A 56276-nucleotide genomic window follows, 5' to 3' on the forward strand; every position below is an offset into this window, starting at 1 on the left:
GAAGCCGCTTGGCACCCGAATGGGTTCCGGTAAGGGTACTCCGGAATTCTGGATCGCTAACGTCCACCCGGGTCGCGTTATGTTCGAGATCGGTGGCGTGTCCGAGGATGTCGCTCGCGAGGCTCTGCGCCGCGCAATCGACAAGCTCCCTATGAAGTGCCGTGTTATTGCTCGTGAAGGCGGTGACATCTGATGGCAGTCGGAACTGCAGACTACACCATGAAGAATCTGAACGAGAAGACCAACGAGGAGATCGAGGGCTTCCTCAAGAAGTCCAAGGAAGAGCTGTTCAACCTGCGCTTCCAGTCCGCGACCGGTCAGCTCGAAAACACCGCCCGCCTCAAGGCGGTCAAGCACGACATCGCCAGGATGTACACCGTCCTGCGCGAGCGTGAGCTCGGCATCAGCCAGGCCCCCGAGGCGACCGAAACGAAAGCTGAGGAGAAGTAATGGCTGAAGAGCGTAACTTCCGCAAGGTTCGTCGCGGTTACGTCGTGTCCGATAAGATGGACAAGACGATTTCCGTCGAGCTCGAGCAGCGTTCGACCCACCCGCTGTACGGCAAGGTCGTGCGTTCCACTCGTACGGTCAAGGTCCATGATGAACACAACGAGGCTCACATTGGCGACCTCGTGAGTATTATGGAGACTCGGCCCCTGAGCAAGACCAAGCGTTGGCGTCTCGATAGCATCATCGAGCGCGCTAAGTAAATAAGTTCGGCAAGGCTCCGTGAGTCACCCCGCCTGCTTCAAGCAGGCAGGCGGGGTGCTTGGGGAGAACCAGCTCGGCTAAGGAGAATCAATGATTCAGCAGGAAACGCGGCTTCATGTCGCCGACAACACGGGTGCGAAGGAACTCCTCGCCATCCGAGTGCTCGGCGGATCGAAGCGACGCTATGCCGGCATCGGCGACGTGATCGTCGCCTCCGTCAAGGACGCCATCCCTGGCGGGTCGGTCAAGAAGGGCGACGTCGTCAAGGCTGTCGTCGTCCGCACTGTCAAGGAGCACCGTCGTGTGGACGGCTCCTACATCAAGTTCGACGAGAACGCCGCCGTCATTCTCGGCTCTGGCCGTGAACCGAAGGGCACTCGTATCTTCGGACCGGTCGGTCGTGAACTGCGCGACAAGCGCTTCATGAAGATCGTGTCCCTCGCCCCGGAGGTGATCTGACATGGCAGCCAAGATTAAGAGCGGCGACCTGGTCAAGGTCATCCGCGGCAAGGATCGCGGCAAGGAAGGCACCGTCAAGCAGGTGCTCAAGGACGATCGTCTGATCGTTGAAGGCGTGCAGATCGTCAAGAAGCACGTTCGCGCTACGCAGCAGGGCCAGCAGGCCGGCATCGTGGCTGTCGAGGCTCCGATTCATCGCTCCAACGTGATGGTCATCGATCCGGAGACCAAGCAGCCGACCCGCGTGCGCATCGTCGAAAAGGAAGAGGCTCGCGACGGCAAGGTGAAGACCGTGCGTGTGCGTGTTGCCAAGAAGTCCGGAAAGGAGCTGGCATGACCGATACCACTGTCGAAGCGCCGGCAACTCCGCGCTTGAAGCAAAAGTATAACGAGCAGATCGTGCCGGAGCTGGAGAAGGAATTCCACTACTCCAACCCGATGCAGGTTGCTCGCGTCCAGAAGGTCGTTGTCTCCATGGGCGTTGGCGCCGCTGCTCGCGACTCCAAGCTCATCGAAGGCGCCGTCAAGGACCTCACCCTGATCACCGGCCAGAAGCCGAAGATCACCAAGGCCAAGAAGTCCGTCGCACAGTTCCACCTGCGTGAAGGCCAGGCCATCGGCGCTTACGTCACCCTGCGTGGCGAGCGCATGTGGGAGTTCCTGGATCGCCTTCTGACCATGGCTCTGCCGCGTATCCGCGATTTCCGTGGCATCAACGGCAACCAGTTCGACGGTCAGGGCAACTACAACTTTGGTCTCACCGAGCAGTCCATGTTCCACGAGATCGATCCGGATTCGATCGATCACCAGCGCGGTATGGACATCACCGTGGTGACCAGCACCAAGGACGACAAGGAAGCTCGCGTGCTCCTGAAGCATCTCGGCTTCCCCTTCAAGGAGAACTGATATGGCAAAAACCGCTCTTAAGAACAAGGCGGCCGCTAAGCCGAAGTTCAAGGTGCGCGCTTACACGCGTTGCCAGGTCTGCGGTCGTCCTCACTCCGTCTACCGCAAGTTCGGCCTTTGCCGCATCTGCCTTCGTGAGAAGGCCCACCGCGGCGAGCTGCCCGGCGTTACGAAGTCCAGTTGGTAAATAACGACGCTGAAGGTCCGCGGCCCAATCGCTGAAAAGCGTGCGGGCGGCGGAAACCACGGCGAGAAAGGGCAATAAGCCCAAATGACAATGACAGATCCGATCGCAGACATGCTTACGCGTCTGCGTAATGCGAGCGCGGCAAAGCACGAAACCGTGGATATGCCGTACTCCAAGTTCAAGGCGAACATCGCCGAGATTCTGAAGCGCGAAGGCTACATCAAGGACTTCACCGCTAAGGAAGCCAAGGTCGGCCAGACTCTCGAGGTCACCCTCAAGTATGGTCCGAACGGCGAGCGTTCCATCCAGGGCATCAAGCGCATCTCCAAGCCGGGCCTGCGTCGTTACGCAAAGTCCGATGCTCTGCCGATGCCGCTCGGTGGCCTTGGCATCGCAATCATCTCGACTAGCTCGGGACTGCTGACCCAGAAGGAATGCCTCGACCGAGGCATCGGCGGCGAAATCGTCGCTTTCGTTTGGTGAGAAAGGAGAGCTGAAACATGGCATCGCATATTGGTAAGCTCCCCGTCACCATTCCTGCTGGCGTGGAAGTTAAGATCGACGGTCAGTCCTTCACCGCCAAGGGCGTTAAGGGCACTGACTCCTACGAGATTCCGGAAGGCATCACCGCTCAGGTCGAAGGCAACGAGATCATCCTCGTCCCGGCTGACGATCTGCGCCCGACCCGTGCAAAGCACGGCCTGGCTCGTTCCATTGTGGCGAGCATGGTCAAGGGCGTGCACGAGGGCTATGCCAAGACCCTGGATATCGTCGGCACCGGTTACCGTGCTCAGGCGAAGGGTAAGGGTATCGAGTTCTCCCTCGGTTATTCCCACACCATCACCGTTGAGCCGCCGGAAGGCATCGAGTTCGAACTGCCGAACCCGAATCAGGTGATCGTCAAGGGTATCGACAAGCAGGCTGTCGGCCAGTGCGCCGCTAACATCCGCAAGCTTCGCGCTCCGGAACCCTACAAGGGCAAGGGCGTCAAGTACTCGGATGAACGCATCCTGCGCAAGGCTGGAAAGGCTGGTAAGTAATGAGCGTCCAGATTTTCGGTAAGGGCAAGAAGGTCGCGCTCCAGCGCCGTCACGCTCGTCTGCGCAAGCGTATCAGCGGTACCCCGGAGCTCCCGCGTCTGGTGGTTACCCGTTCCAACCGTCACATGGTTGCCCAGATCATCGACGACACCAAGGGCATTACTTTGGTGAGCGAATCCACTCTGATGAGCGATTTCGCTGGTTTTGAGGGCACCAAGACCGAAGCCGCCAAGAAGGTCGGCGAACTGATTGCCAAGAAGGCTCAGGACGCAGGCATCACCGCGGTTGTGTTCGATCGTGGCGGCAACAAGTATCATGGCCGCGTCGCAGCTGTCGCTGAAGGCGCCCGCGAGGGAGGTCTGGCACTGTGAGCGACAACGAAAAGGAAACCCAAGTGGCTGAAGAAACTCAGAACACTCAGGCTGCTGCTGAGGCTACCAACGAGGATCGCAAGTCCCGTCGTGGCCAGCGTGGTGAGGGTCGTCGTGGCGAGCGTCGCAACCGTCGTGAGGAATCTCACGAGAACGAGATGCTCGATCGCGTGGTGACCATCAACCGTGTGTCCAAGACCCACAAGGGTGGTCGTACGTTCAGCTTCGCCGCCCTCGTGGTGGTTGGCGACGGCAACGGCACCGTGGGCGTCGGCTACGGCAAGTCCCGTGAGGTCCCGGCTGCAATCGCCAAGGGCCAGCTGGATGCCAAGAAGCACATGTTCACTGTTCCGCGCGTCAAGGGCACCGTCACCCACCCGGTGATCGGTCATGATGCCGCAGGTACCGTGCTCCTGCGCCCGGCTGCTCCGGGTACCGGCGTTATCGCCGGCGGTGCAGTCCGTGCTGTCATGGAATGCGCTGGCATCACCGACGTCCTGACCAAGTCGATGGGCTCCGCCACCGCCGTCAACGTGGTGCGTGCGACTGTCGACGCTCTCAAGAAGCTCGAAGAGCCGGAAGAGATCGCAGCTCGTCGTGGCATGTCCCTCGAAGAGGTGGCTCCTGACTCCCTGCTGCGTGCTCGCGCCGAAGGCATCGCCGAGGCTCGCAAGGCCCGTGAAGAAGCACAGGCCAAGGCCGCTCAGAAGGACGGTGAGTGATGACTAACCTGAACATCAAGCTGCACCACGGTCTGGTGAACTCCACTCCGAAGCAGCGTGCTGCGGCTCAGACTCTGGGCCTGAACAAGATTGGCAAGACCGTGACTCGTGAGGACACCCCGGCCCTTCGTGGCCAGCTGCTGGTTCTCCGTCACCTGGTCACCGTTGAGGAGGCTGACTGATTATGGCAGATATTCTGCAGATGCATGACCTGAAGCCGGCTCCGGGCGCCAAGAAGGATCGCATTCGCGTCGGTCGTGGTGAAGGCTCCAAGGGTAAGACCTCGGGCCGTGGCGACAAGGGTACCAAGAAGCGCTATCAGGTTCGCCCGGGCTTCGAAGGTGGCCAGCTGCCGCTGTACATGCGCCTTCCGAAGCTGCGTGGCTTCAAGAGCCCGTTCAAGAAGGAATATCAGGTCGTCAACGTCGCAGCTCTTGCGGAACTGTTCCCGCAGGGTGGCGAGATTACCGTTGCCGATTTGGTTGCCAAGGGTGCCGTGCGTGACGGCTACCCGGTCAAGGTCCTGGGCGACGGCGAGGTTTCGGCTGCCTACACCATCAAGGGTGTCAAGGCTTCCGCTTCTGCCAAGTCCAAGATTGAGGCTGCCGGCGGCTCCATCTCCGAGGACTGATTCCACGGAATGTAGCTGACTTAAGCTCGTAAGTGAGGCTTCTCCCGCTGGGGCGGGGGAGGCCTCACTTCGTTTTTTCGGTCCAGTACGGGGATCGAAAAACAGTGCCCAGAGATCTAATGAAAACCGACAATGGAACACTCCATGTGTAGGTAGACGCCGTACGCTAGACTCGACCGGTAGAGTCTGTTTTTGCACGGGTGCGCCGGCGCGCACGTCGATGGAAGGAATCCCAGGTGAGGACGTTAATCCAGGCCTTGAAAACCAAGGAGTTGAGGAACAAGATCCTCTTCACTCTTGGTATCATCATCATTTATCGTATTGGTTCGTTCATTCCGACCCCAGGTGTCGACTACAAGGTGGTCCAGCAGTGCGTCGGCTCGATGAACAGCACCTCCGAGAACTTCATTGGTCTGGTGAACCTCTTCTCTGGCGGCGCAATGTTGCAGCTGTCGATCTTCGCGCTAGGCGTCATGCCGTACATCACGGCATCTATCGTCATCCAGCTGCTCCGCGTGGTCATTCCCCGCTTTGAGGCGCTGCATAAGGAAGGCCAGTCTGGTGAAGCCAAGCTGACCCAGTACACCCGTTACCTGACCATTGGCCTCGCTGTGCTGCAGTCCACCACCATTCTGGTGACCGCCCGCTCCGGTGCCCTGTTCAACTATCAGTGCTCCCAGGTCGTGCCTGACGGTTCCGTCTGGAACCTCGTGGTCATGGTGCTGATCATGACCGGTGGTACGGGCCTGATCATGTGGATGGCCGAATTGATCACCGATAAGGGTCTTGGCCAGGGTATGTCCATCCTTATCTTCATGTCCATCTGTTCCGGCTTCCTGCCGCAGTTGTGGGAGATCGGTTGGGGCACCAAAGGCACCGATGGCAATTGGGCGAAGTTCGCCGCGGTCGTCGGCGTGCTGTTGGTTATCATGATCCTCGTCATCTACGTCGAGCTTTCCCAGCGTCGTATTCCGGTGCAGTACACCCGTCGTATGATTGGCCGTAAGATGTACGGCGGATCCTCTACCTATCTGCCGCTGAAGATCAATATGAGCGGCGTTATTCCGCCGATCTTCGCGTCCTCCATTCTGGCCATCCCGACCCTGATCGCACAGTTCGGCAAATCCGACCAGTCCTGGGTCAAGTGGATTAACTCCAACCTGGCCAATACCACTTCCGTGTGGTACATCGCACTGTACGCGTTGATGATCGTGTTCTTCTGCTTCTTCTACACGGAAATCACCTTCAACCCGGACGAGACCGCAGACAACATGAAGCAGTACGGCGGCTTCATTCCGGGAATCCGTGCAGGCAGCGCCACCAGCCGTTATCTGAGCTACGTGATGAACAGGCTCAACACCGTCGGTGCCGTGTATCTGCTATTCGTGGCGCTTATTCCGACCGTGCTCATCATGGCGCTTGACCTCAACACCAAGTTGCCGTTCGGCGGCACCACCATCCTGATCATCGCAGGCGTCGGCCTCGACACCCTGCGCCAGGCCAAGGCCCAGACCGAACAGTTCCAGTACGCTGGATTCCTGTTCGAGGGCACTGACCACAAGGAAGGCAAGTAAAGCCTCAAAATCGTGATACCGTTTCGACGTGAGGCGGTATCACGATTTTCATGTAACCAATCGAAAATCAGAAAGCCTTGAAAGAGGCCAAATGAAACGGAGAATAACATGCGACTGCTGATCATGGGACCTCAGGGCGTCGGCAAGGGCACCCAGGCTGCTCTGCTGAGCGAGCACTACGGTATTCCGGCAATCTCCACCGGCGATATCTTCCGCTACAACATTAAGAACAAGACCGAACTTGGCGTTGAAGCACTGAAATACATCGATAAAGGCGAACTGGTTCCTGACGAGCTGACCAACAAGATCGTCAAGGATCGCTTGGCCATGGACGATGCCAAGAACGGTTGGATTCTTGACGGCTACCCGCGCAACGCCTCCCAGGTCGAAGCACTGGACGCCATCCTCACCGATCTGAACACTCCGCTGGACGCAGTGGTGGCTCTCGACGCCGATCATGACGTGCTTATGGAGCGCATGAAGAAGCGCGCCGAGATCGAAGGTCGCTCCGACGACACTCCGGAAGCAATTGCCAAGCGTCTCGACGTATACGCCAAGGAAACCGCTCCGTTGCTGACAACCTACGAAGAGCGTGGCCTGCTGAAGACCTTCAACGGCGTCGGTTCCGTCGAAGAGATCCAGTCCACCATCGTGGCTGAACTCGGCTGAAATAGCTGAGGATTGGGCTGATTCGAAGCATATGCATAGATAAGAAAGCCCAATAAAATACCACAAATCAATCGAAAACGGGAATTGCGACACGCCGAATGTGCCGTAATTCCCGTTTTCGTGTATTCTTGCAAGTTGGTGTGTCTTCGGGCACGCATAGTAATCGCCAAAGAACGGAACGAGGCTCATGGCTAAAGACGGTGTGATTGAAGTCGAAGGACAGGTAGTGGAAGCACTGCCGAACGCGATGTTCCGCGTTGAACTCGAGAACAAGCATATCGTGCTCGCAACCATCTCGGGCAAGATGAGGAAGAACTACATCCGCATTCTGCCGCAGGATCGTGTTGTGCTTGAAATGAGCCCTTATGATCTGAACCGCGGCCGTATTACGTACCGTTACAAGTAAGGTACATAAGCAAAGGAAAACCATGAAGGTCAGCCCTAGTGTGAAGAGGATCTGCGAGAATTGCCGCGTGATCCGTCGTCACGGCCGCGTCATGGTGATCTGCGTCAACCCGCGCCACAAGCAGCGTCAGGGCTGAGAGTAGATCCAGCGGCACAATAAGTACAGGCGCTGAGTCACAGATCGCGCAAGCGATATGAACCCCGGGTACGCAGGCCCGGGCCGGGAAACCGGACGACTCGGTGCAAGACCTGCGGAAAACAGAAGGAATCGCAATGGCACGTCTTGCCGGAGTCGACATCCCCAATGAGAAGCGCATCGAGATCGCCCTCACCTACATCTTTGGTGTGGGTCGTACTCGTGCCAAGGAAACGCTTGCCGCGACCGGTATCAACCCGGATATTCGCGTCAAGGATCTGACGGATGAGCAGCTGATTACGCTGCGTGACTACCTCGAGGGTAACTATAAGATCGAGGGTGATCTGCGTCGTGAAATCGATGCGGATATCCGTCGTAAGATTCAGATCAACTGCTACCAAGGCCAGCGTCACCGTAAGGGACTTCCTGTGCGCGGTCAGCGCACCAAGACCAATGCACGTACCCGCAAGGGTCCGAAGCGTACGGTCGCCGGAAAGAAGAAGGCCACCAAGTAATCGGTGGCTGTCAGTTCAGACCACGAGACGTAAGTTTCATCGCCTGAACAACAAAGCAAATTCGTTATTAGGAAACGAGGGTCAATGGCAGCTCAAAAGCAAGCCGCGCGCAAGCCGCGTCGCCGCGACCGTAAGTCGGTCCCGGTTGGGCAGGCGCACATCAAGTCCACTTTCAACAACACCATCATTTCGATCACCGACCCGTCCGGCGCAGTTGTGTCCTGGGCGTCCGGTGGCGATGTCGGCTTCAAGGGCTCCCGCAAGTCCACGCCGTACGCCGCTGGCATGGCCGCTGAATCCGCAGCCCGCAAGGCTATGGAGCACGGTCTGAAGAAGGTCGACGTGTTCGTGAAGGGTCCGGGTTCCGGTCGTGAAACCGCTATCCGTTCCCTGCAGTCCGCCGGACTCGAAGTCGGTTCCATCACCGACGTCACCCCGCAGGCACACAACGGCGTTCGTCCTCCGAAGCGCCGTCGCGTCTGAGCACTAGAAGAAATCATCAATCCAACGCCGCTTATGGCCGGTGAGTGCACCACCGGCCTGAAGCTGAAAGGATAACCACAGTGCTTATCGCACAGCGTCCGACACTTACCGAGGAATCTCTCAACCCTCAGCGTTCCCGCTTCACCATCGAGCCTCTCGAGCCTGGTTTCGGTTACACGCTTGGCAACTCGCTGCGCCGCACCCTCCTGAGCTCCATCCCTGGAGCGGCTGTGACTTCGGTGCGTATCTCCGGCGTCCCGCACGAGTTCACCACTCTGCCGGGTGTTGAAGAGGACGTTACCGAGATCCTGCTGAACATCAAGGGCATCGTGCTCACCAGCGAATACGATGAGCCGGTTGTCATGTATCTGCGCAAGAGCGGCAAGGGCGAGGCCACCGCGGGTGACATCACCCCTCCGGCCGGCGTCACCATCGCCAACCCGGATATGCATATCGCAACCCTCGCAGAAGATGGCGAACTCGAAATCGAGTTCACCGTCGAGCGTGGTCGCGGCTATGTGCCTGCCCAGATGAACAAGCAGGATAACGCCGAGATCGGTCGTATTCCGGTCGACTCGATTTACTCCCCGGTGCTCAAGGTGAGCTATCGTGTGGAAGCCACCCGCGTTGAACAGCGCACTGACTTCGACAAGCTCATCCTGGACGTGGAGACCAAGCCGGCAATCTCCCCGCGCGATGCAGTCGCATCCGCAGGCTCCACCCTGGTGGAACTCTTCGGTCTGTGCCGTGAGCTTAACACCCAGGCTGAGGGCGTCGAGGTTGGACCTGCCCCGGTGGCAGAGGAAACCAACCCGGAGATGGCTGTTCCGATCGAGGATCTCAACCTCACCCAGCGCAGCTACAACTGCCTGAAGCGTGAAGGCATCCACACGATTGGCGAGCTGGTCGCCCACACTGAGCAGGATCTGCTCGACATCCGCAATTTCGGTATGAAGTCCATCGATGAAGTCAAGGAAAAGCTCCAGTCCTTGGGTCTGGCTCTCAAGGCTTCCCCGCTGGGCAACTTCGATACCAACAACCTCGAAGGCGGCACCTTCTTCTCGCCGGAAGACGAGTGATTCGCTGCCTTTGACCTAACCGCTTCGTTGGATTCGGATGTTCGGGCGATTGCCCACCTGAATCCAACGGGGCTTTCAAGGAGAAACAATGCCTACACCAAAGAAGGGTCCGCGTCTGGCCTCCAGCCCGGCTCATGAGCGTCTTATGCTCGCGAACATGGCTACCAGCCTGTTCCAGCGCGGCCGCATCACCACCACCCTGCCGAAGGCTAAGCGCCTTCGTCCGCTGGCTGAGCGCCTGATCACGCTCGCCAAGCGTGGTGATCTGCACAGCCGTCGTCGCGTGATGCGTGTCATCCGCAACAAGTCCGTTGTGCACAAGCTGTTCACCGAGATCGCCGAGCAGATGGAGCAGCGTGAGGGTGGCTACACCCGCATCGTCAAGATCGCTCCGCGTCGTGGCGACGCCGCTCCGGCAGCCATCATCGAGCTCGTCACCGAGCCGGTGAGCCCGAAGCAGGCCGTGGTCAAGGAAGCCGAAGCTGCAACCAAGGTTGCCGCTGAAGAAGCTCCGGTTGTCGAAGAGGCACCGGTTGAGGCTCCGGAAGCCACCGCAGAGAACGCCGAGTGATTGGCATCAAGCAGGCTTGACTAGCTGATGAAAAGGCTGGGAATCGAAAGGTTCCCAGCCTTTTTTGTTATGCGTTGTCATGTGTTGTTATGCGCCTTTTGTTATGCTCATTGCCGTGAGATTACGTATCGACTTGGCATATGACGGCACCGATTTTTACGGATGGGCGAAACAGCCTGACATGCGCACCGTGCAGGGGGAAATCGAACGTGTGCTGCATACCATTCTGCGCGTGCCGGAAGGCGACGACAATGAGCCGCTGCGCCTGACCGTCGCAGGTCGTACTGATACCGGCGTGCACGCGTCGCACCAAGTTTGCCATCTCGACATCAATGAGGAGACGCTTGCACGTTGCGTCGGGCATATGCAGGTCGAACCGGTGATGGCGTTGACGCGACGACTGCAACGCATGCTGCCGAACGATATCGCCATTCATTCCATCAAAGAGGCTCCTGAAGGATTCGACGCACGCTTCTCCGCGTTGGAACGCACTTACGTATATCGCATTGCCGACCGATCAAGCGAAATCGATCCACGTACCAGAAATAGCGTGCTGCATATAGACGATAATCTTGACATCGCCGTCATGAACAAGGCTGCTGAAATGACAATCGGTCTGCATGATTTCGGCTCGTTCGCAACTCCCAATCCAGGAGGAACCACCATACGCGAGGTCAAAACCGCGTATTGGAGGCGCATACCGCAGCATCCGCTTATCGACGACGGAACCACCATGGGGGAGCGGTACCGAACGCCCGCCTTGGAGTCGGGACTGCTCTGCTTCACCATCGTCGCCGACGCTTTCGCACGCAATATGGTGCGTTCGTTGGTTAACGGTTGCGTACAGGTTGGTATTGGCAAACGTTCCTTGGATTGGTTCGCCGGAAAAATGGCGACGCCGTTGCGTGAAGGCAGCACTGGCCCGATCGCTCCGCAAGGATTGACGCTCGAACATATCGAATATCCGGAAGACGACCAGTTGGCGATTCGTGCCGAAGCGATTCGTGCGAAACGTACTTTGTAAGAGCACATACTGTACAGTTGCACGCAAACTGGCGACGGAACTGGTGAACCGCCGGGAGTCGATCAACCGCGAGTTGAGCCGTAATGGTGTGCGTTTCGGTATTTGATTATGCGGGCAAAAGACATCGTGTGGGCGTGGTCTACCGTCGCTTGTCGGACGAATATCTCGATCCGTTCGCATTCAATCCGGATTCCGTAATCGGTGTGCCGCCATGTTGGTCTCACCGCGCGTTATATCGCCGGATTGTTGGGTGGAGAGGGTGCCACGCACGCTTGGGTGGAGGTGTATCATGACGAGCGTTGGATTGGGCTTGTTCCGACACACAACCGTATGGTCGACGACAACTACATCACCATCGCGCACGGCCGTGATTACCGTGACTGCATGCTCGACATTGGTATTTTCTCCGGTTGCAATGTGCAACAGCATCAGTGGGTGAACGCTTCCGTGCACGAACAGGAGCTGTAGGCAATAAAAAACCGAAGCGCCGTTGCTCCGGTTTTTCTACTTGCGGATAAGGCGAGATTCGAACTCGCGGAGGGGTTTGCCCTCACACGCTTTCGAGGCGTGCTCCTTAGACCGCTCGGACACTTATCCATTGCGCCGCTTGAAAACAAGCAACTTGATTATTTTGCCACAGCTTTGTCGATTGTCAAATCCAGCTATGAGATTTTTGCGATGTCCGCGATTGTTCGGCGTGTCTTATCTGCATGGATGATGCGTCGCGTTGTCAGGCTCGCGGTTGCGCAGGTATCGCGTAGGTTGTTGTATGAACTGGCATGTGCTGGCGTGTGTTGGTGTGCGCTATTCGAACAATGCTTCGTCGAATGATGGATAGCCCCAAGTGAGAGCCAGGTCCACACGGTCGGCGATCATGCTGGTAAGTATGCCCAGAGACTGTTGCCTTGAATCATCTGAAGAGTTTTCTGCGGTCGTGCGGGATTGCGCCGAGTCGCTTGTCGAATTCGAACTTGATTCGACGGCTGCGATTTCGCTGCGTGCGCAATTCATTTCAATGACGGCGTCGGTCGGTGCGAACAATCCAGTTGCGGAATCCACAATAGTATCGGGATGGGCGAGCAATTGCGCGACATCATAGGTTTTCGCACGGGTATCTTCAGCTCCAGAGAAGGAAATCAGCCGCTGCGAAGTTGTTTTATGACGATCGCTGATATCGAGCGTCGCATGTCCGATGGAACGTGCCGCGAAAACCTCCATTGCGAATCCGGCCTGATCTTCCGCAACGGACATGGCGGAAAGCGAATCCGCGTCAATATCAAACGAATCGATGCCGTCGCAACGTGACAGCGTGGGCTGTGCGATGTTGATCGTAAGTCGCGCCGCCATCAAACGGGCGGTGTGACGGGCCTGCGCGCTACGCAACGTGCCGTCGGCGAACCGTGCAGGGCAGTAGGCCGCGGTGTTTGCCCAATCTGAAACCGCTTCCTGCGCGGCAAGATAGCGCATAATGATATGGCGTGACCTGTCTGCCATGATGTCGGCGTTGGCGGTCGCGTCGGCATACGCCTTCTCGCAAGGACTTGGCTGCATTTCAGCCTCGGCGCGGCCCGCGATTCGGGGTGCGGAGCAAGCAGTCAGAGACGCTACAAGCACGCCTATGCATGCCAAGACGCAGACGCGTCTTGAGGTCGACGAGACCGAGGGGAAAAGAGGGGAACGTGTCTGCATGAAACATTAGACTAATAGTTGACTGTGACCATTGGGCCGAGCGCTCGGAATAACTTCATATAGGAGGTCTTGGAAGTATGGAACTGGACCTGGCAGGAATGCACCAGCTCGCAGCTGGGCAGGGAATCGATCCCGAGACGCTGGATGCCGCACTCTCGGAAGCATTACGACTGGCATATCTGAAAACGCCGCACGCGGCGAAGCATGCTCGTGTGGAGCTTGATCCGCGTGCCGGAAGCTTTACCGTTTGGGCTCAGGATGAGATTCCGGTCGAACCGACCGAGGATAATCCGCACCCTGCGCCGACTTTGGGCGAGGAATACGATGACACTCCGCGTGACTTTGGCCGCTTGGCCGCAGCCACCGCACGTCAGGTCATCAGCCAGCTGTTCCGCAAGGCCGAGGACGACAAGGTGTTCGGCGCGTTCTCAGGGCAGAAAGGCAAGCTGATCACCGGTATCGTGCAGCAGGACGTGAAGGACACCTCCAATGTGCACGTGGCCGTTGGCGATGTCGAGGCGTTGCTTCCCCGTCGTGAGCAGGTGCCGGGAGAACGCTACCGCCACGGTGAGCGCATCCGCGTATATGTGGTGAATGTTGCACGCGGTCTCAAGGGCCCGGAAATCGTAGTGTCCCGCTCCCATCCGGAGCTTGTTCGCCGCCTGTTCGAGCGTGAGGTTCCGGAACTGGTTTCCGGCGCCGTGTCGATTATGGCCATTGCGCGTGAGGCCGGTGCCCGCACCAAGATCGCGGTGCGAGCCAACACCGAAGGCGTTAATCCGAAGGGTGCCCTGATCGGTCCCGGCGGCGCTCGCGTGCGTGCGGTGATGGAGAATCTCGGACCGGAAAAGATCGATATCGTCGACTGGTCTGCCGATCCGGCGAAGTTCGTCGCCGCGGCGCTGTCTCCGGCGGTCGCCACCGGTGTGCAGGTGATCAGCGAGAAGAACCAGACCGCAATCGCCTTCATCCATGATGATCAGCTGTCTCTTGCCATCGGCAAGGAAGGCCAGAACGCACGCTTGGCCGCCAAGCTGACCGGTTGGAAGATTGGTATCGAATCCGCCGAGGCACACGCCAAGAAGATGGCAGAAGCGCAGGCTTCGACCAGTGAGGAAACTGCCGAATAACCAACGCTTTCAGCAACGGCAAGCCCGTGGGCGTTCAATCCACGGGCTTGAGTATGCTGGACTCGATAATCCAAAGCGTGGGGGTTCATGCCGTCATGCCCAGGGAAAAGACGAGGTATCACGAACATGGTTGCACGATGAGAAGGAACAAGCTCGCCGTGAATCAGTAGCGGTCGCGCTCGTATGCGCGCGGCCCAAGATAGGAGAAATTGAGTGCCGAAAGCACGCGTATATGAACTTGCCAAGGAACTTGGCGTTGACAGCAAGACTGTTTTGAACAAACTTGAGGCGATGGGCGAATTCGTGAAGTCTGCATCGTCTACCGTTGAACCTCCGGTTGCCCGTAAGCTGAGGAATGCTTTCGCTTCCAACGCGCAGAGCAACGCATCTGAATCCAAGAAGCCTGCGGCCCCGGCCAAGAAGCCGGCTGCCCCCGCGGCTTCGCCCACTCCTGCGCCTCGCGCCACTCCTGCTGCTCCCGCGGCATCCGCGGCAAAGCCTGCCGCTCCAAAGCCGGCACGTCCTGCAGCATCCAAGTCCGAAGCCCCGAAGCCCGGCCAGCGCATGCCTCGTCCGGGTGATTCCCGCCAGCATGGCAATCGCGCCAACGGTAACACTCCGCGTCCGCAGGGCGAACGCCGTCAGGGCGGCAAGTCGGCTCCGGTTCCGGGACCTCGCGCACAGCGCAACAATACCAATGCTCCGCAGGGCGGCAATGGCAACAATGCCGCCAATGGTGCGAAGCCGCACACTCCGGGTCCGCGTCCGGGCAACAATCCGTTCAGCCGCAAGCAGGGCATGCGTACCCCGACACCGGGTGACATTCCGCGTCCGCATCCGATGAACCGTCCGAGCGCCAACAACAATGGCGAAGGCCGTCGTGGCGGCCGCCCGGGTCAGGGTGGCGGCCAGCGTGGTGGTTTCCGCGGTCGTCCGGGTCAGGGTGGCGGCGCGAAGCCGGGCCAGTGGGGCCAGCATCGTCCGGGTCAGGGTGGCGGTCAGCGCCCTGCAGGCGGTGGCAACCGTTTCGGTGGCGGCTCCAATACCAACGGCGGCGGTTTCCAGGGTGGCAATAGCGCTCCGGGCAACGGTCCGGCACGCGGCGGCGGTCGCGGTCGCGGCGGTGCTGCAGGCGCATTCGGACGTCAGGGCGGCAAGTCCTCGAAGGCCCGTAAGAATCGTCTGGCAAAGCGTCAGGAATTCCAGGAGATGAAGGCCCCGGTCATCGGCGGTGTGCGCATTCCTACCGGCAACGGCCAGACCGTTCGCCTGCGTCAGGGTGCATCCCTCGCCGATTTGGCCGAAAAGATCAATGTCAATCCGGCTGCTTTGGTCACTGTGCTCTTCCATCTTGGTGAGATGGCCACGGCAACCCAGTCCTTGGACGAGTCCACCTTCCAGATTCTCGGCGAGGAAATCGGCTGGGATATCAAGATCGTGTCTGCCGAAGAGGAAGACAAGGAGCTGTTGCAGCAGTTCGACATCGACTTGGATGAGGAAGAGCTGCAGGAGGATGAGGACCTGAAGCCGCGTCCGCCGGTCGTTACCGTGATGGGCCATGTCGATCACGGTAAGACCCGACTGCTCGACACCATTCGCCGTACCAACGTCATCGCACGTGAAGCCGGTGGCATCACCCAGCGTATCGGTGCATATCAGGTGACCGTCGATCTTGAGGGCGAACCGCGTAAGATCACGTTCCTTGATACCCCAGGCCATGAAGCCTTCACCGCCATGCGTGCCCGTGGCGCCGAGCTCACCGACGTCGCGATTCTCGTGGTCGCGGCAGATGACGGCGTGATGCCACAGACCGTGGAAGCCATCAACCACGCGCAGGCAGCCAACGTGCCGATCGTGGTGGCCGTCAATAAGATCGATAAGCAGGGAGCGAACCCCGACAAGGTCCGCGGCCAGCTCACCGAATACGGTCTCGTGCCGGAAGAATACGGTGGCAGCACCATGTTCGTTGACATTTCCGCCAAGCAGGGCACCAATGTCGACAAGCTGCTCGAAGCCGTGCTTCTTACCGCCGATGCTGAGCTTGATCTGCGTGCTAACCCGGATATGGACGCTCGCGGTGCCACCGTGGAAGCTCGACTTGACAAGGGCCGTGGTGCCGTGGCGACCGTGCTTGTTCAGTCCGGTACGCTGCACATCGGCGACTCCATCGTCGCTGGCACTTCCTACGGACGTGTCCGCGCCATGCTTGACGAGAACGGCAACCACATGAAGGAAGCCGCACCGTCCACTCCGGTGCAGGTGCTTGGCTTGACCTCCGTGCCGACCGCAGGCGACCTGTTCCTGGTGGCCTCCGACGACCGTACCGCACGCCAGATCGCCGAGAAGCGTCAGGCCACTGAGCGTGCCGCCCAGCTGGCCAAACGTCGTAAGGTCGTGTCTCTGGAAAGCCTCAAGGAGCAGTTCGCCAAGTCCGAAGTCGACATGCTCAACATCGTCATCAAGGGCGATTCCTCCGGTTCTGTCGAAGCGCTGGAAGATTCCTTGATGAAGATCGAAGTGTCCGACGAGGTCGGCATCCAGGTGATCCACCGTGGCGTCGGCGCCATCACCCAGAATGACGTCAACCTGGCTACCGTCGACAAGGCCGTCATCATCGGCTTCAACGTTCGCCCGAACCGTCAGGTGGCGGATCTGGCCGAACGCGAAGGCGTGGAAATCAAGTACTACTCGATCATCTACAAGGCCATCGAAGACATCGAGGCATCCCTCAAGGGCATGCTCAAGCCGGAATTCGAAGAGGTCGTTACTTCCCACTCCGAGATCCGCGAGATCTTCCGTTCCTCCAAGTTCGGCAACATCGCGGGTGTCATGGTGCAAGACGGCGAAGTCAAGCGCGGTACGAAGTGCCGTATTCTGCGCAACGGTATCGCAACCGTCAACGATCTCGAGATTTCCTCGCTGCGTCGTTTCAAGGACGACGTCACTTCCGTCAAGGAAGGTTACGAAGCGGGTATCAACCTCGGTTCGTTCAACGATATCGAGCTTGGCGATATTATCGAGACCTTCGAGATGCGGGAAATCGAACGTAAGTAGTCGATTGATTCGAACCAGCGATCGATAACAGGAAAGGAACGCCCACAGCTGACATACGGCTGCGGGCGTTCCGCGATACAACAAGAACTTATTTCAAAAACTAAGCTGATACATTCATCTGATTGAAGGACGATAATGGCAGGAACCAATCCTCGCGCCGCACGTATCGCGGCATTGATCCAACGTGTGATCGCATCCTCCATGGAGGCGCAGCTGCACGACAAGCGTCTCGCAAACGTGACCATCACCGAAGTGCGTGTGACCAACGATCTGCAGATAGCCAAGGTCTACTGGACCCAGCTTGGCCGTGAAGGCCACGAGCAGGGCGAGCGTCGCCGCGCACAGCAGGCGTTGAACCAAGCCAAGGGCCGTCTGCGTTCCCTCGTGGGCACTAAAGCCGGCCTGCGCCTGACTCCGCAGCTCGAATTCGTGTTTGACGAGGTGCCGGGCGAAGCGCATGAAATCGAAGATATTCTCGCCATCGCGCGCAAGCGTGACGAAGAGCTCGCCAAAACCCGCAAAACCGCGCAGTATGCGGGCGAAGCCGATCCGTACAAGCATCCGGAAGAGGAAGACGACGATGATTTCGACGATGACGACGTCGAAGTCGAAGATTGGGACGATGACGAAGAAGCCTGAACATTCCGGTCTGCTGGTCATCGACAAGCCGCAGGGCGTCACCAGCCATGACGTGGTCGCGGCCGTACGCGGCGCCCTGCATATGAAACGAGTCGGGCATGCGGGCACGCTCGATCCGATGGCCACCGGCGTGCTGGTGGTCGGATTCGGCAATGCCACGCGACTGCTCAACTACATTGTCGACCATAACAAAACGTATGAGGCCACCATTCGCCTTGGGCAGCGCACTACCACGGACGATGCCGAAGGCGAGTTGCTGCCGGGGGAGTGGGCAGCGAGCTTTCCCTCGCGTCAAGCTGTGGAACAGCTGATTGCAGAACGGTTTACCGGGCGCATCGAACAGGTACCGAACGTCTACTCCGCCATTAAGGTCAACGGCCAGCGCGCCTATGATCTGGCGCGTGAAGGTAAGGATGTGGAACTTAAGGCACGTCCTGTGACCATCGAAGAATTCAACGTACGGCAGGTACGTTACGGCTACACGCATAGCGATCGTGCCGGCGTGGAACTTGTTGGCGCAGTCGTGGCCGAGAAGGCAAGCGATGGATGGATTGCCAACATTGCACCGCATGAAGACATGCAGCCCGTTATGGAACTCGACGTGACCGTGACCTGTTCCGCAGGCACCTACATTCGCGCGCTCGCACGCGATCTGGGCGAGGAACTCGGGTTAGGAGGCCACCTGACGATGTTGCGGCGCACGCGCGTCGGCAGATTCTCAGTGAATATGCCCAACGTCATGAGCGCCCACGCTGAATCCAAAACATTCACCAATCGTGAAGGCATGGAAGTGACGCGCAATCGTGCGGTGCTTGACGATGCCGATCATGCGCTCGATCATGCGCTCGATCCCGTGGCCAGCGCCGCGGCTTCCATGAGTATGCTGGCCGTCAGCGAGCAAGAGGCGGCCGACTTGCGTTTCGGACGCAGAATCGCGCATGACATATGTACGACCACGGCGGCGTACGTTGAGGAAACCAACGATTTGGTCGCTATCCTCGAACGTGCGAAACGCGGTGAGGCCAAACCGGTCGCGGTATTCAACTGAACCATCCAATCAGACTACAGATACGAATTCATACACAAGAAGGACATGATGAAGACAATCACACTCACGCCTGATGCCAGTGGCATGGTGGATTGGCCTACGCTGAGCAACGATAAGAAATCCGTGGTGACCATCGGTTCGTTCGATGGCATGCATCAGGGCCATCAGGCGGTGATTCGCCGCGTGGTGGAACTCGCCAAGAAGGAGCAGTCCTTCTCCGTGGTGGTGCTATTCGATCCGCGCCCTGCATTGGTACACGGTTACGCAGCGAAGAACGGCGGTCAGGAGCCGCCGGCCGACATGGTTGATACGCAAGCGCTCACCAGCATGCAGGAACGTCTTCGCGCCATCGACAAGCTGGGAGTGGATTACACGCTCATCGTGCACTACACACTGGCATTCGCGGCGAAATCATACCGATTCTTCCTCGGCCAGATGGTCGGCAAGCTGGGTATGCGCACTTTGACGCTCGGCTCCGACGCGGCCATGGGGGCAAATCGCGCCGGAGACGTAAAAGCCATCGAGAATCTAGCGCTCGCTACTGGCGTGTTCCAGCTTGAAGTGGTTGATGATCGAGGTCCCGGAGAGACCCGAGTGCCAGCCAATGCCCAACCGGTTATGCCGACCGGCCACGGCGAGCCAACAGACCCGCTGGAAGGCGCTTCCAAGGCGGAACGCCGCGCATGGAGCAAGAAGAACCAAGCCAAGCCCGTGCGTGTGTGGAGTTCCACGAACGTGCGCTACCTGCTAGGCCAGGGACGCATCAAAGACGCCGACGCGATTCTGGGGCACTCGCACGCTGTGGAAGGCATTGTGGTGCACGGCGAGGAACGTGGACGCACCATTGGATTCCCGACGGCGAATTTGAGTGACAATGTGGCCGGTTATCTGCCGGTTGACGGCGTGTATGCGGGTTGGCTCGTTGACTTGGGATCGAAAACTGTAGAGAGCGATCATGCGGGAGCAGCGTCCGATGGTATTTCGCAACAGTTTGACTCGTCTTCCGTTGACGCCCGCCTTGCCGATCATTCGCCGTATCGTTGGCCCGCTGCGATTTCCATCGGCACCAAGCCGACCTTCAACGAGGCGACCGGAATGAACGATCGCGTGGTCGAAGCTTACGCCATCACCGACGATTGGCTTGATTTGTACGATCATCAGGTGCGCGTGGAATTTACAGGATTCCTGCGTCCGCAAATCAAGTTCGATTCCGCACAGGATCTGATCGACGAGCTGAAGCGCAATGTCGAGGAAACCAAGCGAATTACTGCCTGATTCTAATCGCAATAATAATTACGATAATGACAGTGATTAATGAATGCTGATATTTTCGATAAAAACGTATCAGCATTCAAAAAAATAGTGGGGCTCTTACGTAAGAATCTACGTAAGAGCCCCACTAGTATAGGTTAAAAAACAACATAATGTATATGCTTCGCGTGCATACATGCGAAAACGGTATGTAGGGTGTGTATTATCGCAACATGGCGCCAAGCGCATCCTGCAATGTGTCGACCTGAACGATCGACAATCCGGGAATTGCGATTTCTCTACGTAATGTCGGCACTACAGCGGTGGTGAAGCCAAGACGGGCAGCCTCGCGCAACCGGTATTCCAGTCGCGGCACCGGGCGCACCTGCCCGGTCAACGAAATCTCGCCGATCGCACACGTGGTGCGGCCAATCGCCTTCGACTTCGCGGCGCTCGCCAACGCGCCCACAATCGCCAGATCGCAGCCCGGCTCACGTGCCTGACCTCCAGCAATTGTGGAAATATAGAGATCGTTTGCCAGAAGATTGACGTTGCCATGCCTGTATAGCACCGCCACCAGCATGGCGATGCGGTTCGCATCCACGCCATTCGCCGCACGGCGAGGCGTCGGCAATACCGATTTGGTGACCAACGACTGCACTTCGATGGGCAGGCTGCGGTGGCCGTCTAAGGTGAACGTCACGCACGTGCCCTCCACCGGAGCGGAACTGGCGGAATTGGATGATGAAAGAAAAAGCCCAGACGGGTCCGTCACCTCTTCGATGCCTTCGCCGCTCATATCGAAACAGCCGACCTCATCGGTGGGACCGAAACGATTCTTCACCGCGCGCAGCATGCGAAGCGCGGTTTCAGCATCCCCTTCGAATTGGCAGACCACATCAACGAGATGCTCCAACGTGCGCGGACCGGCAATCGAGCCGTCTTTGGTGACATGACCGACCAGTAATACTGGAATATCAAGCGTTTTTGCAGTGTCGATCAGGGCGCTCGCCACTTCGCGCACCTGCGTCGACCCTCCGGAAATTCCGTCGACTTCCTGCGAGACGATGGTCTGTGCGGAATCGACGATGGCCAGCGCAGGCTTGCTTTGCTCGATCAGTCCGAGCACGGTCGACAGGTCGGTGGTGGCGGACAGTAGCAGATTCGGCTCGACCGCGCCTATGCGTGATGCTCGCATACGCACCTGCGCCTGCGATTCCTCGCCGGAAATATACAGTACCGTGTTGCGTTCCGGTTGCGCCGCGCAAAGACGGGCCACGTTGCCGGCGGTTTCCAGCAGCAGTGTCGATTTGCCGATGCCCGGCTCGCCTGCGATGAGCGTTACGGAGCCGGGTACGATGCCGCCGCCGAGTATGCGGTTGAATTCCGTGAAACCCGTGCTGATTCTGGAAATGTTTTCCGTGCCGATTTCCGTGATGGGCTTTGCGGCGGAAGCGGGCACCGTATGCGATTGCGTGCGCGATGTGCGCCCGGGGGCCGCGGTGCGTTTCGAAGCGGCGGGACGGGCCTCGTGAAATTCCTCGATGGTGCCCCACTGGCCGCATTCGGGGCAGCGGCCCAACCATTTCGGGCCATTCCAGCCGCATTCGGAACATACAAATTGTGAGGACGTCTTTGCCATACCGCCGACAATACGGATATTTTGAGACAAGTGTTCGCCGCGATGTTAAGGGGGTACTGATGTGAGGGTGCTGCGCGATTGTGTCGTCCGGATTTGAGCGTCTTGCGGATGTGAAAGAATAACAGCCATGTCTAATACGCAAACTTCCTCTTCTCACGGCAAGCTGATTGTGGCTGTCGTTGCCGCCGCCTTGGTAGTTGTACTCGCTTTGGTATCCGCTTTTATTTGGCCCGGCTGGGCGTTGAACAAGGGTGACGAGGCGAACTCCCAAGGCACCACTTCTCAGGGCGCGTCGCAGGATGCCTCCGAGCCGACCACGCCGTCCATAGACGCGGTGGCTTTGCCGGATGATGCCAGCGAACTGCTGAAGGCCATGCCTGATTCCGTGCTGAATTTCGCACGTACCAAGGCCGATGCCAGCACTTCCTGGAGTGGTGCGTCTCCGGTTGAGGAGTACACGTTGACGTATTCAACCGGTAAGGACGGTCAGGAAGTCACTCTTGAAGTGGCTCAGTGGTCCCAGGATGAGGATGCGCAAAGCCAGTACGACAATCTGACTGGCGCCATGACCGGCAAGGAGCTGGGCAGTGGCAATGTGAAGGTTTCCGGCGAGGCTACCGGCGCCTACAGCGCTAAAACCGATCCGAACGATGAGACCAAGGCCATCGCCGTTTGGCGTAACGATACCGTAGTGTTCCAGGCTACTGGTGCCAAGGATTCGGTGCAGCGCTTCTACCAGCAGTTCCCGCTGTGACATTTGGTGGTCGGATACTAGATTCGCATGATGCACGCATGATTCAGTCGTGGCTTATGAGGGTTGTGGTTTAATCTGATTTTCCAATAAAAAGGTGTGTGCTTCCACCATATGAATGCGGTTGTGCGCGTTCGTCCCCGAAGCAGTGTAGTATTGGGCAAGTTGCAAACTTTTACCCTTTGAGTTTAAGAACGGAGGCTGAGATGGGCTCGGTCATCAAGAAGCGCCGCAAGCGCATGAGCAAGAAGAAGCACCGCAAACTGCTTCGTAAGACTCGCCACCAGCGCAAGTAGTCTTCAGGCGCGGTTGAAGCGTCGCTTAAACAAAATCCCGTATATCTTTTTGATATGCGGGATTTTTGCATATCTCAAGGAAATAAACGAAAATCATGAAAACGAAATCATAAGCAAAATGTAACATTAACGTCAATAGATGCAAATGAGGCTGTGCGCTCGATGTGAACGCACAGCCTCATAAGGATTCGCGGAACTTCCGCTACTGCTCTAATCTCACTTGTTGGAGTTGGTGAGCACGCGTGGGCCGTTCGGGTCGCCCACGATGACCTGATCCACCATGTGCAGGAACAGGCCGTGCTCCACCACGCCGACGGTGTTGATGAGGTCATCGGCCAGAGCTTCCGGATGTTCGATGCGCTCGAGGTGCAGGTCGACCACATAGTTGTTTTCGTCGGTACGCACCGGCTTACCTTCGGCGTCGAGGCGCAGCACTGGCTTGTATCCGCGTGCTTCGAACCTCTTGACGACCTGGCCTGCGCCGAACGGAATCACCTCGACCGGCAGCGGGAACTTGCCAATGGTGTCAACGACCTTGGATTCGTCCACGATCCACACGATCTTGTTGGAGTTGGTGGCCACGATCTTCTCCCACAGCAGGGCAGCGCCGCCGCCCTTGATGCCGTTGAAGTTCTTGTCGACTTCGTCGGCGCCGTCAATGGTCACGTCGATGTGATCAACATCATCGATGTCGACGATTTTGATGCCGTAGCCTTCGGCCTGCTCCTGGGTGCGGCGAGAAGTGGTCACGCCGGTGAACTCCAGGCCTTCCTCCTGTACGCGGCGGCCGAGCTCGTCGACTAGGAAACGCACGGTCGAGCCGGTGCCCAGACCTGCGATCATGCCGTTCTGAATCAGCTTGGCAGCTTCGATGCCGGCTGCTTTCTTCAATGCGTCCTGCTGTGCCTTGTCCATGATCCTCCTTCGATATGGGGTTAAGACCGTCTCCATATTATCGGATGTGTTGATTTTTGTGCGTTTGTCGACATGTCTTGACCGATGATGTGCAATTAATTGCCGATAAATGTTTTCACGAGATGTTTCACGTGCTTTTTTGGATGGGGGATATGGGCTCCGATGCACGATTCCATTAATTGTGTTTGACTGCGAACGGCGCGTCCTCCAATACCAGTGTGCCATCGCCCTGCACATACCCTTCCACCGCGATGTAGCCGCGAATACGGCGGAGCCTGCCGTCGAACGTAGGACTGGAATTTGGCGGGGGCGTGAAACGAATGGTACCCGACACTGACAGTCCCGAAGGGCTTTTCCGGCGTGGTTGCTGGGATTGTTGCGGTTGCATCGCCGATTGCGGTGCGTCTGCCAGCGATTCCTGTGTTTCTGGTGATTGCAGGGAGTCGGCGGTTTCATCGGACCGCGTCGCCGATTGCTCGGACTGTGTTGGCTGCAGCGTTCCGTCGGATGCGTTTTCCGCGTCTTCACGCGGGAAATAATCCGTTTTGATCAGCATTTCCGCATACGATTTGCGTGGTGCGGTGGTATCGGATTGCGTAGAGTCAGACGTCGTGGTATCCGATGGCGTGGAGTCGGATATCGCCGTGGCAAGCACTGTGGTCGGTTCCGGCATTTCGTCGGATTCTGCCGGCATTCCGTTGGGAGGCAGCGGCAACGTCGCCTCGTCGGGCGTGGGGTAGCCTTCGGGCTCCACCAGCATGTCCGCTATGGAACGTGGCCGCGGTTCCGGATCGGACACACCTATCAGATCGTCGGCCAGAGAGCCGCCGGCAGATTCGCCCTGCCCGCGTCCGATATGGTATTCGTCCGAAGTGATCTTGCCGTCGAGCAGCATCTGGGCGTCGTCGGGAACATCGATGCCTTGCGAGTATTCGGAAGCCAGCAGCGACTGCCAACCCTCCAAGGGAAGATATCCTTCGCGAACCTTCGAACGGCAATCGCCAGCATAAGTGCGCGCAAGCTCATCCACCTTTTCATTGCCCGCATTGCCGGCATGGCCCTTGACCCATACGAATTTTACCGATCCAGGACGTTTGGAAATCTCGGCGTCGATCGCGCGAATCAAATCCGCGTTCTTCACTGGCTTCTTCTGCGAGTTCTTCCAGCCGTTCTTCTTCCAGCCATGCACCCACGTGGTGGAACAGTTGATCGCATACTGCGAATCGGTTTCGATCACCAACGGTTCGGAACCGGGATGCGCGCGCAGCGCCTCTAACACCGCGCACAGTTCGCCGATCTGGTTGGTGCCGTTCGTTGCTCCGCCGGCGTCGCAATCGCCCTCATGGTGGTGCCCCGGCTTGCCGCCTGTCGCGAGTTCGTGATCGGCCCAACCCCAACCCATCGGACCATTCGGATTACCCAAAGCGGAACCGTCTGTAGAAACCGTAATCGTCATGCCTCTACCCTACGAAAGCCATGCGACTCGCTCCACGTCTGTTCGCAAAGGGAAAGGGCATCCATGCGGGGTGCTAATCGTCCAGACAGAGCATGACCGAAGCCTGGAACGCGCCATCGCCATAATCGAATGGGCTGTGCCATGGTTCCGTTCGCCCGTCCCTCGTATGGTTTCGCTGCCCAGGCCGGTGCCACCGTGCTTCGTTGAGACGGGGCACGGTCGCATTTCCCAATAGACGACAAAAGGTCCGTCCCATTTTATGGAACGGACCTTTTGCTTGCGTCACGGTCACATATCGACCGCGATTATTGTATGGCGATTAATCCGAATGTCACTCGGCCAGGGCCTTGTCTACGACTTCGGTGGCTTCGGCGAGCACCTTGTCGAGGGCCTCCGGGGATTCGAAGGACTCGGCATACACCTTGTAGATGTTTTCGGTGCCGGATGGGCGTGCCGCGAACCAGTTGTTCTTGGTGGTGACTTTCAGGCCGCCGATCTTGGCGTTGTTGCCCGGAGCCTCGGTGAGTTTGGCGGTGATGTCTTCGCCGGCCAGCGTGGTGGCAGCAACGTCGTCGCCGGAAAGCTTGGCGAACTTCTGCTTCTGCTCCAACGTGGTCGGGGTATCGATGCGCTTGTACCAGCTTTCGCCGAAGCGTTCCACCTGCTCCTGATGCAGCTGTGCCGGGTTCTTGCCGGTCTTGGCGGTGATTTCCGCAGCCAGCAGATCCGGGATCAGACCGTCCTTGTCGGTGGTCCACACACGGCCGTCCTTGCGCAGGAAGCTCATGCCGGAGCTCTCTTCGCCGCCGAAGGCGACTTCGCCCTTGAACAGCGGGTCGACGAACCACTTGAAGCCGACCGGAACCTCAACGAGCTTGGCGTCGATGGAAGCGGCCACGCGGTCGATCAGGGAGGAGGAGACCAGCGTCTTGCCGATGCCGGCGCCTTCCGGCCAACCCGGGCGATTGCCGCCGAACAGATACTCCACGCACACGGCGATGTAGTGGTTCGGGTTCATGACGCCCCAGTTCGGGCATACGATGCCGTGGCGGTCGGCATCCGGATCAGTGCCGCCGACCAGGTCGTACTTGTCCCAAGCGCCGTTGTTGAGGGAATCGACCAGACCCTTCATGGCGTACGGGGAGCTCGGATCCATGCGGATCTTGCCGTCGTGGTCGATGGTCATGAAGCTCCAGGTCGGGTCGACCTGCGGGCGCACCACGTCGATGGTCAGGTTGAACTTCTCGTTCATCAGCGGCCAGTAGTTGACGGAAGCGCCGCCGAGCGGGTCGATGCCCAGACGCACGCCGGAGGAACGGATCACGTCGAAGTCGATGACGTTCTCCAGATCTGCGACGTAGTGCTCACGGAAGTCGAAGCGCTCGACCAGATCGGACTTGACGGCCTGTTCGAACGGAACACGCTTGATGTTCTTGAAATCGCCGAGCAGCTCGTTGGCGCGGTCGGCGATGGCGTTGGTGACGTCAGCCGGAGCCGGGCCGCCGGTGACCGGATCGTACTTGAAGCCGCCATCGGTCGGCGGGTTGTGCGACGGGGTCACGACGATGCCGTCGGCCAGGCCTTCGCCGGTGAAACGCTGTGTGCCGTCCGCTGCGCGGTTATGGGTCAGGATGGCCTGAGACACAACCGGGGTCGGAGTGAAGTCGTCTCGGGAGTCGATGCGCACGGTCACGCCGTTGGCGACGAGCACTTCGATGGCGGTTTTCCAAGCCGGCTCGGACAGGGCGTGGGTGTCGCGGCCGATATACAGCGGGCCGGTCACGCCGGCCTTCTTGCGGTATTCGGCGATGGCCTGGGTGATGGCCACGATGTGGGCCTCGTTAAACGAGGTTTTCAGGGACGAGCCACGATGTCCGGAGGTGCCGAAGGAGACACGCTGCTCGGGAACGTTGGGATCGGGGACGACGTCATAGTACTTGCCGATGACCTCGTCGACATTGATCAGATCTGCTGGGGTGGCGGGCATTCCCGCATTGTTTGCAACCATAGCCACTATTCTGCCACGCTTTTGCTGCGAATGTGCGTAATTGTCCCATTACGTGCGATGAATACGTTATCTGTTTATTGCATGTTTGGATATAAATATAAGAATTTTCGCTAGTGATGGATTGTGTTCTCGGTTGATTTGCGCAATGTCAGATGATGGTGTATAGTTCTGTGCTATTCGACTGAAGCAGGGTTGCTAGTCAACATAATGACGCAAGACCTGAGATATGGCTTAACCATAGCCATATCTCAGGTCTTTTTTGTTGCCCGAAGCAGTGTTGCTTGGATCGAATCGGTTGTAAGGGAAAGAAAGGAAAACAGGATGGCTGGCTCACTTGCATCGCAGATCATCACTGCAATCGGTGGTCCTGAAAACGTTCGCAGCCTGACGCATTGTGCCACTCGACTGCGCTTTGAATTGGTTGACGCATCCAAGGTCGATCAGAACGGTCTCGAGCACATGCAAGGCGTGCTCGGTGCGGTGCCGCAGAGCGGTGACCGTTTCCAGGTCGTCATCGGCGGTGGCGTTGCCACCGTGTACGAAAACATCATGCATCTGCCTGAAATGGCCGGTGTCGGTGGTGCCTCCGCGTCTGGCGATGGTCAAAAGAGCAATGCCGACGTCAAGGCCGAAGCCCGTTCCAAGGCTCGCGGCAAGGTGGCCTGGCTGGACTCCTTCTTCGAGTATCTCGCCGATTCCTTCCGCCCGATTCTGGGCGTGCTGCTCGGCGCTTCCATCATCATCGCGCTGGTCAATCTGCTTATTTCGCTGAACGTTATTCCGAATGACGAGGCCTCCGCAGGCTGGGTGTTCGTGAAGGCCATCTGGAAGGGTGTGTTCTACTTCCTGCCGATCATGGTCGCCTACAACGCAGCCAAGAAGCTTAAGGTCGACCCATGGCTGGGTGGTGCCATCATGGCCATCCTCATGACCCCGCAGTTCACCGGCCTGATGGATGCCAAGACCACCACGTGCGTGGAGAACGCCGCTCTGGGCACCAAGTCTTGCACGGCCAACATATTCGGTCTGCCGATGGCGTTGAGCGACTATTCCGGCAACGTATTCGTGCCGCTGCTCATGGCCGCCGTACTTGCTCTCGTCTACCACGGACTGAAGAGGATCATCCCCGAAAGCGTCCAGCTGGTCTTCGTGCCGTTCTTCTGCATGATCATCGTTGGCGCGCTGACAGCCTTCATCATCGGTCCTATCGGCGTGTGGGTCGGCAACGGCCTCGGCGTCGGCTTGGCTTGGATGAACACCCATGCCCCGTTCATCTTCGCCATCATCATTCCGATGCTGTACCCGTTCCTCGTGCCGCTCGGTTTGCACTGGCCGCTCAACGCCCTGATGCTCATGAACATCCGGACTCTCGGCTACGACTTCATCCAAGGCCCGATGGGCGTGTGGAACTTCGCCTGCTTCGGCACTACCGCTGGCGTGCTCTTCCTTGCTGTGCGTGACAAGGACAAGGCCATGCGCCAGACCGCTCTGGGTGCGCTCGCGGCCGGCCTGCTCGGTGGCGTTTCCGAACCGTCCCTGTACGGTATCCATCTGCGTTACAAGCTCATCTACAAGCGCATGCTGGTGGGCTGCGGTCTCGGTGGCGTCGTCATCGCTATTCTTGGTTGGCTTTTCCCGTCCGTCACCGCCGCCGGCCAGACCGTGCACGGCGTGACCACTACCACCTTCGCATTCACCTCGCTGCTGACCATTCCGGTCTTCAACCAGATGTGGGTGTATGCAGTGTCCATCGCCGTGTCCTTCCTCACCACCTTCCTTCTGATCATCACTTTCGATTACCGCACTCCGGAACAGAAGGCTGAAGTGCTGGCCCGCGCGGCCGCCGATCAGAAAGCCGCTGTCTCGTCTGTCGAAGCCGAGGGAGCCGCTCCAGCTGTTGCCACCGCGACTGCCACTGCTGCTGCCACCAAGACCGAAGCCTCGGTTGCTGCCACCACCACCGTGGTGAACGCGCCGGTCGCCGGTCATGTGATCTCCTTGGACGAAACTGGCGATCCGGTGTTCGCATCCCGCGCGCTTGGCGAGGGCGTCGGCATCCAGCCGGCCGATAGCGAAGTCGTGGCCCCGGTATCCGGCGTGCTGCAGACCGTCGCCGAAACCGGTCACGCATTCGGCATCAAAACCGATGATGGCGTGGAGGTGCTCGTGCACGTCGGTATCGACACGGTGAAGATGAACGGCGAAGGCTTCAATGTGAAGGTCAAGGCCAACGAACATGTGAACGCGGGGGACACCCTCGTTGTCGTCGACTTTGATAAGGTTAAGGAAGCTGGATACAGCACCACCACGTTGATGACGGTGCTGAACACAGTGGCCTTCGCGTCCGTCGCGCCAAAGACCGGCGTCGACGTTAAGGCCGGTGAGTCGGTGATCGACATTCAGCACTGACCAATCGCATAGTCGGAAAGGGCCGACGTGGACGTTCTTCGCGTATTCAACAATAATGTCGTACTGGCAAAAGACGGCAATAGTGAGGTGATTCTCACCGGTCGAGGCATAGGCTTCCAAGCCAAGCCCGGACAGCATGTCGATGACGCGAAGATCGTCCGTCGGTTCATTCCCGCAGATGGCAAGGATCCCGACCATATGGCCCAACAGGTGGCCGGGATCCCACCCGAAATCATTCGTCTCGTTACGGACGCCATGAACCGTGCAGGCCTGAAGGAACAGGCCGACCGGCAGCCTGCATTGGTGCTGGCATTATCCGACCATATTTGCGGTGCGATTCGCCGATCGCAAAACAAACAGACCATCGAATATCCACTGGAAGCCGAAGTGCGTTCGCTCTACGCGAGCGAATATGCCAAAGGCAAAGCTCTGGTCGATGCGATGAACACGTATCTGGGCGGCGCCCTGCCGGACTGCGAAGCCGTGGCTTTGGCCCTGCACTTGGTCAATGCGGGCTTCTCCACCGGCGACCTTTCCGCCACATACACCATGACCGGCGTCATCCAGCAAATACTGACGGTCATCGAAGGCTATTACGGCATCAACCTTGACCAGAATAGCGTCAATGTGGCGCGTTTCATCACGCATCTGCGCTATCTTTTCGTGCGCATTCACCAACATGAACAGCTTGATGACGAGCCTGAACCAATCGTGGAATCCATCAAAACCTCGTATCCGAAAGCATCGGATTGCGCAAACAAACTCGCGATCATCATCAAAATGCGATTGAATGCAAGTCTTTCGCAAGCGGAAATCGCCTATCTTACCTTGCATGTCGCACGAGTGACTTCTTATGCGGCTGGATCGCATAAGAATGACAATATCAATGCATAACCTGCATAAAATGCATAATCGTCGTAATAAATAATTATTGATAATTACGATTAATAGTTACTGATTTACACTGGTAGTATTGGCTTCGGGTGCTTCCGGCACACGCACGCACAACGACTTACGCTCCACACTGAAACGAATATGCTGCGTTTCGGGAAGCATATCGCCGTCAACCTGCGCCAAAACAGGCTTCTCCAACTTGATTTCCGCGCTGACGCCCTGAATCTGGTCAACCGTGGAATTCGTGGAGAACGGACTCTGCTGTGCCTTGCCGGTGATGGTCTGATGCAGTACATCACCAAACAGATTCGCCCAACCGATCAAACCGCCGGACGTGTCAATAATCTCATAATCGAGGATGCCATCATCGTATACGGCGTCAGGCATGAGTGAAAACACCGGAATCTGTCCGCAATTGCCGGCCATGAACGTGCGGAACGTCAGTCCGTGCGTTGTATGCGTGCTGCCATCCGCGCTGGTAATGGTCACGTCGCCCTTGTACTTCGGGGCGAACAGGTTCTTCACGCCCGACACGAAATAGGCGAGCCAGCTGATGTTCTTCTTCAACTCAGGATCGGTGTCGTCGATCATCACCGCATCGAAACCGATGCCTGCGATAATGAGGAACGCATGACCATGATCGGCGGTTTCATCATCGAGCAACGTCAAACGGCCGACATCCACCAAACGCGAGCCGTGAGACGTGGCAACGGTCAACGCAGCATCGATATCATCTACGGGAATGCCCATATTGCGGGCAAACAGATTGCCGGTGCCAATAGGGATGATGCCCAGCGCGTGACCGGTTCCCGACAGCGCGCTCGCCACCGTGCGCACCGTGCCGTCGCCTCCAACCGCGACCACCACATCGGCGCCATGCTCCAACGCCTCCAACGCACAGGCGCGACCATCCTTATCAAGCTGTGTTTCGATATATTCGATCTGCGTAAGATGCTTCGCCTCGCAGAACTCCTGAATATGCTGCTTGCGCTGTTCCGCCTGGGGCTTCGACGGATTGATCACGAACGCATAGTGCACCTGATCGTCGTCGCGTTTGTCGAGCTGCTCGGCAAACCTACGGTGCTTATATGCACGCACCGCGAAAAAGGCGGCCGCGCACACCGCTGCAACCGCAAGAACGACAATCACAATGATAACTGGCATAGGCATGTCACCTATTTTTCACGTAAGACGTGAAAAAAGCGAATCAAGCACGATTTATTCGACGATTCCTGCACGTTGTATACAAAAATGGAAGGTTTGCGGCGAGTGTCGGCTTTCAGCACTAGTCTAGAAAACATGCTTGATATCCAATTCATTCGTGAACATGCTGACGTTGTTAAGGAATCCCAGCGCAAGCGTGGCGAATCGGTCGAACTGGTCGACGAGGTGCTGCGCTCCGACGAGGTTCGTCGTTCCTCTCTGAAGGAATTTGAGGCTGCACGTGCGCAGCAGAAAGAAATCGGCAAGAAGGTCGCCGCGGCTCCGGCCGACGAAAAGGCCAAGCTGATTGCCGAAACCAAGGAACTCTCCCAGAAGGTTTCCGAATACAAGGCCGCAGCGGACGCCGCAGCCGAAGAGTACACCACCGCCATGTGGAAGCTCTCCAACGTGGTTGAGCCGGAAGCTCCGGAAGGCGGCGAAGACGATTACGTGGTGGTCAAGAAGGTTGGCCAGATTCGCGATTTCGCAGCTGAAGGCTTTGAACCGAAGGACCACCTGACCCTCGGTCGTGGTGTTGCCGGCATTGATATGGAACGTGGCGTGAAGGTCGGCGGCTCCCGCTTCTACTTCCTGCGCGGCCAGGTGGCCCGCATGCAGATAGCCATGCTTACCATGGCTGTGGACCAGGCTCAAGAGCATGGCTTCACGCTGGCCATCACCCCGACGTTGGTGCGTCCGGAAGTGATGCGCGGCACCGGCTTCCTCAACTCCCACGCCGACGAAATCTACCGTCTGCGCGAACCTGACGAGCAGTACTTGGTCGGTACCTCCGAAGTGGCGCTCGCAGGCATGCACGAGAACGAGATTCTCGACCTGTCCGACGGTCCGCTGCGCTACTGCGGCTGGAGCTCCTGCTACCGCCGCGAAGCAGGTGCTGCTGGCAAGGATACTTCCGGCATCATCCGCGTGCACCAGTTCGACAAGGTGGAGATGTTCGTCTACACCAAGCAGGAGGACTCCTACAAGGAGCATGAGCACCTGCTGGCCATGGAGCAGGAGATGCTCGGCAAAGTTGAGGTGCCGTACCGCATCATCGATACCGCTGCCGGCGATCTGGGCTCTTCCGCAGCACGTAAGTTCGATTGCGAAGCTTGGGTTCCGACCCAGGGTCGCTACCGCGAGCTGACTTCCACCTCCAACTGCACCGAATACCAGGCCCGTCGCCTGAACATTCGCGAACGTATGGAAGATGGCGGCACCCGCGCCGTTTCCACGCTGAACGGTACGCTGGCCACCACTCGCTGGCTGGTCGCCATTCTCGAGAACCACCAGCAGAAGGACGGCTCCATCGTCATTCCGCAGGCCATGCGTGCCTACATGGGTGGCAAGGAAGTCATTGAGCCGACCAAGTGGGAAGCCTGATTCCACAACTTCCTTACGCTGTGATATATTGACATCTTGTGTGTTGGCAGTGATGTCGACACACAAAGGGTAGGTGTCTGAGCGGTCTAAAGAGACGGTCTTGAAAACCGTTGAGGTGCAAGCCTCCGCGAGTTCGAATCTCGCCTTACCCGCCTACAAGGCTTACTGAGAGCGTCCTAAGCTCCCAGTAAGCCTTTTTTATTGCTGCAATCCGGACAAACTCCGCCCAAGTTCGGCTCAGCACCGTCCAAGTCTCAATTCTTCCAGTTGCTGGAGGTTTTTCCCGCTGGGGAGCCGATATACGTCCACTTTCTTCCAGTGACTGGAAGGATTGGGGAGGGATTGTGATGTTGTTCGGTGTACGATCAGGCTGAGCTATGAGAAAGGCTGCTGCGACTATGCGTAAGAATGGGATGCAAATGAAGGACCGGGCGATGGGAGCTATGGCTGGGCTTGCGTTGGGCGATGCGTTGGGAATGCCTACGCAAAGCATGTCGGCCGAGCAGATTCGCCAGTATTACGACGGTCCGATTACGAAACTTATGAATGCCGTGCCGCAGCAGCCAATCGCACCGAATATGAAAGCTGGTGCCGTCACCGACGATACAGAACAGGCTTTCGTACTCGCACAGCGACTTATCGACGATAACGGCTGCATTGATAACACCCGATATGCCCACGATCTGCTGCAATGGGAAGCTGCGATGAAGGCTAAGGGATCGCTTGACCTGCTGGGACCTTCCACCAAAGCAGCGCTGCAAAAACTTACCGAAGGCGTAAGTTTGGAAGAAACCGGCCGATTCGGCACCACCAACGGCGGTGCAATGCGTGCCACGCCGGTGGGCATCGCATTCCGTCCAGGCCAAGCGCTCGCCGACGCCGCCTGGCGATCCTGTGTGGTGACGCATAACACGGTGCAGGGCATTGAAGCGACCACTTTGGTGGCTGCTGCGGTGAGCTTTGCTATTGAAGGAGAACGTGACTTTTTGCACCTCGCGGTGGAATTCGTGCAGAAGCTTCCGCAGCGTGGCAATTGGTCGGCAAAGGCTTCGGTGCTTGCGCGCGTGCAATATTTCATGAATTGGGCCGAAACTGATGGATGCAGACTCAATGACGACGAATTCGCTGCTGTGCTGCAACGGGATTGCGGTACCAGCGTGGAGTCGAACGAGTCCGTGGCCGCCGCTTTCGCCATTGCGGCGCGCTTTTTTGACGATCCCACGCATGCTTTGTGTTTCGCGGCTTCTGTCGGTGGTGACACTGACACCATTGCGGCCATTACGGGTGCGATGCTGGGGGCGTGGCATGGTATGCAAGGTTTCGACAAAACCATGCTTGATCAGGTACTTTCACAACTTGCTGAAGATGATCACCTTGATTTGGTCGGCACTGTTACGTCACTAAGCGCGTTACGTGATGATAGTGCGCTTAATGATGCAAATATCGTTTGATCTGCAGGAGCCGTGGTTGGCGAAACTATGACGAAAGTGCGAAAGACATTGCAATGACTGGAAAAGTTATTTCTCTTGGACAGGTTATTGTCGATCTGACCATGAATGTGGACGCGGTGCCGCGTGCAGGTGAAGATGTGTTCGCCGGCAATGTGCAAACGCAGGTTGGTGCCAGCTTCAACACGCTGTATGCCGTTCGCCGCATGGGCGTTAAGGCGTCTCATGCTGGTGTGATTGGTACGGGGCCGTGGGCTTCGCAGATTCTACAAACGTTGGAAAATCAGGGAATTCAGCATATTGGCAAGCGGGATGCCGTGCGCGATTCGGGATTTTGCGTGGCGTTGACCGACGCGAATGCTGAACGAACGTTCATTTCGACGAGAGGCGCGGAAGCATACGGCAGTGTCGATGCGTTCGATTCTGTGAATCCAGAAAAACAGGATGTCGTGCATGTGAGCGGATACACGTTGGTGCATCACACGGCGGACGCACTGCTTGCTTTTATGAAAAGAACGACTGAACATCGCGAGTTTACTGCAGTATTCGATCCTTCTCCGATGATCGCGACAGTTGATGATGACGTTTTTCGTACGATGCTCGCATATCGTCCGATATGGTCGTGCAATGAATGCGAGGCAACGTTGATTGCGCAACGTTTGGCGGCGCTCGATAATGGCAATTCTTGCGATTGCAAGGTTTCGCAGGATATTGTGCAAGAGATTGAGAACGCGAATGTCGATGAAGAGACGGTTGCGTGGCTGTGCGATCGATTGCGATCTCCTGTAATCGTTCGCGTGGGCGCGGATGGTGCGTGGTTGGCGATTCCCGGTGACGAAGCGCTGCGAATTCCTGGTTTTCCAATGAAAGCGGTGGATACCAATGGCGCCGGTGATTGTCACGCGGGTGTGTTGTGCGCCCTGCTGTGCGAAGGTGTGCCGTTGGAGGATGCTGTACGTTGCGCCAATGCTGCTTCGGCGTTGGCTGTAACGCAATCGGGGCCGGCTACCTGCCCTGATCGAAAGGAGGTTGAGCGGCTCCTGGGAATGGCGTTCTAAGACTTATGGTACAAATGACTATAAGTGGTTATATCATGTACGCGATTACGTTGATGCGGCGTGCATATAGCCTGTCCGCAGTGTCGTGCGGCAGATTCAAGGAGATTGGATTCGTATGAGCAATGAGAAAGGAACCCTCTCCATTGAGGAGCAGGGCATTGACACCATTTCTGAAGAGGAACGTAAAGGCACGCCAGCCAGCCTGTTCTGGCCTTGGTTCGCTGCCAATGTTTCCATGTTCGCCATGTCGTACGGCGCGTGGGCGCTCGGTTTCGGCATTTCGTTCTGGCAGGCCACCGCCATGACCATTATTGGCGTGGTTGTCTCGTTCCTGCTGGTCGGCATCATTTCCATCGCGGGCAAACGCGGCAACGCGCCCACCATGGTGCTCACCCGCGCCACGTTCGGTGTGGAAGGTGCCAAAGTGCCAGCGGCGCTGAGCTGGATCGCCACATTAGGCTGGGAGATTTCACTGACCACCACCGCTGTGCTGGCATTATCAAGCACCATCGAAAAACTCGGTTGGGGCTCTGGTGCCGCGCCCAAGATTATCTCCACCATTGTGGTGGTCGGCCTTGTAGTGGTCGCAGGTATTTTCGGATACGACCTGATTATGCGCTGCCAGCAGGTCATCACCATCGTGACCGGTGTGATCACTGTCGGTTTCTTTATTCTCGGCTGGGGGCATATCGACTTTTCCGCCATTAACTCGGTTCCGACGGGATCATTGCCAGCCATGCTCGGCTGCTGCTTCTTCGTGATGACCGGCTTTGGCTTGGGCTGGGTAAACATCGCTGCCGATTACTCGCGCTATCTGCCGCGCAAATCCTCCAATGGCGGCATTGTGTTCTGGACCACATTCGGTGCGTCCATTGCCAATGTGTTCCTGATTTTCTACGGTCTGCTGCTCGCGGTTTCCAATGCCGACATGGCTGAAAACGTTGGAAATGATCCGATTGGAGCCATGGCTTCCATTCTGCCGACCTGGTACTTGATTCCGTACACCATCGTGGCCGTGCTCGGTTTGATGTCCGGCTCCATTATGGACAATTATTCCAACGGGCTTGCGCTGCTGTCGTTCGGTGTGAAGTTGCCTCGTACCGTGGCTGCCGCGCTCACCGCCGCTTTGACTGTGCTTGGTGTGGTCTACGTGACTTTCTTCTCCGACACGTTCATTGGCCCGTTCCAGGGCTTTCTGACCACGCTCGGTGTGCCGATGGCCGTATGGGCTGGCATGTTCGTGGCCGATGTGATCATTCGCAAGAAGGATTACAGCACCGCTGATTTGTATGATCCGAAAGGGCGTTACGGTGCGTGGAACGGTAAGTCTTTCGCCATTCTCGTCGTCGGTACCGTGCTTGGTTGGGGATTGGTGGTCAACACTGCCGCCAGCTGGCTGAACTGGCAGGGTTATCTGCTGTTCCTTATCGGTGGCAAAGAAGGTAGTTGGGCTGCCGCCAATCTTGGTGTGATTGTTGCGCTGATTATTGGTCTTGCGGGATCGTTGATGTTCCAGCGCGGCGATATTGCCAAGCAGGAAGCTGATCTGCCGGTTTCGGAAGCATGAGTTGCTTATTGCGATAATACAAGGAAAGGAAAAGTCATGATTGCGGAAGATGAATGGCTGGTAGTTATCGACAGGCAGCGTGTTTTTGCGGAAAGTGAATGGTCCGCATGGGCTTGCCCGGACGGCTCCTATCACACTACTGATGAAGCGTTCGCACGATTGGCTAAGGCGTTCGGCGATCGTGTGGTCTACACGCGATATGTTGCGCCTGAGCCGCCGCAAAACGCTTGGATTGATTATTTCAAGGATTGGCCGCAGTTTTTAGTTGCTCCCGACGATCCGATGTACGATCTCACTGCGGATACCGCGGAATTGGCGCAAGGCCATGCCGTGGTCAGTTGCGACACTTTCGGCAAGTGGGGAAGCGTGCTGAGCGAAGCCATTAAAGGCGCTAAAAAGATCACGGTATGTGGTGTCGCCACCGATTGCTGTGTGCTTACCACTGTGCTCGCCGCAGCTGACAATGGTGTAGCGGTGCGCGTTGCTGCTGACGCTTGTGCAGGCAGTTCGCCAGAAAACCATCAGATGGCATTGAACACTATGGCATTGTTCACGCCGCTGGTCACCGTTACCAACACTGACGCTATTCTGAAGTAAAAAAATCGCAAGCAAGCCATTTTCTGCGGGGCTTACTGAAGTTTTTCAGTAAGCCCCGTTCATGTATATCGCAGCAAAACGGGTCTTCAAAAGCGTTTGAGAGTCCGGATTCCTCCATTTGCTGGAAGTTTTATCTCGTTGTCGGCCCTGTGAGCGTCCAGATCCTCCCAGTGGGTGGGATGGGGCGAGGCGGGGTGAAAGGGAAGACTGATTGTTATACGATGCGGCGGTCGGCGGCCCAGCGGGTGAGTTCGGTGCGGTTTGACAGCTGCAGTTTGCGTAGTACGGAGCTGACGTGCGTTTCCACGGTTTTGATGGAAATAAACAGTTCCGCTGCCACTTCCTTGTACGTGTAGCCGCGCGCGATCAGGCGCATGACTTCCTGCTCACGGTTCGACAAGCGGTCCAACTCGTCATCGTGGATCGGTCCGCTTGCAGAGCCTCCTATGCCAGCCGGTGAGCCATTTTGGAAGGCAGACAGCACGAATCCCGCCAATTTCGGCGAAAACACGGCATAGCCCTCATATACTTGCTTGATGGAAGAAATCAAATCATCGCCGGAAATCGTCTTTGTCACATAACCTTGCGCTCCGGCACGAATTACCGATCCGACATCCTGCGGCGAATCAGACACCGACAGTGCCAGAAACACGGTATTAGGGGAGTATGCGCGCGATTTCATGAGAATTTCAGCTCCGCCGCCGCCCTCGCCGCCGGGAACATGCACATCAAGCAGCACCACATTCGGCTTCGTCTGCGCGATCATTGCCACCGATCCCTCGACATCGGACGCCTGCCCGACGATGTCGAAATGCGGCTGCAGCGTTGCGATAACGCCCGCACGGAACATTTCATGATCGTCAACGATGGCGATACGTATCTGCTGTTCCTGCTCGTTCATTGCTGCTCCTCAAAATGGTTGGTGGGTTGATTGCTGAATTGATTGGTACGTTGATTGTTGGATTGACGGTTATGGTGATCGGGAAAATCGGTTTGTTGTGAGTTGCTTTGCGGTTCGTGCGATTGCTGCGCATTCGTGTCTGCGGCTGCGGATACGGGCATGTCTGCGATTGGCATATGCATGCGCACCTCCGTGCCCCATTGCGGTCTCGATACAATCTCCACTGTACCGCCACGTCGCTTGATTCGTCCGATAATCGATTCACGAATGCCAAGGCGATTCGCGGGAATCGCATTCACGTCAAATCCGTTGCCATGGTCGCGTACGAACACTTCCACAAGTTTGCTGCTTGCTTCGCAGTAGACGGAAATCGGCTCTCCTCCATGCGCTACCGCATTGATAAGCGCCTGTTGCGTGGCGTCAAGCAGCGCATCGGTTTGCGCGCTTGGACGTGCGTCGCCCACCGTCACCACTTCGATTGGCTTGCCATGCGTGTCTTCCACATGTGCGGCGATTTCTTTCAAACCGGCGTTCACGGAACGGTCAGACGTGGTGCGTTCCTGATACAGCCATTCACGCAATTCGCGTTCCTGCGAGCGTGCCAGCGAAAACACCGTCTGCTGATCGTCGGCATGCAACTGAATCAGCGCCAACGTTTGCAGTACGCCATCATGCAGATGCGCGGTCATGTCGGCACGTTCCTCTTCGCGTTCCTTCGATGCGCGTTCCGTACCTAAATCGCGAATCAGCGCCATGATCCATGGCACAATCGCAAGCAATACGCCAATCAGCAGTGCCAAACCGGCGCACAGTATGCGAATCATGGAAAACGCGTCAAAATGTATGCAGGAACTGACGTACAAAGCGTATGCGGCGAAAATAATCGCAATGCCGCCAAGCATCGTCCATAATTGACCTTCTTCGGCGTTGAAACGCAACCAAGAGACGCCGATACCGACCAGACCAAGCAGCAGGGGCACAATCAGAGTGCGTTCGATACCGCCTGCGAACATGACGAAACAGATGGAAAGCAGTATCAGACCAGCTAATGCAAGCAAAGCGGGTTTTGGCGCTTTCTTCAGTGTCTGTTCAAGGTTTTCGCTGGAAGATTGCGTATTACCATACGTTTCGTCGTTGCGTTCAGTCGTATCTTCAAAAGATGGTGGTTGCGTGTGCTGACCATCTTGCGTAGCTGTAAAAGATTGATATTCCAGGGAAACGGGATATGTCCCGTACGGCATGTTGCCCCGGGAAAGCGGTGCCTGCCATGGCGAACGCTTGCCGGCAATAATGTACGCCTGCTGTACGGGGTCTCCCACGGGAAGTGCCATCCACAGGAAAATGTAAGCGATGAGCCCTGAACCGAACAGACATGTGGTGGCGAGGAAAAACAGGCGCACCCATAGCACGGCAATGCCCAAATGCATGCTGATCGCCTTGCATACGCCGGCTCCCATGCGTCCGTATGGAGGACGCATCAACGGCAGTTTGGCCGGCTGTGTCGGCATCGGACGTCCCTCATGCAGGGCTTGGTCGCAGCAGTAGCGCATATATACGGCGCTCGCCTGGTCGTACTGGCTTTGCGTGTACCACGGTTTTCCTAAGGATTTCATACTTCCATTGTGCCCTGTGAGGGACGCTGTTTCAGGGCATTCATATAGTGTTCAGGGCAGATTCAGGGTGTTCCCCGATACGTGTGGCACGCGCGAGTTGCTGTAATGGAACCATGAGCAATGCAAACAATGATCCGCTGGGCGATCGCGGCAACGCAGGGCCGCAGCCCGCTGCTGGACAACCGTATCATCGGCAGCCTGCGTACGGTTCGCCGCAACCTTCCCGCGGTGGCCGTTTCTTCGCGTGGATTCGTTCCAGCCAGGTCAAGCGTGGACATGACCGTTGGATTGGCGGCGTGTGCGATGGCATAGCACGTCGTCTTGGTTGGAATACCACGTTGGTTCGTGCGCTTGTGGTGGTTGCCACGCTGTTTTTCGGCGCGGGTGCCGCGTTCTATGGTCTGGCGTGGTTTGTGCTGCCGGATGAGCGTGACAATCAGATTCTTGCTGAGGATTTGATTAACGGCAAGTGGGATTGGAATTGCATTGGCGCGTTGCTGTTCTGCATTGTGGCCATCTGTTTGCCGGGTGCGGGATGGCTTGCTTTCGCGTTGGCCGCGTTGGTGCTGTGGCTTCTGCTCAATAGGCAGATTTATGCGCCGAATGTTCGTCCAAATCAGTGTCAGCAGCCTCCATATGGTCAGGCTCCGTATGGTCAGCCCCCATATGGTCAGGCTCCGTACGGTCAACCGCAATATGGTCAGCCTCAATATGGAAGTCCTTCGTACAGACAGCCGGTGCATCCTGCATCGCCGTCTCCAGCGCAATCGAATCCTTATACTCAGCCGATGCAGGCGAGCGGCGCATATAACGGGGCGGCCAACACGGCTTCGTCACCGGAATCGCAATCGCCTCAGCCCCAACGCCCTCAGTCTCAACAGCCTCCGTATCATGCCTACCAACAGCAGGCCAACGGTCCGGCCGCTTTTGCCACGGCCAATGTTCCTCCAACATTCACCGCTCCGGTAGCCCCGGTAGCGCAGACGCCTACGTCGCCAAGAAGGGGACGTCGTAAACCGGCTGGTCCGCTGCTGGTGTTGGTGATGTCCGGTCTCGCGTTGATCGCATGCGCGCTATGCGTATGGTGCATTATGACGTACGGCATCCAAGGCGGGCAGCGGGGCATCGAATACACGTTGCAGGCATCCGCGGCATGCGTCGGTGGCATCTGCCTAGTGACGGGAATCGTTATTGTCGCGCTCGGATTCGTGGGCAGAAGAACGGGAGGATTGCATCCTCTGACATGGATATCCGTATTCATGTCGTTGGTCATGGTGATGGCTTTGGCGGGTTATTCGCTGTTCAGCCATCGGATTAACACGGGCATTCCCTCATCCTACAAGACGGTCAATGTGTCGGGAATAACCACCATGGGCTCCACCGCCAGTGAAATGAGCGAATACGAGCAGGGCATCGTCGCAAAAGGCAATGATTACGCCACCGACGTGCTGCATATCGACTTAAGCGATTACGCAAAAAACAACGGTCCGCACAAAGTGGATCTTCAGGATGGCACGCAGGGCACAACTTCCTGCCCTACCGGAACGTTGAATGTGGTGGCCTCAAGCGCGCAGGTCGTGGTGACCTTGCCGAACGGTTGCTGGTGGACGTTCGGGTCTGACAGCAATTTCTATACCATCACCGATTTCGTCGGCAGTCCGGACGGGCTCACGTTGGATTCCGGCGAGGTCGAGTTCTCGATTCTGAGCAACGATTCCACGAAATCGGTAGTGAAAAAGCGTGCGCTGGGAACTTACGATTGGAGTTGCGGCTCGTACGGAGACGAATCCGGCATCGAGGATTTCGATGATGAGACCGATACGGAAGATGGCACGGATACCGGCACCGATTCCACTAGGACCGATTCCCCTTTCAAAGACGGGAATGTGGACAAGGCCTACCGCGAAATCTACGACAATCATCAATATTGGCCGTGCTTCACCGGTGATGACAAGGCTCCGGTCATGACAACCGGACTGCAGATCAATACTATGGCAACGGTCGGCGGCAGTGTCGCGGTGCAGTATGCGTCCGACAACACATTGGGCAAAGCGGGAAAGGAGTGACCATGAGTGACGACAAAACCCAGGAAATGCCGGTTATGACGGATGCCGGAGATATGCCTACCGAAACGTTGCATACCGTGGATGCGCAGTCCACGTATGACCAGTCGCAGCACAGTGGGCGTGCAACGCAGGATGATAAGCCGCGCGTGGAATCCGTCCCAGCGCAAAGCGTTCCGACTTATACCGCTTCGGCAGCCGGTGCGAATGGCGGGCATAAGAATCGACAGATTGGAGACGACATCATCAGACCTTCCGGAAGAAGCGGTTCGACCATCGCGCTCGGCGTGTTCACGTGCTTCATGGGGGTGGTGACGTTGCTTTGCGGCATGCATGTGCCAATGAATCTCTGGTGGTGGGCCAGCGATCCGAAACAGTCCTTCGTGTTCCTTCTCGGAGGCATCGGCGTGCTGCTTATCGCCGTCGCCGTGATTTGGGCGATAGTCAGCGCGGTGCGTTCAAACCGATCCAAGAATGGAAACGATGTGGACAGCGACGATCCATTTGACGCTCCCCATAGCTCGGATACCACGGCCTTTTCGACTGATTCGGATAAGTTGCCGCTTTCGGAACGATCGTGAGAATCAGCTGAATAACCCCTGATGTCAGCCGCACCAACGAAATCAAGGCTGACATCGCAAACAAATGCGTGGCCACCATGGCATGGCCAAATCCAACACTTGCTTTTCCATCTTGACGTTGGATTTTGGTCGTACCATGGTGGTCATTTTTATTGTGATTTATGGGGTTTGCTGCAGTTTTCGGTAATTTTCATGGTGTGTTTTCACTGTGTTTTACTGTGCGGCCTCAGCCTGTGCCAAGTCCTCAAATCCAGCCAAACGAACCGTATTGCGAATCGTCTCTTCGGTGAGATTGCGCTGTTCATGCCGCAAACGCTCCACAAAATCGCGGTACAATGCCACAGTGCGGTCGGAATAGGTTCCCAATTCGCCGCGCAGATACGTTTCGAACGACGTGGTCTCTGGCGTATCTTCGACAGTGGTCAGCACACGCATCGCCTCGCCAAGATGGGGAAAACGCTCACGAAAATCACGCGCCCACGCCACCTGAACTGTTATGATGCCTTCCTGCAAGGCGTTGCGACCCGCGGAAATCCGGGGAATATACGGCGCAATGTTTGCACAATACTCCTGTGGATATGTGGATTGCATCATGCGGCCATACTTTTCCGTCACCAAATTACGTCCAACACGGTCGGCTTCCTGCAAGTCCGACCGGTAGCTGTGCAGCAATTCCTCCGGCCACGTCATGAACTGACTGGCACGCATCTGATGAAACATCGGCCAATTGCCTTGGCAGGACGCGCGGCCACCCTCATTATTGGTTTGCTGAAACTGATTCCACTCCAGTTTGATAATGGATTCAACAAGATTTGCTGTATCGTGACCGTCTATTACATCTGAAATTACGTTGCCATTCATATGATTTCGATTCTTGATTTCGTCTTATTGCTGATCTGGATGTGCGATGCCTGCAATGAAGTTATTGCAATCACAAGCTGTGCAGACAACTTGCATCGGACTTGATATGGTCCTCAACATACGGACGTTGCCATTCCACAAAAGTTTCGTGAGATTCGGTCAATCCCTCCCGCAGCAATTCGTCCACAACATCACTGCAGATGCGCTCAACGGTGGCGATAATATGCTCTGCCGCAGGCTTCGCACCCTTGCCGCCCTCACCGAAACCGGCACCGCCGAAACATGCGGCGGAACTCAATCGCAATATGTCTTCCAACTGCTCGCACACGCCGGCAAGCCTTGTTGCCATACGGTGGCTTAGCTTACGCATGGCAGCAAACTGCCATTTGTAATATGGTAGATACCCAACGCTCACCGGCTCATTGATCAGAAACACCAACGAAGCCGTGGCATTTACGAACTCATGAATGCTTAACATCGCAGCAGCACCATCGTCACGCTGCAGCATGCGCGGCAGATTGTATTGCCCCGCCTGAGCCATCATGCCCAAACGGCGAGAAATCAAGGAAAGTCGAACATCTTCCGGCATGAACTTAAACCCCTGCCGAGTCTTGGAAAACACCCCCAACGGATCAGCGAACACCTGACCGTTTGTGGCAGTGGCAAGCGTCGCATCGTCCAAACTCAGCCAAGACGCATAGTCGTTTTGCGCCGGAGCCTCACGAAACAGTGTGATCCGCTCGAAGAAATCACCGATACGAAACACGCCATCGCGGCGGAACTCGCCTTGCGCACGCGGCGTAAGTGGCGATTGAGATGCGGCAAGAGCGTTGGAATCAGCCGAACCATGCCCTGCAAAATGCAGCTTGCCTTGCTCGTCAACAGTGAAATCGCGACTCAACGCATCGTAATCAGCCTGCAATTGCTTGCCAATCGCATCATAATCCTCATCGGTAAGCCACAGGCAGAAACGCGGTGCAAAATCATGATCGCGCGAAAACTCATCGTCGAAACCGAAACATTCCGAACCATAACCGACCAAACCTGCGGCAATCCGCCCCTGATATGCCGAATATGCGCCGGCAAGCAACGGTTTGCCGAGATCATTCCAGAATGCGCGAGACAAAGCAAGTCCTGAAATATGGTGAGAAATCACAGGAATCGAAGATGCGCCGGATTCTGCCATATAGTGCGGTTCACTTGATTGCTGAGATTCGCTTGATTTCGGTGAATGCTGAGATTTCAAGGATTCTTGCGATTCTTGATATTCTTGCGATTCCTGCGTTTTATGAGATGATGGCATGCGCTTATGCAACGCCTGTTTTGCCGCTTCAAGATTGGCTGCAGTCGTGTGATAGTAGTCGGTGTTGCGTCCGTAGCATTCTTCAATCACGCTCAACGCATGCTCATAACCGGAAACTGCATCCTGCAGGCGGCCGGCCATATAGCAGGCCTGCGCATAGCCGGCCAGCGCCGAAGCATAATGCGCACTATGTTCCAAATGCCCGGTACGGTAGATTGTCAACGCTTTCTGAGCGTGCTGTATGGCGTCTCTCGCCCAATACCGGCCCATCTGCAGGAGCAGCAACGCAAGATTGGTGTGCGTGGAGGCGACGTCTATGTCAGCGCTCGCATCGGGGGAAGATTGCTCCAACAGGTCCAGCGCCTGTTCCAGCTCGCGCTTCGCCTGATTGAGACGACCGGTTTCGCTGTACAACATGGACATATTGTTATGCAGCGCGGCCAGGCGTCGGTCGGTGGGGGAGAAGACGGACGTGGCCGCGTCAAGCGCCTGACAGTACAGCTGTTCGGCCTCCTCGTACCGGCCTGCGGCTCGCATGCCCGTGGCCGCGTTGATCAGCGTCGTAGCCCACGCCTGCGGGTCGATTTCCTGAAAATGCAAATGATCCGCAATGCTTAACGATTCGCGGATAATCGGCAGATTGTCGGTATGTCGACCTTGCGAACGGTAAAACCCCATCGTTTCATTCAACACCGTCAGCAAACCGGCGTCATCATGACTGTGTTCGGCTTCGGTTCGCGCCTTCTGCAGATACGGTTCAGCCTGTTCAGGAGCCTTATGCGCATCGAAAATCGCATCAAGACCACGCAAAAATCGCTGTACATCAAATATTGCGCAACCGTCATCGCAATTATTCATATTCAGATTGACATCACTGTCTGCCATCGCAATCCCTTCATCGGTGACCTTCATCATCTCCCGAACTGCAGACGGCATCGCAGACGGCGAAACAACAAAAGATAGGGAACATGCGATACGACGTAAAAAGAACAACGGGGTATCTCATCATAATTATTTTGATGAGATACCCCGTTAAATAACAGAAATAATCGAAATAACTGACTGTCGAATGTCAGACATGCACTTCGCGCATGCGCTCCGTAGCACCCGTATGCGTTTCGTAACGACGTGAATAGGTGACCAGCATAATCACCGCGATCAAAGCGATCGGAGCACCGGCCAAACCGGTGTAATGGTAGTTCATGGCGGTTGCCGTCAATGCGGCGCCACCAACGATCGAACCGATCGCATTGCCAAAATTGAACGCGATCTGCACGGCCGCGCCTGCAATCAGCTCGCCACCGCCCTCACCGGCCTGCACCATGAGCAGCTGCTGTGGAGACGAGTTGAAGAACAGTGCGAAACCAATCATGAACGTCAACACCGCAGTCGTAACGAGATTGCCGGGAACGAAAAACACCAACAGCAAACCAACCGTGGCGATGGCCTGCGAAAGACCGGCAGTGGCACCCGGCTTCCACAAATCAGTCAAACGGCCGCCAGCAATACCGCCAAGCACCATACCGAAACCAGCAAGCACCATTAACAGGGGAACCATCGAGGAATCCCATCCACCAACCTTCTGCAGCCACGGCGAAATGTAGCTCCACCAGCAGAAAATACCGGAATTGCCGCAGAACACCGCCATGAGAATAAACCACGGACCAGCGTGAGTGAGGAAACGGAACTGCCCTTTAATGCCAGCGTCCTTGATCGGCGCGACGAACGGCACCCACGCAATCACCAACACCATCGTCATCAACGACCAAGCGGCAAGAATCGCAAACGCCAAACGCCACGACAGCATTTCCGAAAGTAATGTGCCCGCAGGAACACCCAACATATTGGCAACCGTCTGACCCGTCACCATCATCGACACGGACTGCGCTTCCTTGCCCTTATCGGCCAAAGTCTTGGCAATCAGCGTGGCCGTACCGAAAAACGCGCCATGTGGCAAGCCCGAAATGAAACGAGCGGCCAACAGCATGGGGGAATTGAACGAAACCGCGCTCAACGTATTGCCGACCAGCGCGATGATCATGAACAGAATAATGAGATTCTTCGGCGGTACTTTACGGCCGAACACCAGAATCAGCGTGCCCACGCACACGCCGATCGCATATGCGGAAATATAATGTCCTGCCGCAGGAATGCTAACCTGCATGGCGGCGGCGGTCTGGGGCAAAATGCCCATCATCACGAATTCGGCGGCACCAAGAATAAAGGCGCCGGAAGCCAAAGCCAGAATGCGTCTTTTCATAGTCTCTCCTCCATGAATGTGAAGCGTGTCGGTGTGCGCGATTGTTTACGCGCTTGTGTACTACGTGTTTTTGATTTCTCAGGTGGTTGCGTCTTGCATATGCTGTTTTGTACCGCTGATGCGCTGGGAAATAAAAAAGGCGGAACCGAAGTTCCGCCTTGAGTTGTCGGGCTGGCGGGATTTGAACCCGCGGCCTCTTCGTCCCGAACGAAGCGCGCTACCAAGCTGCGCTACAGCCCGTTTTGCAACAGTTGGAAATATTACACGATTGCTCAGGTAATGCAAATACGGCGTGTCGCGTGTGGTGTAGTGGCTTCTCGGTACACTGTGGGCTTATGAGTGAGACCATCGAATCGCAAGAAAATCAGAATGAAGAGGCTGCCGTTCCCGCTATGACCACAGTGGAACGTGCCGAAATGCTGCTGCAGCAGGATGCGGCTATCTACGCCAAGATCAATGACGGCGCTACCTTGGATGAGGCCGTTGATCCGGGCAATAAGGAATTCGGTCCGCTGGCGCACCCGGAACAGGTGCAGATGCGCGTGGCCAAGCGTGCCATGATGCTTAAGGACGGCATTCAGCCGTACCCGGTGACCCTCGACGTCACTGCAACCATCGAAGAGGTTCGCGCCAAGTATGACGGCAAGCTTGAAGCCGGAGACGAAACCGAAGACGTGGTCGGCATCGCCGGTCGCGTGCTCTTCCTGCGTAACGCCGGTGGCTTGTGCTTCGTGCAGCTTTCCGCTGGCGATGGCACCAAGATTCAGGGCATGATTTCCAAGAAGGAGATTGGTGCCGACTCCTTGAAGCAGTTCAAGCAGCTGGTTGACTTGGGCGATCACCTGTTCATCAAGGGGCGTGTGATTGCCTCCAAGACCGGCGAACTGTCCGTGTTCGCCACCGAATGGGCCATCGCCGCCAAGGCGCTGCAGCCGCTGCCGGCCCTGCACAAGGACTTGAACGAAGATACCCGCACCCGCAAGCCGTACATCGGCATGATCGCCGACGAGAAGATCCGCAACATGGTGCGCAACCGCTCCAAGGCCGTCGCCTCCCTGCGCAAGACCTTCGCCGATCACGACTTCCTCGAAGTTGAGACTCCGATGCTGCAGACCGTGCACGGCGGTGCCGCGGCTCGTCCGTTCACCACGCATATGAACGCGTTCGATCTTGACCTGTACCTGCGCATCGCGCCGGAACTGTTCCTCAAGCGCTGCCTCGTCGGCGGCATCGACCGCGTGTTCGAAATCAACCGTGACTTCCGTAACGAAGGCGTTGACGCCACCCATGCTCCGGAATTTACCATGGTCGAGGCCTATCAGGCTTACGGCAACTACGACACTATCGGTGCGCTCGTCAAGCAGCTCGTGCAAGACACTGCCATGGACGTGTTCGGCACCCACAAGGTGACCCTGCTGGACGGCACTGAATATGATTTCGGCGGCGAATGGAAGACCATCAGCATGTATGATTCCCTCTCCGAAGCTCTTGGCGAGGAAATCGTGCCGAATGGCGGCCCGGACAATCCGGGCACTTCCGTGGAACATCTCGGTGCCATTGCCGACAAGCTCGGTGTGGAACGCGACGATGTGGAGAACCACGGCAAGCTCGTCGAACACCTGTGGGAGCACTTCTACGAAGACAAGCTGTTTGAGCCGACCTTCGTGCGTGACTTCCCGGTCGAAACCTCTCCGCTGGTCAAGGGCCACCGTTCCAAGCCAGGTGTGGTCGAAAAGTGGGATCTGTATGTGCGCGGCTTCGAGCTGGCTACCGGTTACTCCGAATTGAATGATCCGGTTGTGCAGCGTGAACGCTTCGTGGCCCAGGCCAAGGACGCGCTCGCGGGCGACGAAGAAGCCTGCGATATTGATGAGGACTTCCTCGAGGCTCTCGGTGTGGGTATGCCTCCGGCAGGCGGCATGGGCATGGGCATCGACCGACTGCTGATTGCCCTGACCGGCGCCACCATCCGCGAAACCATCACCTTCCCACTAGTGAAGCCGCTGAATTAAGGCAAAGCCTTAATTCAATATCGGCTTCGCGCGAGGCGGAAAAGAGAACAGTCCTGTGGACTGTTCTCCAGCCGGAGCCATCCTTACAAAAATTGCCGCTGAATTAAGGCAAAGCCTTAATTCAATATCGGCTTCGCGCGAGGCTGAAAAGCTGACGGTCCAGTGGGCCGTCAGCCCGCCGGAGCCATCCTTATAAAATTGCCGCATATGGGAATAATGATTTGGATCCGTGGGGCGAGGCTGAAAACGTTGCCGTTGGCGATTGCGCCGGTGTTGATTGGTGCGTCGTTGGCTTGGCGCGATGCGGGCGAGCGTCGTGTTGCGGTGGCAGTGCTGTGCGGTTTCGTGGCATTGCTGTTGCAGATCGCGGCTAATTTCGCCAACGATTATTCCGATGGCATTCGCGGTACGGATGCGGGGCGTGCGATTGCTGGCGAACAGTTATCGCGCGGCCCTGCTCGTCTCGTGGCTTCCGGTGTGAATCCCAAGAAAGTGCTGGTTGCAGCAGGAATCTGCGCTCTGGCTGCCTGTCTATGTGGGTTGGCTGTTATTGCACTAACCGGATATTGGTGGTTCATTCTGGTCGGCATTGCATGTCTGGCGGCCGGCTGGTTCTATGTCGGCGGCAAACACCCATACGGCTACCACTATTTGGGTGAGGTCTTCGTATTCATTTTCTTCGGATTGGTGGCCACCTGTGGCACTATGTTCGCCTTGTCTGGCGCGATTACGCCTGATGGACTGCTTGGTGGTTCAGCTGCGGGATTGGTTGCGGTTGCTGTGCTGTGCGTCAACAATCTGCGCGACATCGAATCTGACAGCAATCACGGCAAACATACGTGGATGACCGCAATGGGACGGCAAAACGGCACTATCTTCACTATCGCAATCCTGATTATTTCAGCATTGATTGCGTTGCACCATCTGTTGCAATCGTCGATATATGCAGCAAACAGCATTCCACTCATCGCACTAATCGCAATTATTGCAATACTGTGTGCGGCGCAAATTGCCGCATCATACGCAATCGCAAGAAAAACCTACCGTAGAGCATTGCCGCTATGTTCGCTCGATTCGTTGACTGTCGCAGCGATTTTCATGCTATCGACGATGCTTACATAACGTTTGACTGACAGTAGATTGCAACGGAATGAAAATTGTTGCATAAACGTAACTCGAATAATCGAGAAAACACTCGTTTTTGGGTGTGCGAAGCGGTAGACTGGCAGGTATGACTTACAAACTAGTACTGCTCCGTCATGGACAGAGCGCATGGAATAAAACCAATCAGTTCACCGGCTGGGTCGACGTCCCGCTGACCGAGCAGGGTGTCGAGGAAGCCAAGAATGGCGGTCGCCTGCTCAAGGAGAAGAACGTTCTTCCGGACATCGTCTTCACCTCGATGCTGCGTCGTGCCATCAATACCGCCAACGTGGCGCTGGACGAGGCCGATCGCCTGTGGATTCCGGTCCAGCGCAGCTGGCGTCTGAACGAGCGTCACTACGGTGCTCTGCAGGGCAAGAACAAGACCGAGATCCGTCAGGAGTACGGTGACGAGAAGTTCATGCTGTGGCGCCGTTCCTACGCCACTCCGCCGCCGGAGATCGATCCGAACGACGAGTATGCGCAGAACAACGATCCGCGCTACACCGGCGATCCGGTTCCGGAAGCCGAATGCCTTGCCGACGTGGTCAAGCGCGTTGAGCCGTACTTCAAGTCCGACATCGAGCCGGAACTGAAGGCTGGTAAGACCGTTCTGATCGCCGCTCACGGCAACTCCCTGCGCGCCATTGTGAAGATGCTCGACAACCTCTCCGAAGAGGAGATCGCCAAGGTCAACATCCCGACCGCAATGCCGCTGCTGTACGAGCTGGACGAGAACTTCAAGCCGATCAAGCCGCGTGGTGAGTACCTGGATCCGGAGGCCGCCGCCGCCGGTGCCGCCGCTGTCGCCGCCCAGGGCCAGAAGTGAGTTTGTTGCGATTGATACGCAGGTAATCGCGTTCAATCGCGCGGAACGTATATGAGAAGGTGGAAATCCACAGTATGTGGGTTTCCGCCTTTTTGCGTCCGGTGCCTTTGTTGGGTTATTGTGTCCGTCTGCCGGATGAAATACGGAACATGGGACGTGCGGCAGACGGACGTCAATCGCAATCGGCTCAGATCACACCGTATTCTTTAAGTAACATCGGAATATCGGTGGAATCGAGTTTCTTCAGAACCTGTTTCAACACGGTCTTTTCAATGGGGTTGAGCTTCATGTCGGTAATTGGCTTGCCGTCACGCAGCATCACCGTGGCGTTGAGCAGGTTGCGTACGTCGTAGACCGAGCCCCACACTTCCGGCACGCCACGGTCCACATCGCACAAGGTATACACAGCCTCCATGCCGGTGCGCATCGAATACTCAGTGGTGAAGATCGTGTCGCGCGGGGTTTCGGCGAACTGACCGAGAAAAGCGAAGTTCACCGCGCCATCCGGTACCACATCGGGACGGTCTCCGGCGGAACGAGGCATGAAGAACGCGTCGATGTACGGCATCATCACCGGAACCGTGTTCGCGTGGTTTTTGGCCAGATCCGCGATCTTTTCGACCGGTACGCCCATATGGTAGAGCCATTCCTCGCAGATCTCCTCGCCGGTGCATTCCTGCATCGGCTTCTTCACATAGTTGCCGGGCTTGTCGGGGAACAGGCCGTACACCCACACGCACAGCTGGTCTTTCGGCTGGTCTCGGAACTGCTGCTGGCGGTTCAAAGTCCAGCTCAGCAGCCAGTTGGAATCCTCCACGGTGACGATGCCGCCTGTCACCACGCGGCCGGAGAACGGGTCACGCTTGCAGATTTTCTGAATATATGGCGGAATTTCCATGTCAAGCGTGGTTACGGTGGCGCTCATCCACTTCGAATGCTCCGGATCGCCACAGAATACGTCCGGGTGGCCGAAACTCGGGTCTTGCTTGGCGATGCGACGCCACATATCCCAACCGCCGCCGGGCTTAATTTCCGGAGTCCACGCGGCCGGCTCGGTCTGCGAGCCCATCGACGAGTTCTCCACGCATCCGCCGTTGGTAATGAACACTAGATCGCTCTCGCCCAAGTCAATGCTTCGCGCGGTGCCATCCGCTTCAGTCAAATCGATGCGCGTGGCCATTTTCTTGGTTGGCGAGCTATACGGATTACGTACGAACACACCGGATTCAGCCTGCTTCTTCAAAATCGTGTCTTGACCGGTGCCTGTATGCTGCCGAACTGGACCCATGCCACCGCCGATCTTGAAATCGACGTTCTCCACCTTCACGTTGTAGTGGAACTGCACGCCGAATCCTTCCAAATACTTGATCATCGGCAGAATCATCGACTCATACTGGTTGTAACGGGTAAAACGCAACGCACTGAAGTCCGGCAATCCGCCAATATGATGAATATATCGACGGATATACAGCTTCATTTCCAACGCACTATGCCAATTTTCAAAAGCGAACATAGTGCGCCAGTACATCCAGAAATTCGAATTGAAAACCTCATCGTCGAAATAATCAGAAATTTTCTTGCCGTACAGTTCCTCATTCGGAGTGAAGAACAATTTCATGATCTCCATCGAGGCTTTGTCCGACAGATTGAATTTGCCGTTCGTGCCTGCGTCAACACCGCGCGCTTTTGTGGAGCGGCAGAGTGAGAAGTTGGGATCTTCCTTGTTCAGCCAGTAATACTCGTCAAGTACGGAAACGCCTTCCGTTTCGATGGATGGAATGGAGCGAAACATATCCCACATCACTTCGAAATGGTTGTCCATTTCACGGCCGCCGCGCATCACATAGCCAACACCGGGAATATTCGCGCCGTCGCAGGCTCCTCCCGGAACCGCGTCCTTTTCGAATACGTGAATGTGGCTGCCCGGCATTTGAGCGTCTCGCACCAGGTAGCAGGCTGCGGTGAGTGCGGCCAAGCCAGTGCCGATGATGTACGCGTTCTTGTCGTTCACGCCTTCGGGCTTCTTCGGTCGGGCGAATGCTTCGTAATTGCCGTTGGAATAATACATGACTGCCTCCTTTGGATGTCACTGCACATATTGTGCCGCGATATTACGTAAAAGTATATGGGCAAAAAATAGACATGTTGTTTAATTTTTCTTACGGCTTGACGGAAGTGAAATAATGCGGGAGATAGTGCTTGACGATTCGTACTGAACAATTGCATAAACAAAACAAGAAGGCGGCTTCCGTGGGGAACGGAAGCCGCCTTCTCAAAAAGGAAGATGGAAAAGAAGATCGCGAGAAAAAATCAGGCGATGTCGGTGTCTTCGTCGCGGGCCGGCTCCTTGGACGGGTCGAAACCGGAGACGATGTACACCACGCGGCGAGCCGCGGACACAGCGTGATCGCCAAGACGCTCCATGAAGCGGCCGATAAGCACCACGTCGATGAGCTGCTGGTTGGTGCCGGCCCAATTCTCGGACTGAGCCAGTTCGAAGGTCTTCTTGTGCAGTTCGTCGAGCTTGTCGTCGTTGATGATGATTTGCTCAGCGGTCTTGGTGTCGCGGTCAGACAGCATGGCCACGGTCTGGTCGGCGACGTCGTTCAGGAACGCCTGCATTTCGGTGAACAGCGGCTGGGCTTCGGCCGGCAGCGGGGAAGCCGGGTAGGTGCGGCGGGCGGCTTCGGCGATGTGACGAGCCAGATCGCCCATACGTTCGAAAGTGGTGGCCAAACGCATGGTGGAAACAACCACGCGAAGATCGGTGGCAACCGGGTTCTGCTTGGCCAGCAGCTTCACGCACTGGTCGACAACGCTGGCTTCGAGGGCATCGATCTCGATGTCGCCATCGATAACGGCCTGGGCGGCTTCAAGATTCTGGTTCAGCAGCGCGTCGCCGGCACCGTTGATCGCCCTGCGAACGCCTTTGACCATGTGGTCGAGATCATCGGCAACAGCCTTGAGCTCTTCGTTGAAAATAACGCGCATGTGACTTGCCTTTCAATGCTTCACAATTTCAGGTCTGGTAATACCTTTCATAAGTTTATTGGAAAAACGCCATATTCATAACCAGCGTTCGTGTTGTTCTGTGAAAGTTCACCGGCGCGTTCACCTTACGTTCATGAACGGGCTGTGGTGTCGTGGAACATAGAGCTGTAGGAGTATGCGAGAATGAAATCATGGTTGAATCTTTGGGCTCGTGGTGGCGTTCATTGACGCACCGCAATGACGATGATGAGCATGATGCCGATGATGACACATTGGATGATGCCACCAATGCATTGCTTTCCATGCTTCCGTTGGCTTCCATTGTGGTCGATGAGCATGATGAGGTGATTCGTGCGCATCCTTCCGCATATTCGCTTGGTGTGGTGCGAGACGACGTCATCATCGAAGACAGTGTGCTTCGGGCGGTACGCGAAGTGCGCTCCTTCGGTGGCAAAAAGCAGTTCGATCTGACCACCACCACCGCGTATGTTGCGCAACATACGCCGAAAGCAGGCAAGCTTTCCACTCGCCAAGCCGCGAAACAGGCGCTGATTGGGCAACAGCCAGCCAGTAAGCCCACGGCAACCGTGTCAAGGCCAAACTGGTTGAAGGTCATCGTCGGTAAACTCAGTGACAATCTGGTGGTGGTGCTGATCAGCGACGTCAGCGAAAGCGTACGATTCTCGCAGGTACGTGACTCCTTCATCACCAATGTGTCCGAACAGCTGCTCAAGCCCACACAATCGCTGGAAAAATTGGCGGATATCGTGGAACAAGGTGGAACAAGCCAGCAGGATGTTGAGCGCAACGCCATGCAGCTGCGTCAGTCCTGCTCCCGTTTGGAGCATATGATTTCTGACCTGCTGCTGCTTATCAAGGCGCAGAAGCCGATCCTGCCGACCACAGACAATCGCATCAATGTGATGGATCCGGTGCGGGTTGTGGTCAACTCCCATCGTGAGGTGGCGGCGCAACGCAATATCACCATCGATATGAAGGGTGATGAAAGCCTGGAAATCAATGGCGAGGCCGAACAGATTCAGGCGGCGCTTGCCAAACTGGTTGAAAACGCCATCACCTATTCAAAGGACGGTTCAACGATCAATGTTGTGGCCAAAGCCAATGAGGAGGGCACGGAGGCGGTAATCAGCGTGCTTGATCGTGGCGCTGGCATTGCCATTGGCGAGCAAAGTCGTATTTTCGAGCGATTCTATCGTGGCGATAATCAGAATGATCATTCCGGCGATGGTATTGGTTTGGGACTTGCGATTGTCAAGCATGTTGCGTTGACGCATCATGGTTCCGCTTCAGTGTGGAGCAGTCCGGGTCAGGGAAGCACGTTCGCGCTGGTATTGCCATTGGCTGGGGAATAATACAGGGAGATAGCATGATGCCCGTCTTGCTTTCAATAAGGCAAGGCGGGCATCATGCTTTTTCTATGAAAAATTTTTCAGGGGTGTGCTGACGGTTATTCGCCGAGACGTCGGTAGTCCCAACGGTCGAAATGCTCCCAAACCAGCATAAGTACGCCAATGACCGTGCCGGCCTCGCATACGGTCTGTGCACGCTCGGCGTTGATGCCGAATGCCAGCAATACGATGCAGACGATCAGCGCGATGGCCCAAAGCGCGGTGCCGAACGTGAACACCTTGCGTAAATCCACGCGCACTGGTTTGGGGGAGGGCTTCCTCGCGCTGGGGTCAATGATCGGAGCAATCTTCATATCGTCATACCCTACCTTGCGTCACAGATGTTCCACCACATAGTCGATGCAGCGGGTGAGCGCGTCGACGTCGCT

The 56276-nt window shown here is 56.8% G+C and carries 57 protein-coding genes, 3 tRNA genes and 2 pseudogenes (2 of these 62 running past the window's edge); 45 read left to right on the forward strand and 17 right to left on the reverse strand.

Annotation, left to right across the window (positions count from 1 at the left end):
• From rplP to BBCT_RS01720, 24 genes and pseudogenes are all read left to right on the forward strand, one after another.
• A protein-coding gene (gene rplP, locus BBCT_RS01610; RefSeq protein ID WP_003835996.1) for a 50S ribosomal protein L16 crosses the window boundary here: on the forward strand, positions 1-193 show its end. Its footprint begins 227 nt before the window's first position; only the last 193 of its 420 coding nucleotides appear in the window; its start codon lies off the left edge, out of view; it ends in the stop codon at positions 191-193.
• Complete coding sequence (gene rpmC / locus BBCT_RS01615) at positions 193-450, forward strand: 50S ribosomal protein L29 (RefSeq protein WP_003835994.1); 258 nt, start codon at positions 193-195, stop codon at positions 448-450. The genes rplP and rpmC overlap by 1 nt, the downstream gene beginning before the upstream one ends.
• The gene (gene rpsQ / locus BBCT_RS01620) at positions 450-710 is read left to right on the forward strand and encodes a 30S ribosomal protein S17 (RefSeq protein WP_003808036.1); all 261 of its coding nucleotides are present in this window, start codon (positions 450-452) and stop codon (positions 708-710) included. The genes rpmC and rpsQ overlap by 1 nt, the downstream gene beginning before the upstream one ends.
• 91 nt (positions 711-801) lie before the next feature.
• Complete coding sequence (gene rplN / locus BBCT_RS01625) at positions 802-1170, forward strand: 50S ribosomal protein L14 (RefSeq protein WP_003808038.1); 369 nt, start codon at positions 802-804, stop codon at positions 1168-1170.
• Between the two features lies 1 nt (position 1171).
• Positions 1172-1507 (forward strand): 50S ribosomal protein L24, encoded by a 336-nt coding sequence (gene rplX / locus BBCT_RS01630; RefSeq protein WP_003808040.1) that lies wholly within the window; start codon positions 1172-1174, stop codon positions 1505-1507.
• On the forward strand, positions 1504-2076 hold the full coding sequence (gene rplE, locus BBCT_RS01635) for a 50S ribosomal protein L5 (RefSeq protein WP_003835992.1): 573 nt from the start codon (positions 1504-1506) through the stop codon (positions 2074-2076). The genes rplX and rplE overlap by 4 nt, the downstream gene beginning before the upstream one ends.
• 1 nt (position 2077) lies before the next feature.
• Positions 2078-2263: a type Z 30S ribosomal protein S14 gene (locus BBCT_RS01640; RefSeq protein ID WP_003808046.1), complete on the forward strand. Its 186-nt coding sequence runs from the start codon at positions 2078-2080 to the stop codon at positions 2261-2263.
• A gap of 84 nt (positions 2264-2347) precedes the next feature.
• Positions 2348-2746: a 30S ribosomal protein S8 gene (gene rpsH, locus BBCT_RS01645; protein ID WP_003808048.1), complete on the forward strand. Its 399-nt coding sequence runs from the start codon at positions 2348-2350 to the stop codon at positions 2744-2746.
• A gap of 17 nt (positions 2747-2763) precedes the next feature.
• Entirely contained in the window at positions 2764-3303 is a 540-nt protein-coding gene (gene rplF, locus BBCT_RS01650; protein ID WP_003835990.1) for a 50S ribosomal protein L6, read from the forward strand.
• The gene (gene rplR / locus BBCT_RS01655) at positions 3303-3674 is read left to right on the forward strand and encodes a 50S ribosomal protein L18 (protein WP_003835989.1); all 372 of its coding nucleotides are present in this window, start codon (positions 3303-3305) and stop codon (positions 3672-3674) included. Before rplF ends, rplR begins: the two co-directional genes overlap by 1 nt.
• A complete protein-coding gene (gene rpsE / locus BBCT_RS01660; RefSeq protein WP_003835987.1) occupies positions 3671-4396 on the forward strand; it encodes a 30S ribosomal protein S5 in 726 nt (241 codons plus the stop codon). Before rplR ends, rpsE begins: the two co-directional genes overlap by 4 nt.
• Positions 4393-4578 carry a 50S ribosomal protein L30 gene (gene rpmD / locus BBCT_RS01665; protein ID WP_171842402.1) on the forward strand — a complete coding sequence of 62 codons (186 nt, stop codon included), beginning with the start codon at positions 4393-4395 and terminating at the stop codon, positions 4576-4578. Before rpsE ends, rpmD begins: the two co-directional genes overlap by 4 nt.
• 2 nt (positions 4579-4580) lie before the next feature.
• On the forward strand, positions 4581-5027 hold the full coding sequence (gene rplO, locus BBCT_RS01670; RefSeq protein WP_003835984.1) for a 50S ribosomal protein L15: 447 nt from the start codon (positions 4581-4583) through the stop codon (positions 5025-5027).
• A 236-nt stretch (positions 5028-5263) separates the two neighbouring features.
• Positions 5264-6601, forward strand: coding sequence for a preprotein translocase subunit SecY (secY, locus tag BBCT_RS01675; protein ID WP_003835983.1), 1338 nt, complete (start codon positions 5264-5266; stop codon positions 6599-6601).
• Between the two features lie 108 nt (positions 6602-6709).
• The gene (locus tag BBCT_RS01680) at positions 6710-7270 is read left to right on the forward strand and encodes an adenylate kinase (protein ID WP_003835981.1); all 561 of its coding nucleotides are present in this window, start codon (positions 6710-6712) and stop codon (positions 7268-7270) included.
• 187 nt (positions 7271-7457) lie between these two features.
• Positions 7458-7676, forward strand: coding sequence for a translation initiation factor IF-1 (infA, locus tag BBCT_RS01685; RefSeq protein WP_003808114.1), 219 nt, complete (start codon positions 7458-7460; stop codon positions 7674-7676).
• A 22-nt stretch (positions 7677-7698) separates the two neighbouring features.
• Positions 7699-7812 carry a 50S ribosomal protein L36 gene (gene rpmJ / locus BBCT_RS01690; protein ID WP_003808136.1) on the forward strand — a complete coding sequence of 38 codons (114 nt, stop codon included), beginning with the start codon at positions 7699-7701 and terminating at the stop codon, positions 7810-7812.
• Positions 7813-7948: 136 nt separating this feature from the next.
• The gene (gene rpsM, locus BBCT_RS01695; protein ID WP_003808138.1) at positions 7949-8326 is read left to right on the forward strand and encodes a 30S ribosomal protein S13; all 378 of its coding nucleotides are present in this window, start codon (positions 7949-7951) and stop codon (positions 8324-8326) included.
• An 84-nt stretch (positions 8327-8410) separates the two neighbouring features.
• Positions 8411-8809 (forward strand): 30S ribosomal protein S11, encoded by a 399-nt coding sequence (gene rpsK, locus BBCT_RS01700; RefSeq protein ID WP_003808141.1) that lies wholly within the window; start codon positions 8411-8413, stop codon positions 8807-8809.
• Positions 8810-8889: 80 nt separating this feature from the next.
• Positions 8890-9888 (forward strand): DNA-directed RNA polymerase subunit alpha, encoded by a 999-nt coding sequence (locus BBCT_RS01705; RefSeq protein WP_003835980.1) that lies wholly within the window; start codon positions 8890-8892, stop codon positions 9886-9888.
• Positions 9889-9976: 88 nt separating this feature from the next.
• The gene (gene rplQ / locus BBCT_RS01710; RefSeq protein ID WP_033500843.1) at positions 9977-10459 is read left to right on the forward strand and encodes a 50S ribosomal protein L17; all 483 of its coding nucleotides are present in this window, start codon (positions 9977-9979) and stop codon (positions 10457-10459) included.
• A gap of 103 nt (positions 10460-10562) precedes the next feature.
• On the forward strand, positions 10563-11483 hold the full coding sequence (truA, locus tag BBCT_RS01715; RefSeq protein ID WP_003835978.1) for a tRNA pseudouridine(38-40) synthase TruA: 921 nt from the start codon (positions 10563-10565) through the stop codon (positions 11481-11483).
• Between the two features lie 92 nt (positions 11484-11575).
• Positions 11576-11692: pseudogene (locus BBCT_RS08750) on the forward strand (circularly permuted type 2 ATP-grasp protein); the annotation flags it as partial.
• Positions 11682-11951: pseudogene (locus BBCT_RS01720) on the forward strand (transglutaminase domain-containing protein); the annotation flags it as partial. The pseudogenes BBCT_RS08750 and BBCT_RS01720, both read left to right, overlap by 11 nt.
• Positions 11952-11994: 43 nt before the next feature.
• Here BBCT_RS01720 and BBCT_RS01725 read toward each other — a convergent pair.
• Positions 11995-12080 (reverse strand) — tRNA-Ser (locus BBCT_RS01725).
• A gap of 207 nt (positions 12081-12287) precedes the next feature.
• Entirely contained in the window at positions 12288-13097 is an 810-nt protein-coding gene (locus BBCT_RS01730; protein WP_172620093.1) for a hypothetical protein, read from the reverse strand.
• A 152-nt stretch (positions 13098-13249) separates the two neighbouring features.
• On the opposite strand from BBCT_RS01730, the gene nusA reads away from it, so the two are divergent.
• From nusA to ribF, 5 genes are all read left to right on the forward strand, one after another.
• Positions 13250-14302 (forward strand): transcription termination factor NusA, encoded by a 1053-nt coding sequence (nusA, locus tag BBCT_RS01735; protein ID WP_003835972.1) that lies wholly within the window; start codon positions 13250-13252, stop codon positions 14300-14302.
• A 213-nt stretch (positions 14303-14515) separates the two neighbouring features.
• The gene (gene infB, locus BBCT_RS01740) at positions 14516-17356 is read left to right on the forward strand and encodes a translation initiation factor IF-2 (RefSeq protein WP_033512424.1); all 2841 of its coding nucleotides are present in this window, start codon (positions 14516-14518) and stop codon (positions 17354-17356) included.
• A gap of 135 nt (positions 17357-17491) precedes the next feature.
• The gene (gene rbfA / locus BBCT_RS01745; RefSeq protein WP_003835967.1) at positions 17492-17995 is read left to right on the forward strand and encodes a 30S ribosome-binding factor RbfA; all 504 of its coding nucleotides are present in this window, start codon (positions 17492-17494) and stop codon (positions 17993-17995) included.
• Positions 17979-19043, forward strand: a complete 1065-nt coding sequence (gene truB / locus BBCT_RS01750) for a tRNA pseudouridine(55) synthase TruB (protein WP_003835966.1) — start codon at positions 17979-17981, stop codon at positions 19041-19043. Before rbfA ends, truB begins: the two co-directional genes overlap by 17 nt.
• A 48-nt stretch (positions 19044-19091) precedes the next feature.
• Positions 19092-20318 carry a bifunctional riboflavin kinase/FMN adenylyltransferase gene (ribF, locus tag BBCT_RS01755; RefSeq protein ID WP_033512423.1) on the forward strand — a complete coding sequence of 409 codons (1227 nt, stop codon included), beginning with the start codon at positions 19092-19094 and terminating at the stop codon, positions 20316-20318.
• Positions 20319-20517: 199 nt separating this feature from the next.
• Here ribF and radA read toward each other — a convergent pair whose 3' ends face one another.
• Complete coding sequence (radA, locus tag BBCT_RS01760) at positions 20518-21936, reverse strand: DNA repair protein RadA (RefSeq protein ID WP_003835963.1); 1419 nt, start codon at positions 21934-21936, stop codon at positions 20518-20520.
• Between the two features lie 127 nt (positions 21937-22063).
• On the opposite strand from radA, the gene BBCT_RS01765 reads away from it, so the two are divergent.
• Together BBCT_RS01765 and BBCT_RS08755 are read left to right on the forward strand one after the other, a co-directional pair.
• Entirely contained in the window at positions 22064-22690 is a 627-nt protein-coding gene (locus BBCT_RS01765) for a hypothetical protein (RefSeq protein ID WP_033512422.1), read from the forward strand.
• 203 nt (positions 22691-22893) lie between these two features.
• Entirely contained in the window at positions 22894-22983 is a 90-nt protein-coding gene (locus BBCT_RS08755; protein WP_004268639.1) for a 30S ribosomal protein bS22, read from the forward strand.
• Between the two features lie 216 nt (positions 22984-23199).
• On the opposite strand, the gene rpiA is transcribed toward BBCT_RS08755, so the two are convergent.
• The 3 genes from rpiA to pgm all read right to left on the reverse strand — a co-directional run bounded on the left by rpiA (position 23200) and on the right by pgm (position 27362).
• Positions 23200-23898, reverse strand: coding sequence for a ribose-5-phosphate isomerase RpiA (rpiA, locus tag BBCT_RS01770; protein WP_033500852.1), 699 nt, complete (start codon positions 23896-23898; stop codon positions 23200-23202).
• A 175-nt stretch (positions 23899-24073) separates the two neighbouring features.
• Entirely contained in the window at positions 24074-25354 is a 1281-nt protein-coding gene (locus tag BBCT_RS01775; RefSeq protein ID WP_033512421.1) for an RNase H family protein, read from the reverse strand.
• A gap of 331 nt (positions 25355-25685) precedes the next feature.
• The gene (gene pgm / locus BBCT_RS01780; protein ID WP_003835538.1) at positions 25686-27362 is read right to left on the reverse strand and encodes a phosphoglucomutase (alpha-D-glucose-1,6-bisphosphate-dependent); all 1677 of its coding nucleotides are present in this window, start codon (positions 27360-27362) and stop codon (positions 25686-25688) included.
• A 321-nt stretch (positions 27363-27683) separates the two neighbouring features.
• Here pgm and BBCT_RS01785 point away from each other — a divergent pair, with 321 nt between their 5' ends.
• Positions 27684-29771 carry a glucose PTS transporter subunit IIA gene (locus BBCT_RS01785; protein ID WP_047750572.1) on the forward strand — a complete coding sequence of 696 codons (2088 nt, stop codon included), beginning with the start codon at positions 27684-27686 and terminating at the stop codon, positions 29769-29771.
• Between the two features lie 27 nt (positions 29772-29798).
• Positions 29799-30665: a PRD domain-containing protein gene (locus BBCT_RS01790; protein ID WP_003835543.1), complete on the forward strand. Its 867-nt coding sequence runs from the start codon at positions 29799-29801 to the stop codon at positions 30663-30665.
• Positions 30666-30722: 57 nt separating this feature from the next.
• On the opposite strand, the gene BBCT_RS01795 is transcribed toward BBCT_RS01790, so the two are convergent.
• Positions 30723-31835 (reverse strand): diacylglycerol/lipid kinase family protein, encoded by a 1113-nt coding sequence (locus BBCT_RS01795; RefSeq protein WP_003835545.1) that lies wholly within the window; start codon positions 31833-31835, stop codon positions 30723-30725.
• 129 nt (positions 31836-31964) lie between these two features.
• Here BBCT_RS01795 and serS point away from each other — a divergent pair, with 129 nt between their 5' ends.
• The 6 genes from serS (at position 31965) to BBCT_RS01825 (ending at position 37921) form a co-directional block, all read left to right on the forward strand.
• Complete coding sequence (serS, locus tag BBCT_RS01800; protein ID WP_033500858.1) at positions 31965-33251, forward strand: serine--tRNA ligase; 1287 nt, start codon at positions 31965-31967, stop codon at positions 33249-33251.
• 67 nt (positions 33252-33318) lie between these two features.
• Positions 33319-33403 (forward strand) — tRNA-Ser (locus tag BBCT_RS01805).
• 225 nt (positions 33404-33628) lie between these two features.
• A complete protein-coding gene (locus BBCT_RS01810) occupies positions 33629-34702 on the forward strand; it encodes an ADP-ribosylglycohydrolase family protein (protein ID WP_003835549.1) in 1074 nt (357 codons plus the stop codon).
• A 53-nt stretch (positions 34703-34755) separates the two neighbouring features.
• Positions 34756-35757, forward strand: a complete 1002-nt coding sequence (locus BBCT_RS01815) for a PfkB family carbohydrate kinase (RefSeq protein WP_003835550.1) — start codon at positions 34756-34758, stop codon at positions 35755-35757.
• Positions 35758-35872: 115 nt separating this feature from the next.
• The gene (locus BBCT_RS01820; RefSeq protein ID WP_003835551.1) at positions 35873-37324 is read left to right on the forward strand and encodes a purine-cytosine permease family protein; all 1452 of its coding nucleotides are present in this window, start codon (positions 35873-35875) and stop codon (positions 37322-37324) included.
• Positions 37325-37360: 36 nt separating this feature from the next.
• On the forward strand, positions 37361-37921 hold the full coding sequence (locus BBCT_RS01825) for a cysteine hydrolase (protein WP_003835553.1): 561 nt from the start codon (positions 37361-37363) through the stop codon (positions 37919-37921).
• Between the two features lie 214 nt (positions 37922-38135).
• Here the strand turns inward: BBCT_RS01825 and BBCT_RS01830 are convergent, their stop codons facing one another.
• Together BBCT_RS01830 and BBCT_RS01835 are read right to left on the reverse strand one after the other, a co-directional pair.
• Entirely contained in the window at positions 38136-38822 is a 687-nt protein-coding gene (locus BBCT_RS01830; RefSeq protein WP_003835555.1) for a LuxR C-terminal-related transcriptional regulator, read from the reverse strand.
• Positions 38819-40435 carry an ATP-binding protein gene (locus BBCT_RS01835; RefSeq protein ID WP_003835557.1) on the reverse strand — a complete coding sequence of 539 codons (1617 nt, stop codon included), beginning with the start codon at positions 40433-40435 and terminating at the stop codon, positions 38819-38821. Before BBCT_RS01835 ends, BBCT_RS01830 begins: the two co-directional genes overlap by 4 nt.
• A 113-nt stretch (positions 40436-40548) precedes the next feature.
• On the opposite strand from BBCT_RS01835, the gene BBCT_RS08705 reads away from it, so the two are divergent.
• Positions 40549-42501, forward strand: coding sequence for a PspC domain-containing protein (locus BBCT_RS08705; RefSeq protein WP_033512414.1), 1953 nt, complete (start codon positions 40549-40551; stop codon positions 42499-42501).
• Between the two features lie 2 nt (positions 42502-42503).
• Positions 42504-43079, forward strand: coding sequence for a DUF3784 domain-containing protein (locus BBCT_RS01845; RefSeq protein WP_003835562.1), 576 nt, complete (start codon positions 42504-42506; stop codon positions 43077-43079).
• A gap of 213 nt (positions 43080-43292) precedes the next feature.
• Here the strand turns inward: BBCT_RS01845 and BBCT_RS01850 are convergent, their stop codons facing one another.
• The 4 genes from BBCT_RS01850 to BBCT_RS01865 form a co-directional block, all read right to left on the reverse strand.
• Positions 43293-43940, reverse strand: a complete 648-nt coding sequence (locus BBCT_RS01850; RefSeq protein ID WP_003835566.1) for a DUF4125 family protein — start codon at positions 43938-43940, stop codon at positions 43293-43295.
• Positions 43941-44010: 70 nt separating this feature from the next.
• Positions 44011-46128 (reverse strand): DUF4037 domain-containing protein, encoded by a 2118-nt coding sequence (locus BBCT_RS01855; RefSeq protein ID WP_047750714.1) that lies wholly within the window; start codon positions 46126-46128, stop codon positions 44011-44013.
• Between the two features lie 187 nt (positions 46129-46315).
• On the reverse strand, positions 46316-47503 hold the full coding sequence (locus BBCT_RS01860) for an MFS transporter (protein WP_003835571.1): 1188 nt from the start codon (positions 47501-47503) through the stop codon (positions 46316-46318).
• Between the two features lie 166 nt (positions 47504-47669).
• A tRNA-Pro gene (locus tag BBCT_RS01865) sits at positions 47670-47743 on the reverse strand.
• A gap of 95 nt (positions 47744-47838) precedes the next feature.
• On the opposite strand from BBCT_RS01865, the gene lysS reads away from it, so the two are divergent.
• The 3 genes from lysS (at position 47839) to BBCT_RS01880 (ending at position 51487) form a co-directional block, all read left to right on the forward strand.
• Positions 47839-49515 (forward strand): lysine--tRNA ligase, encoded by a 1677-nt coding sequence (gene lysS, locus BBCT_RS01870; protein WP_003835573.1) that lies wholly within the window; start codon positions 47839-47841, stop codon positions 49513-49515.
• Positions 49516-49722: 207 nt separating this feature from the next.
• Positions 49723-50637 carry a 1,4-dihydroxy-2-naphthoate octaprenyltransferase gene (menA, locus tag BBCT_RS01875; RefSeq protein WP_003835574.1) on the forward strand — a complete coding sequence of 305 codons (915 nt, stop codon included), beginning with the start codon at positions 49723-49725 and terminating at the stop codon, positions 50635-50637.
• A 109-nt stretch (positions 50638-50746) separates the two neighbouring features.
• Positions 50747-51487 (forward strand): phosphoglyceromutase, encoded by a 741-nt coding sequence (locus BBCT_RS01880; protein WP_003835576.1) that lies wholly within the window; start codon positions 50747-50749, stop codon positions 51485-51487.
• Between the two features lie 187 nt (positions 51488-51674).
• Here the strand turns inward: BBCT_RS01880 and BBCT_RS01885 are convergent, their stop codons facing one another.
• Positions 51675-53555, reverse strand: a complete 1881-nt coding sequence (locus BBCT_RS01885) for an oleate hydratase (RefSeq protein ID WP_003835578.1) — start codon at positions 53553-53555, stop codon at positions 51675-51677.
• Between the two features lie 242 nt (positions 53556-53797).
• Positions 53798-54478: a phosphate signaling complex protein PhoU gene (gene phoU, locus BBCT_RS01890; protein ID WP_003835580.1), complete on the reverse strand. Its 681-nt coding sequence runs from the start codon at positions 54476-54478 to the stop codon at positions 53798-53800.
• Between the two features lie 191 nt (positions 54479-54669).
• On the opposite strand from phoU, the gene BBCT_RS01895 reads away from it, so the two are divergent.
• Positions 54670-55851: a sensor histidine kinase gene (locus BBCT_RS01895; protein ID WP_003835582.1), complete on the forward strand. Its 1182-nt coding sequence runs from the start codon at positions 54670-54672 to the stop codon at positions 55849-55851.
• A gap of 95 nt (positions 55852-55946) precedes the next feature.
• Here BBCT_RS01895 and BBCT_RS01900 read toward each other — a convergent pair whose 3' ends face one another.
• Complete coding sequence (locus BBCT_RS01900; RefSeq protein ID WP_003835585.1) at positions 55947-56201, reverse strand: DUF2530 domain-containing protein; 255 nt, start codon at positions 56199-56201, stop codon at positions 55947-55949.
• 21 nt (positions 56202-56222) lie between these two features.
• Positions 56223-56276: the end of a phosphoserine transaminase gene (gene serC / locus BBCT_RS01905; protein ID WP_003835586.1), read on the reverse strand. The gene runs 1089 nt beyond the window's last position; the window shows 54 of its 1143 coding nt (coding positions 1090-1143); the start codon falls outside the window, past its right edge — the gene reads right to left on this strand; its stop codon occupies positions 56223-56225.

It is taken from the genome of Bifidobacterium catenulatum DSM 16992 = JCM 1194 = LMG 11043 (assembly GCF_001025195.1).
GTDB lineage: Bacteria > Actinomycetota > Actinomycetes > Actinomycetales > Bifidobacteriaceae > Bifidobacterium > Bifidobacterium catenulatum.

What these genes read in the sequence shown, in the direction of transcription:
- rpmC (WP_003835994.1), top strand. Translation starts at nt 193, where the DNA reads ATGGCAGTCGGAACTGCAGACTACACCATGAAGAATCTGAACGAGAAG.
- rpsQ (WP_003808036.1), top strand. Translation starts at nt 450, where the DNA reads ATGGCTGAAGAGCGTAACTTCCGCAAGGTTCGTCGCGGTTACGTCGTG.
- rplN (WP_003808038.1), top strand. Translation starts at nt 802, where the DNA reads ATGATTCAGCAGGAAACGCGGCTTCATGTCGCCGACAACACGGGTGCG.
- rplX (WP_003808040.1), top strand. Translation starts at nt 1,172, where the DNA reads ATGGCAGCCAAGATTAAGAGCGGCGACCTGGTCAAGGTCATCCGCGGC.
- rplE (WP_003835992.1), top strand. Translation starts at nt 1,504, where the DNA reads ATGACCGATACCACTGTCGAAGCGCCGGCAACTCCGCGCTTGAAGCAA.
- BBCT_RS01640 (WP_003808046.1), top strand. Translation starts at nt 2,078, where the DNA reads ATGGCAAAAACCGCTCTTAAGAACAAGGCGGCCGCTAAGCCGAAGTTC.
- rpsH (WP_003808048.1), top strand. Translation starts at nt 2,348, where the DNA reads ATGACAATGACAGATCCGATCGCAGACATGCTTACGCGTCTGCGTAAT.
- rplF (WP_003835990.1), top strand. Translation starts at nt 2,764, where the DNA reads ATGGCATCGCATATTGGTAAGCTCCCCGTCACCATTCCTGCTGGCGTG.
- rplR (WP_003835989.1), top strand. Translation starts at nt 3,303, where the DNA reads ATGAGCGTCCAGATTTTCGGTAAGGGCAAGAAGGTCGCGCTCCAGCGC.
- rplO (WP_003835984.1), top strand. Translation starts at nt 4,581, where the DNA reads ATGGCAGATATTCTGCAGATGCATGACCTGAAGCCGGCTCCGGGCGCC.
- BBCT_RS01680 (WP_003835981.1), top strand. Translation starts at nt 6,710, where the DNA reads ATGCGACTGCTGATCATGGGACCTCAGGGCGTCGGCAAGGGCACCCAG.
- infA (WP_003808114.1), top strand. Translation starts at nt 7,458, where the DNA reads ATGGCTAAAGACGGTGTGATTGAAGTCGAAGGACAGGTAGTGGAAGCA.
- rpmJ (WP_003808136.1), top strand. Translation starts at nt 7,699, where the DNA reads ATGAAGGTCAGCCCTAGTGTGAAGAGGATCTGCGAGAATTGCCGCGTG.
- rpsM (WP_003808138.1), top strand. Translation starts at nt 7,949, where the DNA reads ATGGCACGTCTTGCCGGAGTCGACATCCCCAATGAGAAGCGCATCGAG.
- rpsK (WP_003808141.1), top strand. Translation starts at nt 8,411, where the DNA reads ATGGCAGCTCAAAAGCAAGCCGCGCGCAAGCCGCGTCGCCGCGACCGT.
- rplQ (WP_033500843.1), top strand. Translation starts at nt 9,977, where the DNA reads ATGCCTACACCAAAGAAGGGTCCGCGTCTGGCCTCCAGCCCGGCTCAT.
- truA (WP_003835978.1), top strand. Translation starts at nt 10,563, where the DNA reads ATGCTCATTGCCGTGAGATTACGTATCGACTTGGCATATGACGGCACC.
- nusA (WP_003835972.1), top strand. Translation starts at nt 13,250, where the DNA reads ATGGAACTGGACCTGGCAGGAATGCACCAGCTCGCAGCTGGGCAGGGA.
- rbfA (WP_003835967.1), top strand. Translation starts at nt 17,492, where the DNA reads ATGGCAGGAACCAATCCTCGCGCCGCACGTATCGCGGCATTGATCCAA.
- truB (WP_003835966.1), top strand. Translation starts at nt 17,979, where the DNA reads ATGACGAAGAAGCCTGAACATTCCGGTCTGCTGGTCATCGACAAGCCG.
- ribF (WP_033512423.1), top strand. Translation starts at nt 19,092, where the DNA reads ATGAAGACAATCACACTCACGCCTGATGCCAGTGGCATGGTGGATTGG.
- radA (WP_003835963.1), bottom strand. Translation starts at nt 21,936, where the DNA reads ATGGCAAAGACGTCCTCACAATTTGTATGTTCCGAATGCGGCTGGAAT.
- BBCT_RS01765 (WP_033512422.1), top strand. Translation starts at nt 22,064, where the DNA reads ATGTCTAATACGCAAACTTCCTCTTCTCACGGCAAGCTGATTGTGGCT.
- BBCT_RS08755 (WP_004268639.1), top strand. Translation starts at nt 22,894, where the DNA reads ATGGGCTCGGTCATCAAGAAGCGCCGCAAGCGCATGAGCAAGAAGAAG.
- rpiA (WP_033500852.1), bottom strand. Translation starts at nt 23,898, where the DNA reads ATGGACAAGGCACAGCAGGACGCATTGAAGAAAGCAGCCGGCATCGAA.
- BBCT_RS01775 (WP_033512421.1), bottom strand. Translation starts at nt 25,354, where the DNA reads ATGACGATTACGGTTTCTACAGACGGTTCCGCTTTGGGTAATCCGAAT.
- pgm (WP_003835538.1), bottom strand. Translation starts at nt 27,362, where the DNA reads ATGGTTGCAAACAATGCGGGAATGCCCGCCACCCCAGCAGATCTGATC.
- BBCT_RS01785 (WP_047750572.1), top strand. Translation starts at nt 27,684, where the DNA reads ATGGCTGGCTCACTTGCATCGCAGATCATCACTGCAATCGGTGGTCCT.
- BBCT_RS01795 (WP_003835545.1), bottom strand. Translation starts at nt 31,835, where the DNA reads ATGCCTATGCCAGTTATCATTGTGATTGTCGTTCTTGCGGTTGCAGCG.
- serS (WP_033500858.1), top strand. Translation starts at nt 31,965, where the DNA reads ATGCTTGATATCCAATTCATTCGTGAACATGCTGACGTTGTTAAGGAA.
- BBCT_RS01810 (WP_003835549.1), top strand. Translation starts at nt 33,629, where the DNA reads ATGAGAAAGGCTGCTGCGACTATGCGTAAGAATGGGATGCAAATGAAG.
- BBCT_RS01815 (WP_003835550.1), top strand. Translation starts at nt 34,756, where the DNA reads ATGACTGGAAAAGTTATTTCTCTTGGACAGGTTATTGTCGATCTGACC.
- BBCT_RS01820 (WP_003835551.1), top strand. Translation starts at nt 35,873, where the DNA reads ATGAGCAATGAGAAAGGAACCCTCTCCATTGAGGAGCAGGGCATTGAC.
- BBCT_RS01825 (WP_003835553.1), top strand. Translation starts at nt 37,361, where the DNA reads ATGATTGCGGAAGATGAATGGCTGGTAGTTATCGACAGGCAGCGTGTT.
- BBCT_RS01830 (WP_003835555.1), bottom strand. Translation starts at nt 38,822, where the DNA reads ATGAACGAGCAGGAACAGCAGATACGTATCGCCATCGTTGACGATCAT.
- BBCT_RS01835 (WP_003835557.1), bottom strand. Translation starts at nt 40,435, where the DNA reads ATGAAATCCTTAGGAAAACCGTGGTACACGCAAAGCCAGTACGACCAG.
- BBCT_RS08705 (WP_033512414.1), top strand. Translation starts at nt 40,549, where the DNA reads ATGAGCAATGCAAACAATGATCCGCTGGGCGATCGCGGCAACGCAGGG.
- BBCT_RS01845 (WP_003835562.1), top strand. Translation starts at nt 42,504, where the DNA reads ATGAGTGACGACAAAACCCAGGAAATGCCGGTTATGACGGATGCCGGA.
- BBCT_RS01850 (WP_003835566.1), bottom strand. Translation starts at nt 43,940, where the DNA reads ATGAATGGCAACGTAATTTCAGATGTAATAGACGGTCACGATACAGCA.
- BBCT_RS01855 (WP_047750714.1), bottom strand. Translation starts at nt 46,128, where the DNA reads ATGGCAGACAGTGATGTCAATCTGAATATGAATAATTGCGATGACGGT.
- BBCT_RS01860 (WP_003835571.1), bottom strand. Translation starts at nt 47,503, where the DNA reads ATGAAAAGACGCATTCTGGCTTTGGCTTCCGGCGCCTTTATTCTTGGT.
- lysS (WP_003835573.1), top strand. Translation starts at nt 47,839, where the DNA reads ATGAGTGAGACCATCGAATCGCAAGAAAATCAGAATGAAGAGGCTGCC.
- menA (WP_003835574.1), top strand. Translation starts at nt 49,723, where the DNA reads ATGGGAATAATGATTTGGATCCGTGGGGCGAGGCTGAAAACGTTGCCG.
- BBCT_RS01880 (WP_003835576.1), top strand. Translation starts at nt 50,747, where the DNA reads ATGACTTACAAACTAGTACTGCTCCGTCATGGACAGAGCGCATGGAAT.
- BBCT_RS01885 (WP_003835578.1), bottom strand. Translation starts at nt 53,555, where the DNA reads ATGTATTATTCCAACGGCAATTACGAAGCATTCGCCCGACCGAAGAAG.
- phoU (WP_003835580.1), bottom strand. Translation starts at nt 54,478, where the DNA reads ATGCGCGTTATTTTCAACGAAGAGCTCAAGGCTGTTGCCGATGATCTC.
- BBCT_RS01895 (WP_003835582.1), top strand. Translation starts at nt 54,670, where the DNA reads ATGGTTGAATCTTTGGGCTCGTGGTGGCGTTCATTGACGCACCGCAAT.
- BBCT_RS01900 (WP_003835585.1), bottom strand. Translation starts at nt 56,201, where the DNA reads ATGAAGATTGCTCCGATCATTGACCCCAGCGCGAGGAAGCCCTCCCCC.